The organism is Brytella acorum (assembly GCF_029309905.1).
Lineage (GTDB): Bacteria > Pseudomonadota > Alphaproteobacteria > Acetobacterales > Acetobacteraceae > Brytella > Brytella acorum.
The window spans coordinates 173015-229412 of the sequence record NZ_JARBJP010000004.1; the positions used below are offsets into that span (position 1 = coordinate 173015).

A 56398-nucleotide genomic window follows, 5' to 3' on the forward strand; every position below is an offset into this window, starting at 1 on the left:
AGCCAGACATTGGCGGGAGTGTCGAACGATGGGCAGGCTCTTCCGACGCGCCGAACGGGCACGATGAATTTCATCGCGGCAACGACACCGCCGTCAGGTCCCGCAGGTGGTATCGTGGTGCCGCTTTATACGCTTGTCGTCCCCTCGAATGTGACCAGTCTCGCGGGTGTGACGGCAGAGGCGGGGCAGGTCTTCTGGCCGACCATACCGGAACTCGCGACGATGACACTGTTGAAGGCCGTCGCTGCGCCGCCTTCCATCATGTTGAATGGCGGCACACTCGTTATTCCGGCCTGGGCCTCACGGATCGAGTTGCGTGCTGTCGGTGGTGGCGGTGGTGGCTCGACTTCCAGCGCGTCCTCGGCGGATACAGGTTCGTTTTCCGGTTCCGGTGGTGGCGCCGGAGGCGATGCGTGGGGTGTGTATAGTGTGGATCCGGCATCTTCCAATGCCCTGGAGGTGACGATCGGCAGCGCCGGAGGACAACAGGAAACGGGTGGAACGACCCTGGTCAGCTACGGAGGAGTTACTCTCCTGCAGGCTGCAGGCGGGGCGCCAGGAAGTTTTTATTCAAGTCGCGGGTCTTCCGGTGGCGGCGGCGGCGCAGCCTCTGGAGGAACGATCTGGAACCTGACCGGCGGCTGGGGGGGGGACGGCCAAAACAACGCGTATTCTCTGTCCGGCTATGGAGCCGACGGCCCCTGGGGCGGTGGCGGTCGTGCCGGAGCGGATGGTGGTATGGGGGCGACCAAATTCGGCGCGGGCGGCGGCGGCGCTTATACGGTGGCGTCCGAAAACACGGTCTCTTCGGGAGGCTCCGGCTATCAGGGATGCGTTATGTATCGTTTTCTTCCCTGATCGCCAGTTCTCTCATCTTCAGGGTTGTGGCAGCTTGAGAACGCCAGGTTGTGGCGAGCGAGCCTTGACCTCCGGTGAATCCGTGGCGGGCGTATCGCTGTCGTCGTCACCCGTAGGAAAAACAGCGTCGGGAGCGGCGGGTGTTTTCTTTGCCGTGGCGGTGGATGCGGGAATGGCGGAAGATTGAGCCGATGGTGCGTCAGGCGCAGTGTCGCTGGTCGCGGGCGGTGTTTCTGCCGGCGTGTCTCCAGTAAGGTTTTGCTGCTGGATCGCGCCTTCCAGAGGCGCGCCTCCGGCATCCACCAGCCAGTCTTTCAGTGATTTTTTGACCTGAAATTCAAGTTCGACATTCATGTCCTGCATCATCTGGGATGTCAGGGCATAGAGGACGGGGCGAGATTCCGGGTCCTGATCTCCGGGACTCATGGAGCGGCTCACATGGGCCTCAGCATAACCGGCTTTTGCTCCGATTGGAGATTGGACTTCCACATGGACGCTCATGTCGCCTTTTAACGTGCCGCCCGGCTCATGCAGAATGGAGGCGTGCGTAATGGTAAAGGTCGCTGTACCGTCGCTCCCGCTCGCAATCAGGCGGTCTCGAGCCATTTCTTGCAACGCCTGATCGGGTGTCGTCGGGGCCTTGGCCGAAATATCTCCCGCTTCGCTTCCCGGAGGCGCGTGGTCGACAATATCGATACGGCTGACGTTGAGGTGCAGTTGGGAGAGATACGTATAGGTGAGCGGCGGAAAATTCTGGGTTGTGTCATCGTCTGCACAACCCGCCAGCATCAAAGGCAGCGTGAACACGCTACCGAGGATCATTGTGCGTATCGACCGCCTGGAAAGAGCATGCATCGTCTTCGTCTCCCGTGAACTGGCAATATATGCCGCAATCAACGACGCCTGAACATGCCTTTCAGGCGTGACAGCAGTCCCGGACGGTGTGGATTTGTCGCTGACGTGGATCGTGTCTCGGGCTGAGTCGGAGAAAATGCGCCGACGTCGCTGTCCGGCATGTTCGTCAGATATTGCCAAGCTTCGGACTTGGACGTGTTTTCCGTCAGGTGGCCGGGTGCTTCGGGGATTTCGGACACGCGTGACGCAGAACCCAATCCATATTCCTGAGCCGAAAGCACCGACGCATTATGGATGTCCTCAATGTGTTCGGGATGGCTCATGTACCACGCCAGAATGCGGGCTGGCAGCAGGGTCGGATTGGGTTGGTCCGATATCAGGAGCTCCGCTGTCGGGCAGTATAAGGCCGGGGTCTGGTCGAGCTGCGTCTCGTCCCAGGCAAGATAGAAAGCGGAATTCACCGTTTCGTCATAGAATCGGTAGACGCGCTGGCCTTCGATGGAAAAAACGATCTGTTCCAGCAGCGGACGGGAAGAATACGGAGATGTGGTGAGAAGGGGGCCTTCACCTGATCGGGTAGCCAGAGTCAGGTGAATGCGATCGTCCGTAAGATGTTGCTTGTCCTGGGTGGGCGAGATCGCAGAAGGATGGCGCACCATCCAGGCGATGGCGAGCTGGATGGCCAGGAATTGCGGTAATGCCGGGAGGTTGCCCGGTCCCTCGGTGGGCATGGTCGCGAGGCTGCTCAGCGTGAGCGGAATGAGGTCGCGTTCAAGTGGTGCGAGAATGGCGTCCGCCGAGAATTTATGCGTAACTTCGATATGAGAGCCGAGATAGCATCCTGCGGTGTCGAGGTACCAAACAGCTTCTCGACCGGAGTCAGAATCGCGCAGCAGAAGACATTGAACTTCCGGGGAAAGCTGAAGGCGCTGTTCGGGCTCCCACCGATCATACAGATTTCGGATCGGGCATCCATCCTGTGTAATGCCTTCAAGCAACGGGGACTGAGCGGCCGGAATGGCAGCGACGGCGGATGAAGTCATGACGCGGGCACCTTTCAGACGTCTTGGCTATGGGCGCCACTAATATCCGCTTGCGAGAAGTGGAAATCGATATCGCAAAACTCGCATGTCATGGTCACGGTGCCATCCTGACTCATATGGTCTATGTCGTCCGGCGGGAATGTGGCGAGCAGACTGGCCAGTCGTGCCCGGCTGCAACGGCAGCCATAGGCCAATGCCCTCGGCTGATCCATCTCAACGCCCAGTGTCCCGAAAAGTCTCGTAATCAGTCGACGTGAGTCGAGCGTTTCATCAAAAATCTCGTCCTGGCGCATTGTCTCGGCGAGAATGCATGCCGTCTGCCATGTATCTTCCGTGATATCATGGCTGTCGTCCCGAATGCCGCCTTCGCTGGCGATACGCTCGAGGATCAGACCTCCGGCTTGCCATCCGGTATCTGTCATGTCGCAGAACAGCTCGATCCAGCAGGGATGCTGCTCGCTGGTATCAAAGTAATGCATGGCCATTTCGGCGAGAGTTTGCCCCTCAATGGACACGATGCCCTGATGACGATCGGTTTCCGCACCCTGATCGATCGTGAACGCGAAATATCCCTCTCCAAGGAGTTTGGCAGGGGATTGGATGTGTGTGTCTTTGTCCGAGCGCACATACAAGCGGAGATCGCCCGTATCCGTGCAGTCGGTCACAAGCGAGGCGATTGGACCGTCCCCCTTGATCTGGAGGGAAAAGGACCCCTTAAATTTGAGAGCGGAACTCAGTCCGGCGACCAGTGCCAGAGCCTCGCCGCCCAGAGCCAGAACTGCGGGCTGATCGTCTCGTCGGGACAATAGCAGGTCAGCCAGATGACCCAGCCGAATGAGGCGCCCGCGCACGGGGGATCCTCGCAGATAAAACGGCGTTACGCCTCGCGGGACGACGAGATTAGGAACGTCAGGTCGTCGCGTGTCGAGAAATGCCGGGGTACTCATTGAACTTGCTGTCCACCTGAAATGTGTTTGGCAGATACCTGGAACTACGATTCCCGAGCGACAGATTGCCAGTTATCTCCACCCAGCGCCCATAGCAGAAGTCCCTTCTGTGCGTGGAGCCGGTTCTCCGCCTCGTCGAACACCACGGATGAAGTTCCTTCGAAGACGTCTTCTGTGACCTCTTCGCCTATGTGGGCTGGAAGACAGTGCATGAAAAGGGCTTTTGGGGTGGCTTTTGCCATGAGCGCGGCATTCACCTGATAGGGTTTGAGCGTGTCGAGACGGGACTGGGATTCTTCGTCCGACATGCTGGTCCAGGTGTCCGTCACGATGCAATCCGCATTCCTGACGGCGTCGGCCGGGTCCGACGTCAGCGTAATTCTGGCTCCCTGCGCTCTTGCCCAGGCTACGACGTCCGCGGCCGGTTGCATGGATGGCGGGGTGGCGAGCGACAGGGAGAAGCCGAAACGGGCCGCGCCTTCGATCAACGAATTGGCGACGTTGTTTCCGTCTCCAACCCAGGCCCAGTGGCTATCGCGAACCGCCCCCCGATGTTCCTCGAACGTCAGAATGTCAGCCAGAATCTGGACCGGGTGCGAGTGGGGCGTGAGACCATTGATAACCGGAATGCTCGCCCAGTGCGCCAATTCCGTCAGGCGGGAGCGTTCACCCGTCCTGACGACCAGCGCATCCAGAAAGCGTGACAGCACGCGTGCCGTGTCGGCCAGCGTTTCGCCCCGGCCAAGTTGCATGTCGGTCGGGGAGAGAATGGCGACATCCCCACCGAGTTGACGCATCCCGATTTCGAAGGACAGGCGCGTGCGGGTCGATGGCTTGGACATGATCAGTCCAAGAGTCCGCCCTTCGAGGGGGCGACCCGGATGTACAGGACGCGTGCGATCGTGCTGCATCCGCTTCACGGCGGAAGCCACGTCCACAATGGCCCTTAAAGTAGCGGCATCCAGATCGCGCAGATCGAGGAAATGACGGAGTAGCGTTGGGGAGCCGCGCGAAATGATTGTCATTCCGAAGCCCCTTTCATGGCGTCCGTCAATTTCTGAGCGGCGCGAGAAAGGCGCAGGCATGCCTCGCGACATTCCTCGTTCGTGACGTTCAGGGGTGGGACCAGACGCAACACGTTGTCGCCTGCGGTGACACAGAGAAGCCCTTCGTGCAGCGCGGCGTTGAGCACTTCTCCGACGGGTGGCTTGCAGCGCAATCCCCATATCAGGCCGCGCCCCCGGGCCAGTTCGAAAATTTCCGGCCAGTCTTTGGCCAGCAGCGACAGCATCTCGCCGAATGCCGCTCCGGTCGTCTGCACATGCTCCAGGAAGCCCGGGGCCAGAATAGCGTCGATAACGGCGTTTCCGGCCGCGCAGGCCAGCGGGTTTCCACCAAATGTCGAACCGTGCGAGCCCGGCGTCATGTGAGACGCGACTTCTTCAGTAGCGAGGATGGCGCCCATCGGGAAACCACCGCCGATGCCCTTGGCGACTGAAATGATATCGGGTTTGACGTCATACCATTCATGGGCAAAGAGCTTGCCCGTGCGTCCCATGCCTGTCTGGACCTCGTCAAAAGCCAACAGGAGACCGAATTCATCGCAGACCTGACGCAGGCCCCGGATAAAATGGGCATCAGCCTGCTTGATTCCGCTTTCTCCCTGGATGAGCTCGACCATGACGCCGGCTGTTTCCGGTGTGATCGCCGCACGAAGCATGTTCAGATTGTTGAACGGCACATGGTCGAAGCCTGGAGCGGGCTCTCCAAAACCATCGAGATAGGCTGGATTGCCGGTGGCCGCGAGCATGGCGATCGTGCGGCCATGGAAGGCGCCGTCACAGCAGATGATGCGCGTCCGTTCCGAATGGCCCCGACGCGCCTGATCGCGGCGCATCATCTTGACCATGCCCTCATTGGCTTCCGCGCCGGAGTTGCAGAAGAAGACGCTGTCGGCGAAGGAATGCGCGACCAGCTTTTCCGCCAACGTTTCCGCTTGCGGAATATGATAGAGGTTCGAGACGTGAATGACGCGTGCGGCCTGCTCAGCGATGGCCGCGACCAGCCTGGGATGACCATGCCCCAGGGCGGACACCGCGATCCCGGCTCCGAAATCAAGAAATCGTCGCCCGTCCGCCGTGTAAAGCCAAGCGCCTTCGCCCCGCTCGAAAGCGAGGTCGGCACGTTTGAACGTTGGCATCAGAGCGGAAATCATGGAGACGGTTTGCCTGGTTTGAAATTGCGAAGCACGAAACGACGACACCCCGCCTCTGTCCGCCCAGTAAGGAGACAGGGCGGGGCGCAAAGACGTTCCGCTACGCCATGATGCTCAATTTCATGTAAATCCGTCAAATCATGGATGCGCGCGCTCATAAAAGAGATTGCGTGCAAGCCAGCATCCTACGGAAACGCCGCGGATATCACCCTGGTCGCCACGCGTGAAAGCAAGGGTCCATTGACCCGGCGGCGCGTGATCCAGAGCGCGCAGGCACGGCAGTTGCCACAAATCATCGGAAAGCGGTTGCAACTGTTCCATGCGACCGGCTCCCAGCATGCCCGAGAACGTCGCATAAAGCGTGCCGCCGGCGTTCACGATGTGAAGTGCGGCGTCCAGTTCACCGCATAGATATTCCCCCGCGATGTCGAGTTTTCCGATGGTTTTCTCGCGTTTTACCAAAGTCGTGACGCGGTTTTCGAGGGGGCGGGTCACCGTGAGCCGATCGCCGTCCAGAGCGATGCGGGTGCCATCCGTGCCAGCGTGCGTCGGGGAAACGGTGTCGAGATATTCCGCGCCATAAGCGTAACGCAGGCGCATCGATCCTTCGGATGCGTCGACCTGCAGGGCCAGTCCGGTCTCTCGTTCGAAATAGAGTCCCGGCAGGCGGCTATCGACTTTGCCCGGATGAGGCGGAACTTCGATCGGAAGATCGAGCGTCGCAGCCACGAGATCGTGAACGGCATTCAGGGTGTTCGACATATGATTGAACAGGACGATCACGGATAGCCGCTCCGAAGCGATGTGTATCCGGTTGCTGCGCCAACCGCGCAACGCGCCCCCATGCCCTGTGGCGACGAGGCCGAAGGGCGTCGTGCGTGCGAGGCCGAACCCATATCGCGCGGGCGATCCGTTCGAAAATGCGACGGGAGCGCTCAGCCGGTTATACAGTCCATCCGGGTTGTGCCGGTCGCGATCGATCGCTTTTTCCCATGCGATCATGTCGTCGAGGCTGGCGCCGAGGCCGGCATCGCCGGTCCAGAGAACGTTGTTTTCCGCCGCGCGGAAGCCTGAACTTTCGGAACCTTCATAGCCGGTCGTTCCATCGGGCATGGATCGCGTGTCCGCGGCGAGAAAAGCATGCTCCATATCGAAAGGTTCGAAAACGTGCTGTCGGAGCAGATCCGCGAAGCTTCGGCCCGTGTGATCCTGCAGGATGTCGGAAAGGAGGCGGAAGTTCTGGTTGACGTAGGAATAGGCGCTGCCAGGCGCGAATTGCAGGCTTCTGGTGCCGCGTATGACGCGCCCCGCTTCCCTGTCTCCGAAGTGACCTTCCACCGGGCTGCCATGAAGCATGGCCACGGCCCAGTAATCACGCAGGCCGGACTGGTTGTGAGCGAGATGAAGGATGCCGGGCGCTCTTTCCTCGAGGTTCGGCAGTTTCGCGGCCACGGCTGTATCCAGGACCGTTGGATCGCGGAGCGCCTCCAGCAGCACGGCGCAGGTGAACTGCTTGGTGATGGAGCACATCCGGAAAAGGGTGGACGGTTTGAAGGGAATCGCGGCTTCCGCATTGGCGAAGCCCCAGGCATGTCGAGCTAGAACCTCTCCGTCCTTGACCACCGCTGCCGCACCGCCCGGACCGGGATAGCGTATGGGTAGGGAAGCAAGGGTTTCTTCCAGGCGGCTTATATTGGTCATGCTCGGTTCCATTGAGACGGGAAAGTGTTCGGCAAGAGGCTTGGAATTTACAGAAGATTTGGGATTTCACGTCTACTCTCTTCCTGTCGGCCATCCGGGCGGCTAAGAGGCGGCATGTCAAGGACGGGTGTGACGCCATGCCCACCGAGCGGGGGATTTCGAGGCCCGCCGGTTGTTCGGTCCTATGGTGCGGGTCAGGATGGAAGAGCGGTTCGGACACTGGGTCCGGCTGCGCGACATTGGTGTCCGGCGATGGTCATGCTTCCGCCACGAAAAGGTGTTTGATTGCTGTTGTAATGGCAGAAAAGCGCGAAATGACGGCGCCAGTCGCGCCCGATGTGACGACATTGCGAGAGTTCGCTCTCAATCATCTGGCCCGCTTCGCGACGACGGAGCAGGGGCTGGAACAGGTGCTCGTGCGCTACATGCGTCGCTGGGCGCGTCGCGCCGAAAAGGCTCATGTCGAAGGCGACGTCATCGAGCGCGTCGTTGCGTCTTCCGGCGCGGAAATCGCACAGGTCTGTCAGGATATCGTCCGGCTCGGCATCGTCGATGACGGGTCTTACGCCCGCTCGAGGGCGCGGGGCCTGACCCGAACGGGCCGATCGCGTCAGGCCGTGGCGGCGACGTTGATCCAGCGCGGAGTCGCAACGCCCGTTCTGTCCGAGGCGCTGGATGAAGTTCTCGGATCATCGGGCGATGAGGACGGGCGCAGGCATGAACTTGGCGCCGCACTCGTTATGGCGCGGAAACGCCGGCTCGGCCCCTTCTCACCACGCGAGAGTGACGAGGCGCCGGACGACGCGGCGGCCGGAGACGATACGCGCAAGGCCCTCGGGATCTTCGCCCGTCACGGTTTCAGCCGGGATGTTGCTGAAACCGTGTTGTCCATGGATTTCGAAGAAGCGGAGGAGCGCGTGATTGCGATCAGGGGGCTATGATGTTGCCCGTACGCATGGCGATCGGTCTCCGATGCGTCGCGGGAGGGGGAATCGGCCTTCTTCTCGTGGCCTGCGGTGGGCCGTCACGTTATGAATACAGTCGCTCGGCGTTTAACGGTCGGCTGCAATGCGCTCCGTATGCTCGGGCCAGAACCGGCCTTCAACTCCATGGCAGCGCGGCGAGCTGGTGGCCGCAGGCGGCGGGCAGATATCGACGCACCAGCCAGCCTGAAACGGGAGATGTGCTGGTTTTCCGGGCTTCGGGACGTTTGCCTAGCGGGCATGTGTCGATCGTCCGCAAGCTGGTCAGTTCGAGGGAAATTCTGGTCGAGCACGCGAACTGGGAACCGGGACGCATTGATCGCGCAGCACCCGTCGTCGATGTTTCAACCGCCAATGACTGGTCGCTGGTGAGAGTGTACTGGGCGCCGATACACCATCTCGGCGCGCGTTCCTATGCGGCTTATGGCTTCATCGTTCCCGGAGCCCTTGATTCGATCGCGAGCTTGCAAGTTCCCGCGGGCCGCGCCATGTGAGATAAAGATTACGGGTCCCGTCGAGCGGTTCCCGTCGGAAGGAGTTTGATTATGGGTAGCATGAGTCCTCTTCACTGGCTCGTTGTGCTTGCCGTCGTGCTGGTCCTCTTCGGCGGTGGCAGCAAGATCAGCGGGCTGATGGGCGATTTCGCCAAGGGTATCAAATCGTTCAAGAAGAACATGGCGGAAGACGAGTCGCTGGAGCACAGCAATACGTCCGCGCCGAACGGCCAGATCCAGTCTCCCGGCTATCAGCAGGCCAATTATACAGCGCCGAACACCACGCCGACCGGCACGCCGCGTTCTTAAAGACGGTCCTGACATGACGGAGATGGACGCGGCATGGGACGATGCCGCCAGCGAGATCGTGCGCGCGGGCCAGAGAATGGATCAACGCGGCTGGGTGCCCGCGACCGCAGGAAACATCAGCCGCCGTCTGGCTGACGGGCGTATCGCGATCACGCGTTCGGGGGGCCACAAGGGCTTCCTGACGTCGGCGGACGTGATCGAGGTGGATATCGATGGCCGTCCGCGGGTCGAAGGCCAGCGTTCCAGCGCGGAGACGCTTCTGCACACGCAGCTTTATGCGGCGGACCCGGCGATCGGAGCCGTTCTCCACGGTCATTCGGTGGCCGGGACCGTGCTGTCGATGGTCGTGCGCGATGCCGCGATCCCTCTTTCCGGATATGAAGTTCTGAAAGTGTTCGAGGGTCAGGTCACGCACGACACCACGGTCGAGGTGCCGCTCTTTGAAAACGATCAGGACATCGCCCGACTGGCGACGGTCGTCGCGCCCCATCTTGGCCGCATGCCTGCCGGTTACCTGATCCGCGGACACGGGGTGTATGTCTGGGGCGCGGACATGGCGACGGCTCTCGCCCGGCTGGAAGGGCTGGAGTTTCTCCTCGCATGCACGCTTGAAAGGTCGAAGCTATGAGCCGCCTGACCGTCTATCGCGATGACGCGCCCGACCAGCCCGTTCTCGAAACTGCGGATGCGGCACAGATCGCGGGAGCGCTCCGGCCCCTGGGCGTGCGTTTCGAACGGTGGAATGCCCCGGTCGTGCCGCCACGGGATGCGGACGCGGAAACGGTCCTTGAGGCCTATCGTCCCTATCTTGACGGTTTGATGGGAGAGACGGGTGCCGGGTCCGCCGATGTCGTGCGGATCAACGCGCAGACCCCCAATCTCCAGGCGTTGCGCGACAAGTTCCTGTGCGAGCACGTCCACAGCGAAGACGAAGTCCGTTTCTTCGTGCATGGACAGGGCGCGTTTGTGCTGCATGTGAAGGATCACGTGTATTCCGTGCTGTGCGCGCAGGGCGATCTCATATCCGTGCCTGCCGGAATTCCACACTGGTTCGATGCCGGGCTTTCCCCCGACGTCGTCGCCCTGCGTGTTTTTACCGATAAAACGGGCTGGATCGCCGATTATACCGGTGATGACATCGCCGCCCGATTTTCCACCGAACTCGCATAGGTTCTGACGTTATGACCGCCATCCGACTGGCTCTTCTCGATATCGAGGGAACGACCCTTCCGGTCAGTTTCGTTCATGACGTCCTTTTCCCTTACGCGGCCGAGGCTCTTCCCGGCCTTCTGGACACACGCGAAGAGGATCCGAAGGTGAATGTCGCCCTCGAGGATATCGAGCGTGAATTTCCCGGCTCATCGCCTCTGGATGTTTTGCGCGAATGGATGGCGAAAGATGTCAAGGCTGCTCCGCTCAAGACCCTTCAGGGCCTCGCATGGGACGGCGGCTTTCGCGACGGCACGCTTCACGCCAAGCTTTATCCCGACGTCGCGCCGGTTCTGAAAGCCTGGCACGATGCGGGACTGCGGCTGGCGGTCTATTCTTCCGGCTCCGCGAGCGCCCAGCGCCTGCTTTACGGCTACACGACGGAAGGCGACATGACACCGCTCTTCGAGGCGTTTTATGATCTCGATATCGGGAGCAAGAAGGTCGCGGAAAGTTATGCCGAGATCGCGGGACGCGCTGGCGTGATCGCAGGGGAAATTCTCTTTCTGTCCGATATCGCAGCCGAGCTGGAGGCCGCGCGTGACGCCGGGTACCAGATCTGCCAGCTGGTGCGCCCGCAGGACGGAACCCAACCCGCCGCCGACATGCCCCATGCCGCCGATCTGCATGAAGTCTCGTCCCTGTTCGGCCTGACAGGCGCGTGATGCTCCACACGGACTGGCGGGATATCCCCTCGAACGCGCGCGGCACGGCAGCCGCGCTCGGCAATTTCGACGGCGTTCATCGCGGCCATGTCCACCTGCTGCATGCGCTGCACGCCGCGCGACCGGACTGTCCGCTGGGAGCCATGACATTCGAGCCTCATCCGCGCGAATTCTTCCGTCCCCAGGACCCGCCCATCCGCCTCACATTGCCCCCCATGAAAGCCCGATATCTGACGGAGCATGGCGTTCGGCACATCTTCCAGCTTGGCTTTGACAAGGCTTTCTCGCTGTTGACCCCGGAGGCCTTCATCGAGGAGGTTCTTATCGACGGTCTGGGCGTGAAGCATGTGGCCTGTGGGCCTGACTTCGCTTTCGGCCATCGGCGCACGGGCGGAATCGCCTTCCTCGAACGCGCGCTGGAACGTCATGACGTGGGCCTCACGGTGGTGCCTCCGTTGTCCGACACGAGCGGTCCTTTCTCATCGAGTCGTATCCGTCGGCTCCTGCAGGATGGATATACCGAGCGCGCCCGCGCCGAACTGGGACGCCCCTGGGTGATCGTCGGCACGGTGGCGCACGGCGACAAGCGGGGGCGGCTTCTGGGATTCCCGACGGCCAATGTGCCGCTTGGCCGCCATGTCGAGCCCGCGCGCGGCGTCTATGCCGTAACGGTCGCTATGCCCGATGGCAGGACGCGCCAAGGCGTCGCCAATGTGGGGCGTCGCCCGACGGTCAATGACGGGCCGGAAAGCCGCGTCGAAGTCCATATTTTCGATTTCGACGGTGATTTGTATGGCCAGGAACTCGAGGTCGCCCTGCATGTCATGCTGCGCGAAGAGCGCCGTTTCAGCGGTCTTGATGCTCTGAAAGCGCAGATCGCGGTCGATGCGGCGCAGGCCCGCGAAATCCTCGATCAGCGGCTCGACTGACAGCGTCCCCGTTCAGGGAGATCCAGCGGTTCCGGCACCTAACCGGAAGTGCACCGGCAGGCGGAGCTGACTCGCGGCACCGGTTGCATTGGTACAGCGCGCCTCGTGCGCCGCGGCGACGGCGACGTCATCGAGATCGTCATATCCGCTGCTCTGCTCCAGTCGGACCGCCGTGACCGCGCCGCCCGGCGCGACCGTCAGGAGCACGACAGCGGCTCCCGTTTCCCGCATGACGCGCGCGCTCGCGGGATAAGCCGGAGTCATCGCTCTGCAACCAGGCGCCTGAGATGCGGGCGCGGCGGGCATGGAAGACGCCGTCCGGGGCTGCGACGCTGGAGCGGTCCCGGCGCCCGGTCTCCCACGGGCGGCACTGTCCTGAGGCGCCGCTCCGGTGGCGCCGGGCAGGGCGGCAGGTCGATGCGGGGAGGACGACGCGGAGACCGGAGGGCGGGCGACGGGCAGGTGTTCCGGCACCGGTAGGGAGAGTTCCTCCGGTTCCGCTGGCAATGGCTGAGGGGCCGTCGTCATTTCTGACGGCGCTTCCAGAGGGATCTCGGACGGCGGCGGCTGAAGCGCGGGTTTCGCTGGCGGGGTAAAGACCATCTCCACAGCGACATCGCGCACCTGGTGGCGCTTCGAATGAGCCGTCAACGTCCAGAGAAGCGTCAGATGCACCAGAAGCGCCACGACGATTCCCGCCCCGAGAAACCCAAGGCCGTCCTTTGGATTGTCTCGCGAGAGCGCCTGAGACGCATCCGTGCCGTGAACGCGGAGGGGGCTGTCTTCCGGTATCATGGCCGGTAGCTATGTGCCCCTCGCGCGGATTTGACAATGACGGAGTGTGGGAGGACAACGCAGCCATGTCCTGTCGGCGCGCCATGATGGATCTGTCGCGACCCTCCCAATGGTGGGTGATGCTGGCGCTGGTCTCCCTGATCGGCCAGCTCGTCGTCATGGGAGCAGGCCGACCGGGCGAGATGCCACGGGCCACGATCGAACGCCTGATCGGGCAGAGGATCGTCCCGGCCTCCGCCGTCATGCCCGATTGCGGCATGCCCGGCATGGGGCATGTCACGGCGCGTTCCGGAACCGCCGACAAATCCGACAAGCCCGGTCATGACGCAGACGCGCCGTGCTTCCTGTGCCCGCTTCTGACGCTGGCTCCCGCGATCTTTCAGGTCATGCCCAGCCTTCCGCGGCCCCGGAGCATCATCCTGCGACGGGCCTGGGCCGGACTGCGCGCGCGCGCTCCGCCCGCGGCCACGCGTCGCAATGCCCTGCCTCGCGGGCCTCCAGTGTCTCTTCGTGAGCAGCGATTCATCATCGCTGCCTGAGCACCGATAAGCCTGCGTTCGCGCATGGCTGCCGTGGTTACTCCGAAGAGAACGATCTCATGTCTTTTCTGTTTTTCCGCTCGCGCCCTCTGGCGCGACGCATGCTGCTGGCCGCATTTGCCCTTGGGCCGGTCAGCCTTCATGCCGCACCCGTTGTCACACTTCCCGAACTCGACGTGGACGCGGCCGATACGCCCCCGCTTCTCGATCGGACCGAAAATGCCAACGCGGTCTCCGGACGTATGCTGCGACAGCGCGCCCTGAGTTCGCCGGACAGCGCCGATCTCCTGTCACGCCTCCCCGGAGTCAGCCTCTATGGCGCAGGCGGCATATCCTCCCTGCCGGTCATCAACGGCATGGCGGATGACCGTGTCGCCACATCCGTCGATGGCGTGCGGATTCCCCCTGCCTGTCCCAATCACATGAACCCGGCCATGTCTTACATCTCGCCGGATATGGTGACGGAAGCCACGGCGGTCGCGGGCATCACCCCGGTCAGCATGGGCGGCGACAGTATCGCGGGCACGATCAGCGTCGAGCGCAAGGACCCGCGTTTCGCCCGGCGCGGCAAGATCCTGTTCACCGGCTGGGCACGCGGCGCCTATCACAGCAACGGCAACGGCTGGGAAGGCGGCCTGAGCAGCACCGTCGCCGGTGACTGGTGGAGCCTCAATTACAGCGCCTCCTACGCCGAGCGGGGCGATTACCACGCGGGCGGCAGCGGCGGTCGCGTCCTGTCCAGTTCCTACAAGACCTACAGCCACAGCGTCACGGCGGGTTTCCACAAGGACAACCACCTCCTCGCGCTGACCTTCGCCCAGACCGACACCCCCTATGAAGGGTTTCCGAACCAGTACATGGACATGACGAACAACCGTTCGTCTTCCGTGAACGGTAAATATTCCGGCGCTTTCGACTGGGGGACGCTGGATGTCCGGGGGTACTGGCAGCGCGTCAACCATGCGATGAACATGCTGGATGACAAGGGCGGCCATACGGCGACAACCGGCATGCCGATGAACGATGATTCCCGCTCGGCGGGCTACAACATCAAGGCCACCATACCGCTCGGCGCACGGAACACCCTTCGGCTGGGCAATTCCTTCGATCATCAGGGCCTGAACGACTGGTGGCCGCCGCTGGCGGGCAGCATGATGATGGGGCCGGATACGTATCACAACATCAATGGCGGCGTGCGTGACCGCCTGGGCGACTATGCCGAATGGGAGTCGCGAATCACGCCTTCGTTCCACACGCTTCTCGGTTTCCGCAACGACCTCGTCATGATGAACACGGGCAGCGTGTCACCCTATGCCTGGGCCAGCGGCATGTCATCCATGGGCGGGATGAGCGGGATGGGCGGCATGGCGGGCATGGCCGCGACCGACAGCGCGGCGGCGAACGCGTTCAATGCCCAGAATCATCGCCATACGGACATCAATTTCGACGTGACGGCGCTGGCCCACTGGGACGCGACGCGGAATGTCTCGATCGAGGGGGGCTACGCCCGAAAGACGCGCTCGCCCAATTTCTTCGAGCGCTATGCCTGGGGGCAGAGCCAGATGGCGTCACAGATGATCGGCTGGTTCGGCGACGGGAATGGTTATGTCGGCAATAACAATCTCTCGCCCGAAATCGCGAACACGGCGTCCCTGACAGCCGACTTTCATGACGATGCGCGGAAACTCTGGAACGTAAAAATCCAGCCTTACTACACGTACGTGCATCATTACGTGAACGTCACCCGTCTCAAGGTCTTCTCCGACGGGTTCGACCAGCTCAAATTCGTCAATCACAACGCCCAGATCTACGGCATCAACAGTTCCGCAAGCTATCAGGCATGGTCGGCTCCGCAATGGGGAACGGGCGTATTCAGTGCGAAGCTGGACTGGGTGCGTGGCCAGGATCTTCAGACCCATACCGGCCTCTATCACCAGATGCCGACCAACGGCTTCATCGCGCTCGACGAGACCTATGGTGATTTTACGGGACGCGCCGAAATCCAGCTCGTCAAGCGTAAGAGTTCCGTGGACGCCTTGCGCAGCGAACCGCGCACGCCGGGTTATGCCCTGCTCAACCTCACGGCCGGTTATAAATGGCGCATGATGCGTTTCGAGCTCGGGCTCGATAACGTGCTGAACCAGCGAGCCTATCAGCCGCTCGGAGGCTATGCTCTGGGCAACTACAAGGCGGATGGCGACCTGATGCCCGTCGCCGTCATGGGGCGCTCCGTCAATGCGAGCATCATGGCGTCGTTTTGACGTCCGGCGGCTTCAATAGGCCGTAAAGCGTGGATGGTGTTCGGCGGTCAGGCCGAGCATCCTGACGTCAACGGGATCAGGATGCTGGCCGATATCCTGCTCCACCGTAAGGCCGATCTGGAAGGAGAGGGGTTCCGCGACAGGCAGCGCGAAAATCCCGCGCGTGCCGTTGACGACGACTTCTGTCCGTCCCGAGGGGCCGACGGCGATGCGAAAAGCGATGATCCGATCGCGGGTCATCGTGCCTCCCACGGCATCCAGGGCTTTCATGTCCGGGTCAAAGGCCTGGACCCTGATCGTGTCGCCGTCGATCGACAGGCGCAGCCGCGACACCCGATGCGTTTCAGCACCAGCGGAAAGGCCCGTCGTCGCATCGATTTCGGCAATGATGGACTCTCCGCGATGTGGTGGATGCCCTATCCGCATCGTCCCCTCATAGACGGTCGTTCCGTCGCTTGCCTTCCACGAACGTTCTTCCCGGAGCATCAGGCCCGGTGCCACCGTGTGGTAATTGGACGATCGAACGGCGTCGAAAGCCAGCGCCATGCTGCCGTCGGAACTGGGGAGGGGCGCGGCGCGAAGCCGTTCGTGGCCGGAGGTCGAGTCGCTCAGGTCGAAGCCTGCAAAGGATGCGGACCCGGAGGGATGTGTTGCTGCGGCTCCAGCTCCAGCTCCGGAAGACAGCAGCAAGGCGCCAAGGGCTACAAAGCGATACAACAGCATGAGCATTTGTCTTTCGGGTCGGAATACATGGTGGCGGAGGCGTTCATCGTCATGAACGCGACAGGAGCTGGAGGCACAACGGATGAAGGCGGCGTTGGATTGCTTCGACCCGGGCGGAATTTTTTCAGCTGGGTATGCGGAGGTGTCCCCTTGCTCTGAGTGATCCTCGATGGAAACCGATAAAAGACTTTCGTCCAGGCGGCTCTCCTTATGGAAGGAGAGAAAATCCGTCCAGAAGGGTCGCCAGCTGCCGTTTCATGACGTCCGGGCCATGCATGTCCTCCACCATACGCGTCGCCGCATCGGAAACATGCTGCCAGAGAGCGTCGTCTTGCAGCAGTGACAAGGTCATCCGGATAAACCGGGCGTCGTCGGTCGCACAGCAGGTGTCCGTAACCCCGACGGGAAAATCCATGCCTTCCGCGGCGATCGCTGACATCACACAGGGAACGCCTTGCGCAAGACTGCTGATGACCTTTCCCTTCGCGCCCGCACCGAAGCGTAGCGGCGCTACCGTGAGACGCAGTCGTTTCAGGAGTGCATCCAGGTCCGGCACGTGACCATGGATCATGACCGTCTCCGACTGAAGCGCCCGAAGCCAGTCCGGGGCGCCGTCGCCGATGACATGAAAACGTGTGTCGGGCGAATGCGCCATAATGGATGGCCAGAGAACATCCAGAAAATGCCGGACGGCATCGCCATTCGGACGGTGCCCGAAATTACCGATAAAGCCGATATCCCGTCGCCCGGCCGACATGGCCCTGGCGGTTACGTGGCGTGTGAGCGGCAGATGAACGCATAACGCACCCGGCACCAACTGGCGTGCCACGTCGATTTCATAACGTGAAACCATCAGGGTGGCATCGCAGGTTTCCAGCAGATGACGTTCCTGTTCGCGTGTTTGACGGGCCGCCGCAAGAGCCTCACCATCGCCTTGAAGAAGAGCTTCGCGTTCCTCACGTAGAAAATGCAGATCGTGTGGCAGGAACAGAAAACGCGCTTTGGGAAAGGTCGCGCGCAGCGTCTCGGCGAAAGCGCCGCCGCAGCACACGCGGGCGAGAATGCAGACGCTGACGGATGGGAGCGATGCGCACGCGTCGGCGATTCCCAGATCTCCCGTCGCGCCTTGGTCTGGCGAGGGTGAAAGACACAGAACACCTTGCCGCTCTAGCGCCGCGCGTGCCTCCGGGTCCCGTTGATCCGGCGACAGGAAAAACTCCCCGAGCGCCAGAAAAGCAACCTGAAAACCAAGCCCCCGCAAACTACCGATCAGTGCGACTGTTTCGACGGAACCCGCGTCATGGAGCGGGCGGGGGAAATTGCAATCCGCGAGAAGAACTGTGTGAGGCGGAGTGACCGCCGGACCGGAGCGTGACCAAAGACCCGCGAGTTTTTTAAACATGGATTCCGGTCCTTTGCCGCTTCAGGGCGAGGTCACACATTCCGCCAGAAAACGCTCCAGGGCGCGCCCGCGATGGCTGATCGCATTTTTTTCATCCGCCGCCATTTCCGCGAATGTGCGCGTGCTTCCCTCGGGGAGGAAAATCGGATCATAGCCGTGACCATGCGCGCCGCGCGGCGGCCAGGCGACATCCCCTTCCACGCGGCCTTCCACGCAACGCGTCTCGCCATCAGGCCACGCCAGGCAAAGCACAGCCACAAACGCGGCGCTGCGATCCGCATGGCCGCCAAGCTGATGATTGACGCGCGCCATGGCCTTGGCGAAATCCTTGTCCGGGCCGCCCCAGCGCGCGGAATACACACCGGGCTGACCGTCCAGCGCGGTGACGCAGAAGCCGGAATCATCCGCGAGGGCGGGCAGGTCCGCGGCTCGTGCGGCGGCAAGAGCCTTGATTCGGGCATTGTCCTCGAATGTCTCACCTGTCTCATCAGGCTCGGGAAGGCCCAACTCGCCCGCCGAGACGATCTCGATGCCGCTATCGGCCAGCAACGCCCGAAATTCCGCCAGCTTGCCCTGGTTGTGACTGGCGAGGACGATGCGCGCGCCACGCGACAGACGACGTTCGGTGTTCATGCGATGTTCTCCAATGCGTGTTTTTGTGAGTCGAGCAACTGCGCCGTGCTCGCTTTGGCCAGACGCATCCCGTATTCCGCCGTGACCCCGCCTTGTCCCTTGCCGCGGAGAAATGGCGGTACGCGCTTCTCGATCGAGGCCGTGCAGAGCCCCTCGGTGCCGTCGACCCGGATCAGGGCCGAGCCTTCGGCGTGGCGGGCGAAGCCGAGTTCACGGGAGACCGGACGGATTTCGTCCGGAGCGCGACCGGAAGGACGGGGCATGAAAGTCCTTGTGACAGAGGGGTCGGGACAGTGACTTGTGGAGCATTTAGTCCGCCGATGAACGATCCGCCACCCCATCGCGCTCTGGCAACCCTGCGCGGCGAAGCCTAGATTGAAAGAGGTATCAAGGCGGGCAGGAGAAACATCATGGTGGAGTCGAGGTCTTTTCCGCCAGGCGGTTTCGGGACGGGCCCGTTTTCCGCAGGTGGTCTTTCGCAGGGTCTTGATCCCCGCGCCGCCGCCATCCTGCGCGAGATCGTCGAACAATATGTGGCGACGGGGGAGCCGATCGGCAGTCGAACCCTCTCCCAGCGTCTCAACCCCGTCCTCTCTCCCGCGACCATTCGCAACGTCATGGCGGATCTCACTCACGCCGGGTTGCTGTTCAGTCCGCATGTGTCCGCAGGCCGCCTCCCGACGGAAAAAGGCGTGCGGCTTTTCGTCGACGGGCTGCTCCAGTTCGGGAGCCTGAGCGAGGAGGAAAGGCGCCACATCGCCAGCCGTCTTGAATCAAGGGGACGCTCGGTCGAGGACGTGCTCGGGGAGGCGTCATCGCTCCTCTCCGGCCTGTCGGCCGCCGCCGGGCTGGTTCTCGCGCCCAAAACCGATACGCCGCTCAAACATATCGAATTCGTCGCGCTCAGTCCTTCTCGTGTGCTGGTTGTTCTCGTCGGCATCAACGGTCAGGTGGAGAACCGCGTCATCGAGACGCCTCCGGGCCTGCCACCCTCAGCGCTTGTCGAAGCCGCCAATTACCTCAATGCGCATCTGGGCGATCTGACGCTCGATGGATTGCGCATGCGGGTCACCGAGGACATGAAGGCCGATCGTCACGAACTGGACGAACTGGCCGCCAATGTCATCGAGAGCGGACTGGCAAGCTGGGATGCCGCTCATGGCACCCTGTTTCTGCGCGGACAGGGGAAACTTCTGGCAGATATTACGGAAATAGAACGTCTGACCACCATTCAGATGCTGTTCGAGCGTCTGGAAACACAGGAAACCATGCTGCGCCTCCTGCAACTGGCCGAGGATTCCGAGGGCGTGCGAATTTATATCGGCGCGGAAAGTGGCCTGTTCGGCATGTCGGGCGTGTCTATGGTCGTAGCACCCGCGCGCAATAGCGCCCAGCGGATCGTAGGTGCGATCGGCGTCATCGGGCCGACCAGACTGAATTACGGACGCATCGTGCCGGTTGTCGATTATACCGCCCAGATCATCGGACAGATGCTGGGGTAATACGAAAAAACCGGCTCGTCACGCTCACGCGCTTTCCATCCTTCACGTTCGGGGCCTGCCACAGGTCACGATGCCCCGTTCCCTGAAAACCGTGACGCGGCGTCAGGCGAGATCCGGCAGGAACGGCGCGATCGCCGCGCCTGCCAGCGTATCAGCCGCCATCGTCACCCATGGTTTCCTTTGAGGACGGACACCAGCGTCTCGCCCAGAAGAGCCGGGCTGGGCGAGACATGCACGCCTGCCGAACGCATCGCGTCGATCTTGGCGCCCGCCGTGTCGTCCCCGCCCGAAATGACCGCGCCGGCGTGGCCCATGCGGCGTCCCGGCGGTGCCGTCAGACCGGCGACGAAGCCCACGACGGGCTTCGGTGAGCGGGCGTGTTTGAGAAATTCCGCCGCATCGAGTTCCGAACGACCCCCGATCTCGCCGATCATGACGATGGAATCCGTATCAGGATCGGCCAGAAACATCTCGAGCACGTCGATGAAGTCGAGGCCCTTGACGGGATCGCCGCCGATGCCGACGCTCGTGCTCTGCCCAAGGCCCAGAGCCGTCGTCTGCGCGACGGCCTCATAGGTCAGCGTCCCGGAGCGCGACACGATTCCGACATGCCCACGCCGATGAACGGGGCCGGGCATGATGCCGATCTTGCATTCGTCGGGCGTGATGACGCCGGGACAGTTCGGCCCCACGAGACGGCTTTTCGAGCGTTCCAGCGCATGACGAACCCGCACCATGTCGAGCACCGGAATGCCTTCCGTGATGCAGACGATCAGCGGTATCCCGGTGGCGATGGCCTCGAGGATGGCGTCAGCCGCCCCGGCGGGAGGCACATAGATGACCGTCGCTTCGGCTCCGGTCGTCTCATAGGCTTCGGCGAGCGTATCGAAAACCGGCAGATCGAGATGCGTGGTGCCACCTTTGCCGGGTGTGACGCCGCCCACCATCTTCGTTCCGTAGGCCAGCGCCTGCTGGGCGTGGAAAGTGCCCTGCGAGCCGGTGAAACCCTGGGTCAGAACGCGGGTGTCGCGATTGACGAGAATGGACATCAGACGTTTCTCCCCTCGCGGACAGCCGCGACAATCTTGCGCGCGGCGTCTCCCAGATCGTCCGCGACCGTCAGCTTCAGGCCCGAGTTTTTCAGTTTTTCCAGCCCTTCCGCGACATTCGTCCCGGCAAGACGCACCACCAGCGGCACTTTCAGTCCGACATCGAAGGACGCGGCGATCACGGCGTCCGCGATCACGTCGCACCGCATGATCCCGCCGAAGATGTTGATGAGAACGCCTTCGACCTTGGGGTCGCCCAGCAGGATGCGGAACGCGGCCGCGACCTTCTCGCGTGACGCGCCGCCGCCGACGTCAAGGAAGTTGGCGGGCTCTTCTCCCTCGGCGTTGATGATGTCCATGGTCGCCATGGCCAGACCCGCCCCGTTGACCATGCAGCCGATCGTGCCGTCGAGCCCGATATAGGACAGGCCGTAGCGGGCGGCTTCCTGTTCGCGGGGATCCTCTTCGTTCTCGTCACGCAGATCTTCCAGCGTGCGATGACGAAAAAATGCGCTTTCGTCGAAGCTCATCTTGGCATCGAGCGCGAGAAGCGCGCCGTCATGCGTGACGACGAGCGGATTGATTTCGATCAGGGAGGCGTCATAGGCCATGAACGCGTCATAGGCGGACTGGACGACCTGCACGAACTCGCGGATCAGCTTGCCATGCAGGGCCAGACGGACAGCGAGTTCGCGGGCCTGCCATTCCTGAAAGCCCAGAGCCGGGTCGATCAGGGTCGTCAGGACGCGCTCGGGGGTTTTCTCCGCGACCTCCTCGATATCCATGCCGCCATCCCGGGAGGCGACGATCGTCAGGCAGCGTTTCTCACGATCGATCAGAAGCGAAAGGTAAAGCTCGCGCTCGAAACGGCAGCCCGCCTCGACATAGAGTTTGCGGACGAGACGGCCTTTCGGTCCGGTCTGACGCGTGACGAGCACGCGATCAAACATCTCGGAGGCGACGTCCTCGACCTCGCTGGCGGAGTGAGCGAGGCGCACGCCGCCCGTGGACGGCTCGCCGACATAGTGTCCGGCGCCCCGGCCTCCGGCGTGGATCTGGGCCTTGACGACGAAGACATCGCCCGGAAGCGTGCGCGCGATATCTTTCGCCTCGTCGGGCGTATGGGCCACATGTCCCTGCGGGATTGGCATTCCGCAGGATTTCAGCAGGGCCTTCGCCTGGTACTCATGAATATTCATCAACGGTTCCTGAACTCTGCCCTTAGGCGGCCGCGATGTCGGCGATGATGGCGTTCGTGACTTTCCGTGCATCAAGCGGTGAAAGTTTCACGACAAGCCCGCGATCGCCGGCGTTGATATAGATACAGGGCTTGTCGATCGCCTGCGAGGCCATGACAACCGGAATCGCCGTCCGCGCCCCGAACGGGCTTGTCCCGCCGGATTGATAGCCCGTCAGCTCCTGGGCTTTGTCAGGGGCCATCATCTTGCTGTTGCGCCCGTCGAAAAGGGCCGCGACAGCCTTGAAATTGACCTTCTGATCGACCGGCACAAGAACGCAGACCGGTGTTTTGCGGTCCACTTCGACAATGAGCGTCTTGAGCACATTCCCGGCATCCTCGCCGATGGACGAGGCGGCCTGCATGCCGATCAGACCGCCGCCGGGAGCATAGTCATAGGCGTGAACCGAAAAGGAAACGCCCTGCGCGGCCAGAAAATTCGTGGCATTTGTCTCCCGCATCATGTTGTCCTCCGTCGAAATGTCATGTGCCCGTGTAAGGGCGCGCATATGGGCATGGAATCAATAAGTATTGAATACTCATGGCGGGACGATCGATCGAAGGGCGCGCGCCGCGTCGTATCGGGCCTGCGATGATTTTCGGGCGCGAAGACAGATCTCCCGGCGTCCTGCTCAGCCCCCCCCCCCCCCGTCGGCTTCGCGCAGGGGGCTGTTTTGAGACGATGCCCTTTGATGGCAATGATGGTCGCGGTTGTGTTCGAAGGCTAAGAGAAGACGATGTTGCGCGCGTCCCGTCATGCCGTTCTGATTCCCTCCTATAACTCAGGCAGGCTCCTGTTTTCGACGGTTGCCGAAGCGCTGTCGGTATGGCCGGATATCATCGTTGTGATCGATGGCAGTACGGACGGCAGCGAGAACGCGCTGTCTCTCCTGGCGGCCGCTCATTCAGGACTTCATATCGTGAAACTCGCTCGTAATCGCGGCAAGGGAGCGGCGGTCCGCTCGGGGGCGGTCCGGGCAGCGGCACTCGGATTTTCCCATATTCTGACGATGGACGCGGATGGCCAGCATCCGGCCGAGGCGATCGCAGCCTTTGTCGAGCAGTCGCGGGCCCATCCGGCGGCGATGATCCTGGGAGTGCCGGTCTTCGGTCCGGACGCTCCGGCCCTGCGGGTCTGGGGACGCAAGATTTCCAATGTGCTGGCCGCGATGGAAACGCGTCGAGCGGTCGTGGACTGCCTGTTCGGCTTTCGGGTCTATCCCCTGAAGGATATGCTGGCCGTGATGACGTCGTCGCGTTTCATGACCGGCTTCGATTTTGATCCCGAACTGGCCGTGCGCCTATCATGGCAGGGCGTCCCGGTTCTGAATGTGCCGACGAACGTGCGATATCTCTCGACGGCCCAGGGCGGCATTTCGCATTTTCATTATGGACGCGATAATATCCGCCTCGGCTTCATGCATCTGAGGCTGTTCATGACCTGGGTCTGGTATAGGTGCCGCGGAACGCTGCCACCGTCGTCCTGAGTGAGACATGCTCGAAATTACGGATGATGAGACGTCTCAGCCCGGCTTCGGCGATCATCAGGATCACGACGGCGCCGAACGTGCCGCCCTGCAAGGGCCAGCGCCAGGCTCCGGCGGGGCCGAGCACGGAAAGCAGAAGCGGCGCCCCAAGCGCCAGGACGAAGAAGAGGCTCCAGAAAATCGTCAGTCGCCGCGTGTAGCGGGCGACATCGGGCCGCAGTGGGCCGTGCACGCGCCGGGCAAACAGGGAAACGATGGGCTCGCGTCCCTTGCGCAACGAGCGTGCGAACACGGCCAGAAGCGCGCCAAGGGCTCCGGCATAGATCATGACGCCGTCCAGCCCCATCGCGATGGCGGGCCACCGCGTCGCGGCAGGAAGCAGGAGGAGCGTCGAGAACAGGATCAGCGCCGGACGTCCGAAGAGCAGAGCGGCCGACACGCCCTGGAGACACAGCATCCCGATGGCGATCCGTCCCTCCGATCCGGTCGCATGGGGCAGATGGCTGCAAAGCAGGGAGGCGAACAGCAGCAGCGAGCCCAGTCCCCCCCGGAGTGCACTGACTTTGCCGGGTGCGCTTTGCTTTGCGATCGTAACTCGGTGTGATAGCAGGACGACCGGATCCTCGTGTGGCTTGAGACTAGTGGTGAATACGAACAGTTCTACAGCGGCGCAAACGCCTTTTGAGCACGAAGTGGCCGAAAATCTCGTCCAGGCCCTTCAGCTTGAGGTGGCGGCTGAAGACATCGCACCCGATGCGCCGCTTTTCGGAGAGGGGCTGGGCCTCGATTCCATCGATGCGCTTGAGATTGCCCTGCTGGTCGGGCGCGACTACGGAGTGACTTTGAAATCCGACGATCCGGACAACAAACGAATTTTCGGCTCGCTGCGCTCCCTTTGTGATTACGTGCAGGCTCACCGCGCGGCAGCTTGATGCCAGACATCCCTCCTCCGGCGCGACAGGTCTGGCCGGACCTGTCTCTGGTTTATGCGCCGGAGCGTGTACTGTTCCAGCGTGATAATACGCTCATAACGGGCACGGAATTTCTGGCGGCCGCGCATCGCCTTGCCATGCAATTGCCCGATCAGCCCGTCATGAACCTCTGTCGCGAGCTGCGCGGTTTCACCGTGCTTTTCGCAGCCACCCTGCTGCGGGGACAGTATGTGATTTTGACGGGCAACCGGACATCGGACGGGCTGGCGACACTCGCCGCCTCTCATCGCGCCGTCTGTGTCGCGATCGACGGAGATCCGGAAAGCGCCGGTCTTCCACACGGCGCCATCACGCTGCCCGATCCGTTCGGGAGGGGCGTGCAGCCGAGGGACTCCGGCGACGCGCCCTTCAATCCGGTCATCGGGGCCGATACGCAGGTCGCCATCGTGTTTACCTCCGGGAGTACGGGTGAGCCGGTGGGCCACGCGAAGTCATGGGGCGGTCTGGTGACGCGCGGCGTCGCCCGCCGTGCGTTGCTGGACCCCGATCCCGAGCCCGCCTGCCTTGTCGGCACCGTGCCGCCCTACCACCTTTACGGCTTCGAGGCGGTGGTGATCCAGTGCCTCGCCACACGCGTCACTGCCATGACGGGGCCGGGCCGCTACCCGGCGGACTGGCGACACCAGCTCAGGCAGACGCCGACACCCGGAATTCTTGTGACGACCCCGCTGCAACTGGGCAGTCTGGTGCGATCCGGCCTTGCCCTGCCGCCAATCCGGAGAGTCGTTTCGGCGTCGGCCCCCCTCGACACCGAACAGGCGATGGCGGCGGAGACGGTGCTGGCGACGGAAGTGACGGAAATCTACGGGACCACGGAAACGGGTTCGGTGGCGACGCGCCGCACCCTCGATGGCCCGCGCTGGGAACTGTGCGAAGGTGTCGCTCTGGCGATCGACGCCAGAGGGGCGACGGTCACGGCCCCCGGCATGGCCGCCCAGCTTTTGCCGGATGTGGTCGAGCGGGATGGTGAACGCGGTCTGCGTCTGATGGGGCGTATCGGCGATCTGGTGAAATTCGGCGGGAAACGCGCCTCCATGGCGGGGCTCAACGCGGCGCTTCTCGGCATCGAGGGCGTGAGGGACGGCGTTTTTCTCCGGCCTGAAAGCAACATCCGTGAGGCCGCGACGCGGATGCGGGTTTTCGCGGTGGCGCCGGGATGTTCGGCTGAATCCATCCTTGAGGCTCTGAGAGCGCGCGTGGAGCCCGCATTCCTGCCGCGTCGCGTTCGCCTGGTGGCCGCGCTGCCGCGCAACGCCATGGGCAAGCTGACCCTGGGCGCCGTGCGTGATCTGGCCGCGCAAAACGACGGAATGGAAGACATCGGGACGTTCAGCATGTCCGCGACGCATCCCTGTCTGGCGGGTCACTTTCCCGACCAGCCCGTGGTGCCTGGGGTGATGTTGCTCGAAGCCGGGCTGACGCGACTGCGAAACGCGGGTTTCGGGACGGTGCGTCGGATCGGAACGGCCAAATTTCTGCGCCCGGTTCTCCCCGGTGAGTCGGTGACGTTCTTCGCCGGATGGATGGATCACGGCCTGCGCCTGACGGGCCGGTGCGGCGATAAACTGGTCCTGCGCGCCGTGCTGCAGGCCGGAGAAGATGATGACGCGCGCTGACACGCGCTGGGTTGTCCCGGAATGGGGGAGCCGGTGGGTCATGGCGCTGCTGCTGAAGATCGCGCAACGCGTCGGCCGACGGCGGAGCGCCGTGCTGTTATGGCCCATCAGCGTCTATTGCCTTCTCGCCCACAGGCAGGCGCGGCGCGCATCGCGCGCCTATCTGCGGCGCGTTTTGCCACGCGCTCCGGGAACTCTGGACGTTCTGCGCCACTTCCATGCGTTCGCACAGGCCATTCTGGATCGGGCGTTCTTTCTCCTCGGCAGCGGCGACATGCCCGAGATCCGAGTAAAGGGACAGGAGGTCTTTCTCGACACCCTTGCCGCGGGTCGGGGGTGCCTGCTGCTCGGCGCGCATATCGGTTCGTTTGAAGCCATGCGGGCGATCGGTCACGCGCATGGTGTCCGGATGCGGATGCTCATGTATCGTGACAATCTGGGCGGCGCGACGGCCGCGCTCGAAGCCCTCGCCCCCGGCTATGCGGAGGCCATCCTTCCGATCGGTCCGCCCGAAACCATGCTGCGCGTGGCGGATGCCCTCGCGCATGGCGAAGCCGTCGGGATTCTCGGCGATCGCGCCGCGCGGACCGGGCGCACCGTATCCGCGTCTTTGCTGGGTGATCCCGTCGATTTTCCTGAAGGACCTTTTCGCCTGGCGCTGGTCACACGCACGCCGCTGCTGCTGGCGCAGGCGCTGCGTCAGGACGATGGGACGTATGAGGTGCATTTCGAAGCTCTGGGCCTCGACATGCCCGACGCCGGAGAGGACCGCGCGGCCTTCACCCATGCGGCGGCGGTGCGCTATGCCGGATGGATGGACAGGACCTGCCGCGCGCATCCTTTCGCGTGGTTCAATTTCTATGACTACTGGAAGGATCTGACGTGAAGTGGCGTGTCCTGATAGCGCTCTGCATGGCCCTTCATTCCGGGGGCGTGTGGGCGGCGGATGGCGGCCGGGATCTTGCGCGCGCGATCATCACGCAACTCGGACAGGTGCCGGAGCGCACGCGGACATTCCATGAAACGCGCGAGATCGGCGCTCTGACACACCCGCTGGTCTCGACGGGCATCCTGGTTTTCCATCGACCGGCCTATCTCCGCAAGGACACGCTGGCGCCCCATCCGGAAGACATGATCATGGATGGCGATACGGTCTCGATCCGGCGCGGGTCCGGCGCCGTCCATGTCGTCACGCTCAGTCAGAATCCCGCCCTGAGTCTTCTCGCGACCACGCTGCGCGCGCCGCTGGAAGGGGACCGCGCGGCTCTCGAACGTTATTACGCGCTTGCGGCTTCGGGCGACGCACGGGGCTGGACCCTCGTCATGACGCCCCTCGGCGCCGACGGGGCGCGTGTCGTGCGCACAGTCACGCTCACCGGCCGCAACAATGTGATCGACACGCTGCGGGTCGTTCAGGCCAATGGCGATGTCCGAACCCTGACGCTCGATCCGTGATCCGTCCCGTCATTCCTTGGCGGCTGGCATGGACGCTGGTGCTGTCGGCGATTTTTGCCGCCATCGTTTTCGTTGCCATCCCGCTGCGTACGGACATGACCGGCTTCCTGCCGCGCGGACATGATGTCGGCTCGCGTTTTCTCCTGCGCGAAGTGCAGAGCGGGGCTGCCGGCACCGTGATCATGCTCGGGATCGAAGGCGCTCCTCACAAAGATGTCCCCGAGGCGGAGCTTGCCCGTCTCAGCACGGGTCTGCGAAAGACCCTTTCGGGCGATCGCCGCTTCGTCGTTGTGCTCAATGGGGCTTTCGATCCGGTCGAAAGCGAGGCCCTGCATGACGTGCTGTTCCGTCATCGTTATCAGCTCTCGCCGGATAACGCGGCGCGCGATTTCAGCGAGGCAAGCCTTAAGACAGCGTTCGGCGCCGTGCTGGACAATCTCGATTCCGCTGCCGGCAGCGCTTTCGGCGATACGTTTCTGCGCGACCCGACCAACGCGTTCGTCGATACGCTCCATGCCCTGCAACCCGATGTTCACGTCCGGATGCGTCAGGGCGTCTGGTTCGCGCCTGATCGTCCCGGCGATGATCCACGCGCCCTGCTGCTGATCCGCACGCGCGCGACCGGGATGGATCTGCCACGGCAGAAAGACGCGCAGGGCGCGATCCGCGAGGCATTCGCCGCGCTTCATCCCGGCAGCGCGCATCTTCTGATGAGCGGACCCGCCGTTTTCGCGCTGTCGAGCGCGACCGCCATGCGGCACGATGTCGACACGATGGCGCTATTTTCGACGCTGATCGTGGCGACGATCCTGTACTGGCGGTTTCGCTCGCTCTGGGTTCTGGCGGCGATCGGCGTGCCGTTCCTTCTCTCGCTTGGCGTCGCGATGATCGTAGTGCGGCTGGTCTTCGGCTCGGTGCACGGCATCGCCTTCGGCTTCGGCATGACGATGCTCGGCGTCTCGCTGGATTATCCTGTCCTGCTGATCGGGCATCGCGATCGTGGCGAAGGGCCGGGCGCGACGCTGCGGCGGATCGGAGACAGTCTGCGGATCGGCGTGGCAACCGCCATTCTGGGCCTGACGGGGATGATGTTCTGCGGTCTGCCGGGGCTGGCGCAGCTTGGTACGTTCGCGGCCGCCGGGCTGCTGACGGCGGCGATCGTCACGCTCCGCATCATGCCCGGCCTGATCGTATCGGCGGATCTCGCACCCGTCGTCAGCGGCCCGTCGCCTTGTCTGCGGCGCGCCGAAACGGCGCGAACGTGGCGGATCGCATGCCTGATCCCCGTCGTGGCCGGGTTGGCTGCGATGGCGCTTCATCCCCTGCGCCTGGACACCCGGCTCGCCGCCCTCAGTTCCATCCCCGCGCGACGACTTGTGCTGGATGAAGCCTTCCGAAGAGAACTCGGCGTGCCTGACGCATCACTCATGATGGCGGTTTCAGGTCGTGACGCGCAGGACGTTCTGCGCCGCGAGGAAGCGATGCTCCCGGTGATGACGCGCCTGGCGGCTCAGGGCGCGATCACGGGTGCGCAGGATGCCGCGCGGCTCCTGCCTTCCGTCGCGTTGCAGCGTGGCCGTGCGCGGACGCTCCCGGACGCGGCCACGCTGAAACAGGCCGTCACGACGGCCAGGGAGGACCTGCCCTTTCGGGAAAGTGCGTTTGACGGTTTCGTCGACGATGTGACGGCCAGCCGCCAGATGCCCCCCCTGCGTCCCGAGGATCTCAGGGGCACGCCCCTGGCGACGGCGCTGTCTTCGCTCATCTTCGAGCGTGGCGGAAGCTGGTGGGGGCTCGTGCTGCCGGAAGGCGTGAGCGATCCGGAGGCGGTCGCCGCCGCCATGGCGGGCCGTCCCAATGTTCTGGTCCTGGATCTGCATCGGGAGATGGACGGGCTTTCGGCCCATTACATGGCCCGGACGCTGCGCTATATGGCATTCGGTTGCCTGCTGGCGCTGGGGGTGCTCGCAGCGGGGCTGCGCGACGTGAGGCGCGCGGGGCGCGTTCTCGGAGCGGTGGGAGCCGCGCTCGTCACGCTCCTGGGCATTTTCGCGCTTCTGGATGTGAGGCTGACCCTTGTGCATTTCATCGCCCTGCAATTCGTCACAGGTGTGAGCCTCGATTATGCTCTGTTCTTCGCCCGGCCCCAGCTCGATGACGAGGAACGGGCGCGAACCATGCGCACGCTCCTGACCTGCAACGCCATGACGGCGCTGACATTCGGTCTGCTGGCGTTGTGTCAAACGGTCATTTTGCGGCATATCGGCATGACAGTGGCTCCAGGTGTCGTTCTGGCGATGATTTTCGGCTTTCTGCTGGCTGGACAACGGATCGGGACGGGACGGGCACGCATATCATGAAGCCTCTGGTGGTGACGTCGGGAACGGTTGTCAGTGCGGCGGGCCATGGCCTTGCCCAGACGGTTCTGTCTCTGAAAGAGCGTCGTTCCGGCCTGACGGGCTGTGACTTCGCAGGGGTGACAGAAGGATTCATCGGCCGCGTACCGGGTATTGAACAACACGGCCTGACGGCGGTGAATCCCGGTTTCGACTGCCGCAACAACCGTCTCGCCGACATGGCGCTTATGAGCGACGGTTTTTTCGACGCGGTGATGCAGGCGCGGGCTTTTTATGGCGCGGATCGTGTCGCGGTCGTTCTGGGCACGTCCACCTCCGGCATTCTCAGCGCGGAAGAAGCCTATGCGGCGGTCGATCCCGTTGCGGGCATGCCGCCAGACTCATTTGACCAGGCCCGCACGCAGGACCTGTTTGCCCTGCCGCGTTTCGTTGCGAGCCGATTGGGTCTCGAAGGGCCGCTCCTTTGCGTGTCCAACGCCTGTGCCTCGTCGTCGCGCGCATTCGTGGATGCCCGCTACTGGCTTGAGGCGGGGCTGTGCGACGCCGTGGTCGTCGGCGGCGCGGATAGTCTGTGTGGCATGACGCTGCGGGGTTTCGCCTCCCTGGGACTGATCGCGCCGGACATGACGCGTCCATGCGATGCGCGTCGCAACGGGATATCCATCGGCGAGGGAGCGGGATTCGTGCTGCTGGAGCGGGAGGGTGCGCGTCCCGATGCAACGGTCATGATGCGCTGGCTCGGTTACGGCGTCAGCAGCGACGGCCATCACATGTCCTCGCCCGACCCGCAGGCGCGCGGGGCGATTCATGCCATGCGCGACGCGCTGGCCCACGCGGCGCTGGAGCCGTCCGATATCGATTATGTCAATCTCCATGGCACGGGCACCCTCGCCAACGACGCCATGGAGGACCGTGCGGTTCATGCCGTGTTCGGCGATGGCGTGCCCTGTGCATCGACCAAGGGCTGGACGGGTCATACGCTGGGCGCGTCCGGTATCATCGAAACTCTGTTTTCCGCCCTCATGATGCGCGAGGGGTTTCTCGCAGGCTGCCTGAATGTCGGTACCCCCGATCCGGCCTTTCGCAGTCATGTTCTGACCGCCAATCTGGAACGGATGCCGAAAGCGATCATGAGCAACGCCTTCGGCTTCGGCGGCACGAATTGCAGCCTGATTTTCGGAGCGGCATGATGCGTATCGGCGTGCGCGGCGTGACCGTTCGAGGGCCGGGCCTGTCCGGCTGGGCGCAGGCGTTGCGCGTGCTGCGGGGGGAGGAGGACTGGGTGCCGGGTCCGGTGCACCTGCCCCCGCCTGACTGCCTGCCGCCCAATGAACGCCGCCGCAGCGGCGCGGTGACGCGACTGGCCCTGTTGCTGGCGGACGAAGCCTGCGCGCAGGCGGGGCTGGCGGTGTCGGACGTGCGGGGCGTGTTCGCCAGTTCCAACGGCGATGGCGCCGGGATGGACGATATTCTCGCATCCCTCAGCGTGCCCGACGGCGAGGTCTCTCCCACGCGGTTTCACAACTCGGTCCATAACGCCGCCGCCGGATACTGGACGATCGGCCACGGCGCGATCACGCCGGTCGTGGCGCTGGGGTGTTTCGACTGGTCGTTCGGGCACGGCCTGCTGAAAGCGGCGGCGGAATGCCTCGTCGAGCGCAAGCCCGTGGTGCTGGTGGCGTATGACGCGCCCATTCCGGGGCCGATCGGCAGGGTGCGCGTCACGAAAGACATTTTCGGCTGCGCGCTGGTTCTGGATGCGGAGGACGCCGCATCGGGGCTGGCGGTGCTGGACATGTCCTGCGGAGTCGGACCGGGCGAGCCGGAGGCGGAGCGCCAAGGCGTTTACGGCCTGATCGACGGCAACCCCGCGGCGAAGGCCCTGCCTCTCCTTGCAGCACTTGCGCGGGGGCAGAACCGCCGTGTCGCGCTGGATGGCGCATCGGGGCATCTTTCGATCGAGGTCCGGCCGTGCTGATCGATCGCGCGGGCATCATGAGCCGGATTCCCCATCAGGGCGCGAGCTGCCTGCTGGACTCCTGTTTCGCCTGGACCGCCACCACGCTGAGCGCCCGTACGCGGGCACACCTGCGTGAGGATAATCCCCTTCGTTTTGAAGGCAGGCTTGGCCCGTTGGCGGGTGCGGAAATGGCGATGCAGGCGGCAGCATTGCATGGCGCGCTGACCGGTGCCGGCGAGAGGCTGAAGGCGCCGGCCTATCTCGCCGCCCTGCGCGATCTGGAATGGGTCTGCGAGCGGCTGGACGTGCCGGAATACGGAACATTGCATCTGGACGTCGTGCGTGAACAGAGCGACACGGCCGGGATGATCTATGGCTTCAAAGTGACGTCCGCGAATGGCCAAAGCCTGGTGTCCGGGCGGGGCATTGTCATGTTTCGTCCCCTGGGAAGGCCGTCATGAGGCGCGCGCTGGTGACCGGGGGCACCAGTCCGATCGGCGAGGCGATCTGTCGGCGTCTTGTCGCCGATGGGTTGCATGTCATCGTGCATGCCCATCATGCGGGGGAGCGCGCCCGCGTGCTGGTGGATCAACTGCGTGCGGACGGCGCGTGCGCGGAAGTCTGGCGCTGCGATCTCGCCGATACCGTCGCGACCCGTGAGGCGCTGACGCCGGTTCTCGCGCAAGGCGTGCCGCAGGTGATCGTTCACAACGCCGGAACGCATGAAGATGTCACGATGGCGGGAATGAGCGAAGCGCAGTGGCGTGGCGTTCTGTCCGTTTCGCTCGATGGATTTTTCAACGTCGTCCAGCCCCTGCTTCTGCCCCTGACGCGGACGCGGTGGGGTCGGATCATCGCGCTTTCGTCGGTCAGCGCGCGGCTCGGCAACCGGGGGCAGGTGAATTATGCCGCCGCCAAGGCGGGTCTTGAGGGCGCCGTGCGTTCTCTGGCGCGCGAGGTCGGAAGCCGTGGCATCACGGTCAATGCCATCGCGCCCGGCATGATCGCCTCTCCCGCCACCGACTTCATCGGCGCGGACGAGGTCGCCTCCGTCGTGCCGGCCCGCAGGCGCGGGGAGCCGCGGGAAGTGGCGGATCTGGTCGGATTTCTGGCGTCCGGTCAGGCGGGATACATTTCCGGCCAGACGATCGGCATCAACGGAGGCATGGCGTGAGCGTCCAGCCGTCTGCCCCGGGCGCGTGCGATGTCCTCGTCATCGGAGGTGGCCCGGCGGGCAGCACGGCGGCAACGCTTCTGGCGCGCCGGGGGCTGGCGGTGGTCATGCTGGAAAAGGATCCGCATCCGCGATTTCATATCGGTGAGTCGCTGCTGCCGTGCAATCTGCCGATCCTGCGGGATCTCGGAGTTCTGGACCAGGTCCGCGAAATCGGGGTCTTCAAACCCGGTGCCGAGTTCGTATCGGATCGTGGAGAGGGGCGCGTCGCCTTTCCGTTTCGCCTCGCCATCGGCGCCAGGGACACGCACGCCTATCAGGTGCGGCGCTCCGAATTTGACGAAATCCTCTTCCGCAACGCGGCGAAGCATGGCGTGACGACGCGCGAGGGGCTGCGGGTGACGCAGGCGCGGTTCGTGCCGGGCGGCAGGGCGCAGATCGTCGCGATCGACCGTGAGAAAAACGAGCACCATTTCGCGCCGCGCTTCGTCCTGGACGCATCGGGCCGCGACGGGTTCCTCGCCAGTCGGCTGCACGGCCGCCATGCGGACAAGAACAATTCCACGGCGGCGATTTTCGCGCATTTTCGCAATGTCACGCGGCGTGAGCCGGGGATGGACGGGTATATTTCCATCCACCTCGTCGAGGACGGATGGTTCTGGATGATTCCGCTGCGCGACAACATCATGAGCGTGGGGTTTGTCGGGGATAAAAAGGCATTCCAGTCTCAAAACGGACCGAAAACCGAAGTGTTCTGGAAGAAAGTGGCGCAGAGCCCGAGCGTGTCGGAACGGCTGGCGGCGGCGGAGATCCTCGGTGAGCTGACGACGACCGGTAATTATTCCTATCGCGCCGACAGCAACCGGGGCGAAGGCTATTACATGATCGGCGACGCCTACGCCTTTCTGGACCCGGTTTTTTCGTCGGGGGTTCTGCTGGCGATGCGCAGCGCATATCGCGGCGCGCGGGTCGCGCGGGCATGGCTGCGCCATCCACAGGCAGGGCGTCGCGCCGCGCGTCGTGAAGAGCGGCGGACGCGGGCGGAAATGCGCCGCGTGGCGTGGATGATCTACGGCATCAACGATCCCGATCTGCGGGAACTGTTTCTCAATCCCCGGAATGTCCTGCGCATGCGCGACAGCGTCATTTCGCTGCTGGCGGGAGATTTTGCAGGGCGTCTGCGCGTCGAGGCGCCATTGGCGGTGTTCCGGACGGTTCTGTCCGCGATGCGCTGGCGTCGGGCGCGGCATCGAGCGTCGTAAGACCGGTTTCGACGCGTTTTCGCGCGTTGGTCAGCCACGCATAATAGGCGTCGTAAAAGACGGCGAAGTCCGTGGGTTCGCGCCTGAGCCACCATGCCAGCGGTTTTTTCCGGGCTTCGATCCGGCGATACAGCTCGCGATACCACAGGAGACTGGCGCGCAGATCGTGATAGCGCGGGTCATCGAGATATCGGCGGAACGCCCTGTGATAATGACCCAGGATCGGGTCGTCGTAGAAAATCAGGGAGAGATCGGTGTTGTAGACGGCGTTGGGCGCATGTGCCGGATGCGAGTCCAGAATGACGCCGGGACCGCCGGGGAGCCAGCCGTCATGGAGCAGCGTCTGCCGGGTCAGGGGATCACGATAAAGCGCGCGCAGATCACTCGGATCGTGGCGTTCCATGCGATCGAGCAGGTTGACGACCTCGTTTTTCGGGACGGGAAAACTGAAGGCGGCGGCCAGCACGAACTGGTTGATCGGCCATTCGCGCCATAAACCGGCGGCGGCGAGGGCATTATGCGTCAGGTGGTTGCAGTTGTCCTGAAGAACATTGGTCTCGAACGTCTTTTTTCCGTCGCGATAAACGGCGTTGCGCGCATTGAGGAAATCGATGACGCGCCGCATCTGCCCCGGCGTGAGCGGCACGCGGTCGCAGTAGCGCGCGCGCCCGTAGCTGACGGCGTAATCCGTGCCGATCGAAACCTCGTATTTCCAGTTTTCGCGCGACGAGCCTGCGGGACGGTCACGCACGGCCCAGTTCTGGAAATCGATGCTGGCGTAAAGGCCGCGTCGCCGGGCTTCTGCCTTCGTTGCCTGATAGGCCGCGCGTGTCAGGCCCTCATCCGGTTTAAGAATGCCGTCATAGAAGAACGTCCGGCCCGGAACGCCGACCCAGTTGGCGTTGACGAAATGGGAATTCATGCTGATGCCTGTCCCGTCACCCGAGCAGGCACGCAGAACCGGATAGGAAGAGTTCGGGTCGAGACACGCGCCCTGAAGATACATCACGGCGTGTCCTCCCGGACCGCCCGCGATATCGGCGCCATAGCCGGGAATTTTGGAAATCTGCGAGACGGCGCATAGCTCCGCCCATGCGGGGAAAAGCGCATCATAGGCCGCGTCGGCCCGCAGCGGTCCAGGCTTGTGGAAATCCGGCGGTGTGCACCCGCCCAGAGTTCCGATCAGTGCGAGAAGGAGGATAGGAACTCGTTGAACGCGCACGCGATGTCCCGGGGTCGAACAGGAAGTGACCTCCGCAGACCAGCTTGAGGTCACGGAAGCGCCGGACCTTTCGCATCCGACCGTCCTTGTCCTACGCGCCGGGCCGTCTCGCTTCAAGGCCGCTGCGTCTCAGTCTTCGACGCGTGATCCCCCATCGGCGACGCCGTGGCGCCAATATCCCGCGGCACGAACCTGTTCGCGCGAAACCCCGCGTTCGCGAATCAGAATGTCCCGCAACGTACGCGCCGTTTCAATTTCCGCCCCGATCCAGATATAGGTGCTCCGTGCCGGAAAGGACGTATGCCACAGAGCTTCTTGCAAAAGCTCCGACCGTCCGGCCGCGATGCCTTTGCGCGGAAGCCACTGGATGGTGGCGTCGGCCTTCGTGGCGAGAGGCCGTTTTTCCTGCGCGTCGGCGACCTCGATAAGGGCCGTAACCCGTCGACCTGCGGGCATTTCCTCCAGCCGCCGGGCGATGGCGGGAAGGGCCGTTTCATCGCCGATGAGCAGCCAGGCTTGGTAAATATCGGGCACCAGAAGCGACCCTTTGGGACCACCCATGCCCAGCCATTGTCCGGGACAGGCCTGCGCGGCCCAGCGGGTGGCCGGGCCATGTCCGTGCAGGACGAATTCGATGGCGAGTTCCCGTGCGCGCGGATCAAAGGCGCGTGGGGTGTACTGGCGCATGACATGCGGCACAGACGGATCGCTGCCCGGGCTGCCTTCGGGCGCCGTTTCACGGCGGACGGGTCTGTCGTCGCCGAGAAGGGGAAAGACGAGTTTGACGTGATCATCGGGAGCGCTGGTGACGAAATCCCTGAGATCGTCGCCGGTGAAAATGACCCTTCGCATGCGGGGTGAAACCGCTTCGACGCGGGCGACCTGCAGCATCCGTTGCCTGAGCGGATGTCGCACGCGGGTCGGTGCGAGGGAGGGAAATGGCATGTCCATAGGAGAGTCCTGAAACTGGGTGATCAGTCCGGATTGCTGAGGATTTCGGCGGCGGCGCGGTTGAGGATCCGCGCAATGCGCCGGGCCTCGTCAGCGGAGCAGCCACGCTTGCGCATCAGGGCCTGCTTGATCGAACGGCGGGCCAGATGAACGTCTTCCGCGGCCTGCGGGTCCGCGGCGTCGACACCGGCAAAGGCATCGCGCACGTCGCCCATGCGGCTGCCGATGCGGTTCAGCATGTCGAGAATGATATCCACCCGTGCGCGGTTGGCTTCGAGAAAAGCGCGCCCCTCGTCGGTCAGGGTGTAGAGCTTGCGGTTGCCGTCCTGCGTGACGGCGGCGCGGCCGATTTCATCGAGATAGGTGAGCGCGGGATAGACCATGCCGGGGCTGGGGGCATAGAAACCGCCAGATTTTTCTTCGAGCTGGCGGATGAGTTCGTAGCCATGCGCCGGCTTCTCGGCCAGCAGGGCGAGCAGGAGCAGCTGGAGTTCCTCCGAGCTGAACTTGCGGCCTGCCGGGAAATCACCGCCGCCAAATCCCCGACCGAAGCCTCCGAAGCCACGGCCGAAACAGCGCCCTCCATGGGCGCGACCGGCCGCCTGGAAGGCAGCGGCGAAGAAAGAGGGACGACGATGATGTTTGTGCATGTGTTCTCTAGACATGTCGTAAGATATATAGATCTTAAGATATAATTCAAGACTTGTTTGCGAGGACTCGGAAAAGTTGGGATGCGAAAACTCAGAACCCTGAAAAGAAGCAGTATTTACGTTTCAGGACGACGCGCTCGCTGAGCCGCGCCTGCGAGTCGAACGCTTCCCGCGATTGCCAAGGCCGTCGCGGACGCACACAGTTTCGCGGTCTTCTCTCCACAGGAAAATCATGTGTTTCTGCGTCAACTGACCTACCTGATTGCCCTTGACCAGTTCCGGCATTTCTCGCGGGCGGCGGACCACTGCGGGGTTTCCCAGCCAGCGCTTTCCATGGCGATCCGCCAGCTTGAGCATGAACTCGGTCTGCCGATCGTGCGGCGGAACCGCCGCGTGTTCGGCCTGACGGCGGAGGGAGAGCGTGTTCTGGCATGGGCGCGCCAGACTGTGGCCGCGCTCGACGGACTCAGGCAGGAAGCCCATTTTGCTCAGGACATCGCGGGCGGAACCTTGTCGCTCGGCGTCATGCCTCCGGCCATTCAGGTGACCCGTCCGCTGATGGAAAGCCTGCGTGCCGCCATTCCCGCGCTTCATATCGAGCTGACTGTATCGGCCAGCGCCGAAGTTCTGCGCGACCTGGCGGAGCATCGACTTCACCTGGGCCTGATCTATCTGGATCAGGTTCCGTCCGACGGCGCTTTCGAGACCCATGAGCTGTATGCCGAGCAGCATGTATTCGCGGCTCCGGCCGGCATGGCGCTGCCGACGCGCCGGAGCTGTGGCTGGGCCGATGTGGCGGAGGTGCCTTTGTGTCTGCTCGGGCAGAGCATGCGAAGCCGCCAGATCGTCGATGAGTGCTTTGACGCCGCGGGCGTGAAGCCGACCGTTCTTCTGGAAACGAACTCTCTGGAAGTGCTTTACGCGGAGCTGCTGGCGGGGCGGCTGGCGACGATCCTGCCTCTCGCCGCGCTGCCTGACCATCGTATTCACCACAACACGCTTCAGATCCGGCGCATGGAGCCTTGCCCCACACACGGCGTCGGTCTTGTACGTCTTCGGCAACCGGTTGAGACGGCCCTGATGACGCGAAGCTGGCATATTGCCCGCAGTCTCGCTCTGAAAGATGTTCTGCGGGTCTGATGACGCATCATAAATTCCCCTTATGATGACATCACCACAAAGTCTTGGACCTGCCTTCCGGATTTTTGCAGCCTGCGGGTTTTCTGGATGGAGAGAGCGTTACCTGTGGACGGGAGAGCGATTGGCCTCTGGCCTGCGGGTTTGATCGAACGCTGGCGGTGGCTGTTCGCGCCGTCTCTCGGGAATCTGGGATTCGCCCTCCGCACCTCGGTCGCGGCGATCCTGTCTTTGCTCATCGCCATGTGGATGGAGATGGGCAGTCCGCAATGGGCGCCGCTTACGGTCTGGGTGGTGGCGACCGCATCGCGGGGAGAAACGCTTTCCAAGGCGCGATGGCGTCTCGTCGGCACGGTGGTGGGATGTTGCGTCGGGATCGTGCTGATCGCGCTCTTTCCCCAGGCGGCGGGCCTGTTTTTCGCGTCGCTGGCGTTGTGGATCGGTCTGTGCTGCGGTCTGGCGACATTCTTCGACGGATATCGGCGCTACGGTCTTCTGGTGATGAGTTTCACCTCGGCGATCGTTGCGACGGGTGCGATCAGCCAGCCGGATGACGTTTTCAACGTGGCGATGGCGCGCGGCACGTATATCATTCTTGGCATTGCCTGCGAGGCGGCGCTTGCGGCCATATTTCTGCCGGGCGTCCGGCAGGAAGCGCGCCGCCGACTGATCGGACGCCTGCGCCAGATCACCGAGACGATCGCGGCGCGGACGGCCGCGACGGTCCCGTTCGACATCGAGGCCGAAAGCCGGTTGTTGACGGAACTGGTCGATGCGAACACGCGCATCGAATTCGACGTGCTGGAGATGGGCCCCGGGATGCGGCGGAGCGCCGATCATGCCCGGGCGACGCTCGCGCGTCTGCTCGCGGTGCTGGCGCGCACGCGGGGCGGTGGCACCGCGCGCGATCTGGAACCCGATCTCAAGGCGGCCTGGAACCATATCCAGGCCATTATGTCTCCGTTTCGCGGGGATCGCTTTGTGTTCCGGACGCGCTCGTCCCGCCAGATGATCGAAGCGGTCTCCAATGGTCTGCGCGCGGCCTTCGGGATCATCGGGGCGTGGCTCCTGTGGGAGGTGACCGCGTGGTCTTCAGGCGCCGCTTTCGTGTCGTTCGTGGCGCTGGTGTACGGACTTCTGGCGACTCGGGAGGTGCCCGCCCTGGCGTCGGGGGGATTTTTACGCGGTGCCGTGTGGTGCGCGGCGGTTGCGGGTCTCTACGTCTTTCTCGTCATGCCCGCCGTCACGACACCGGAATATCTCGGCATCCTGATGCTGGTGCCGATGATGGTCGGGGGACTCGCGGCCCGTGCCCCCCGGCTCGTCAATCACGCCTTTTCGTTCAATATGTTCCTGCCCGTGCTGATCGGACCGTCCAATCTGGACCGCTACGACGAGATCTCGTTTCTGAATGGCGCGAGCGCGTTTCTTGGGGCGGTCCTTTTTGCGAGGCTGACCTTCGGCGTGGTGTTTCCTTTCCGGGCCGACAGCCATCTGAAGCGCATCGCGGCCTGGGTGGAAACACAGCTTCAGTCCCTGGGACGTACGCGGAACCGCCTTTCCATCCATCAATGGCTGGCGTCCAACGCCGACAGCATGGTGCGGGCCGTCAGGACCTGCCAGGGCGTCCCACGCGAGACCATGCTGGCCTATATGGACCGGCACATGCAGGCCATGGTGCTGGGTATGTGGGTGATCGAACTGTGTGACGCCGTGAAGTCGGCCAGTACGCCGAACGGCGTTCGGTTGCGCCTGCGGGTTTTTCTGCGGGCATGGCGAAAAGACAGTGACAGTCTCTCCGAGACGGCGCTTATGGTCCTGCACGGTCTTGAGAAACGTTCCGATGTCTCGCCCGGCATAAGGGCTGCCGTTCAGGGGCTTGCCGGGCATTTCCATCCCGCTCAGGAGTTGTCGCTCAGTGCGGCACGAGGAGACGGATCGCCCCGGCGGCGAGAAAAATAGCCGCGGTGCTGGCGATCCAGATCAGGACGAACCAGCCCAGTCGCCGACTGAGGCTTTGGGGAGCGGCCTCGCCCTGGCCTCCGACGATTTCAATGATAGGCATCGGCGGCCGTCACCTTTCCGCGAAACACACGATAGGAATAGATCGTGTAGGCCAAAATGATGGGAAGCAGGATCGCTGTCCCGGCGAGCTGGAAAATCTGGCTTTTGGGCGGCGATGAGACGTCCCACAAGGTCAGGGTCGGCGGCACGGCGTAGGGCCATATCGTGATGCCCAGTCCCGTCAGGCACAGGAAAAACCAGCCGAGCGTGCACAGGAACGGGGAAAGGGGATGCTTTTGGCGCAGACCGCGTTGGAACAGGAAGCCGAGTACTACGACCAGAACCGGAACCGGCGCCACGAATGCGATATTGGGCCAGATGGTCCAGCGCGTCAGATATGGCGCGTTGAGAGTCGGCGTCCAGAAGCTGACGGCGGCAATCGAGACGAAGAGTCCGATGGCCAGGACACCGGCCCAGCGTCGACAGTTCTGTTCCAGAACGTCATCCGTGCGCCATACGAGCCAGCAGGCGCCGAGAAGGGTATAACCACACATGACCGCCAGCCCGCAGACCACGCTGAAAGGCGTGAGCCAGTCCAGCGGCCCGCCGCTGAAGGCGCCATTCGTGACGGACACGCCCTGAATGACACCGGCGAGGATGACGCCCTGACAGAAGGCGGCGAGGCCGGATCCGATCATGAAGCCGAGATCCCACAAGGCCTCCGTACCGCGGTCCCGGGTCAGGATACGGAACTCGAAGGCCACGCCACGAAAAATCAGGGCGAGGAGCATGAGCAGGATGGGAATGTACAGAGCTGGAAGGAGGGTTGCATAGGCGCCGGGATAGACCCCGTACAGCACCGCGCCGCCAAGGACCATCCATGTTTCGTTACCGTCCCAGACGGGTGCGATGGTGTTGACCATGACGTCCCGACGGCCACGGTCGCGTTCGACCGCGAACAGCATGCCTATGCCGAGATCGAAGCCATCGAGGACGACGTAGATCATGATCGCCGAAGCCAGGATGACGGACCAGATGACAGGGAGCCAGTATGCGATGCCGGTCATGACCTCAGACTCCGTCTCTGGGACGTTGAAGCACTGTCTCGGGATGGGAACGCGCGGCCAGGATATCCGCTGGTGTTTCCTGGCTGGCATCGTGTTCGTCAGCTACAGGCTGGCGCGATAGCATCCGCATCAGGATGACAAGGCCGGAACCAAACACAAAAACATAGACGATCACGAAGGCGGTCATCGAAATGGCCATGCTTGGAAGCATGATGGGCGAGACGCTCTGCTCCGTCCGCAGAAGCCCGTAAACGGTCCACGGCTGGCGGCCGACCTCGGTCGTGACCCAGCCGCATAGCAGGGCGATGAATCCCGCCGGGGCCATGATCAGTGCAAGCCTGTGGAGAAACGGGCTGACATAGAGCCGTCCGCGCCAGCGCATGTAGAGCGACAGAAGACCGGTCGCGGCCATCAGCATACCCAGCGCGATCATGATACGGAATGAGAAGAAGATGACGGGTGAGGGTGGTCTCTGGTCTCGCGGAAAATCCTTCATGCCCGGCACTTTGCCATCAAGGCTGTGCGTCAGGATGAGGGAGCCCGCCAGCGGCAGCCTGATCGCATAATCCGTATGTTCGGTCTTCATGTTCGGAATGCCGAACAGCAGTTCGGGCGCGCGCCCTTCGCTTTCCCAGTCGCCTTCCATGGCGGCGATTTTGACGGGTTGATATTTCAGGGTGTTCAGGCCGTGGGCGTCACCGGCGAGGATTTGTAGCGGTGCGACGATGGTGGCCATCCACATGGCCATCGAAAACATCAGTCGGATCTGTTCGCTGGGTAGTTTGCCATGACGGCGCGCCCTCAGCATGTGCCACGCGGCCGTCCCGCCGACCACGAACGCGACGGAAAGAAACGAGGCCATGCCCATATGGACCAGGCGGTAAGGGAAAGACGGGTTGAAAATGATCGCCAGCCAGTCGTCCGGCAGGAAACGGCCGGTCGCCGGATCGATGGTGTAGCCTCTGGGTGTCTGCATCCAGGAGTTGGAGGCGAGGATCCATGTCATGGAAATGAGCGTGCCGATCGAGACGACACAGGTGGCGAAGAAATGCAGTCTCTGCCCCACCTTGTTCATGCCGAACAGCATGACGCCCAGAAATCCGGCTTCCAGAAAAAAGGCCGTCATCACCTCGTAGGAGAGGAGAACGCCAAGGATAGGTCCGGCTTTACGTGCGAAGAGAGACCAGTTTGTCCCAAATTCGTAGGACATGACCAGACCCGACACGACGCCCATTGCGAAGACGACCGAGAAAACCTTGATCCAGTAGCGATAGAGGTCGAGATAGGCCGAGCGACCGGTTTTGAGCCAAAGTCCTTCGAGCACGGCCAGATAGGCCGCCAGGCCGATGGAGAATGCGGGGAAAACGATGTGAAACCCCACCGTGAAGGCGAACTGAAATCGCGCCAGCAGCAGCGCGGAGGCCGACGTCATCATCTCACACCTGTTTTCGCGATATAAACCCGCAGATAGATATGAACGCGACGGGGTGAATTGGTTCCAAAATAAAAAGATATACCTGCATACGCAGCGCCTTCCCGTCAGGTTTGGTTGAGGACGGGATCTTGGGAACGTTTCCGTCGATATCGGCGGAGAGAGTGCGAGTTGTTTATGGGCATGGTTGCGATGAAACGATATTCGGGGGAATTCAAATCGCGGATCGCGCCGGAGACGATCCGGGGCGAACAGACGCTGGCAGAGCTGGCGTGCAGGCACGATGTGCAGCTTCACCTTTCCGGAACATCATCCTGGACGCGAGAAAATTCTTTGCGCATCCCGGGGCTTCATCCATTTCTCACACGCCATGGTCCGGCTCCGCTGAGGGAGGCGGTACCTGAAAGACAGTGACGCTCGTGGATGGCTGAATTTGTCTGATGAACGCATTGGGGGGGCTTTCCGAAACTGTCCCGCTCGGGTGGAAACCCTGTTTCTGGACGAGGAGCTCGACATGCGGTTAACGTCGGCGCGTCGGCCGGATGACGCCGCGAATGCAACAGGTCATAACTTAAAGTTAATGCCAGATATCGTTTTTGAAATAGACTGAAAACACTTCGATATCGGATCGTTCCGTTATAGGTGGATTCTGGAGTCCGCCGGAACAGGCGGAGGGGCTGAAGTGAAGCAAGGCTATCTCAAGGCATATAAGCGATCAGTTTTGTCTGCTGGCGTGTCGGTGGTTGCTTTCGCGGTCACGACTTCGGCCCATGCGCAGATCATATCGCTTCCCGGGACGACGAATGGGCAGCAGATTGGCAATCCGAGCGCCAGGAAGCAGTCGGTCTCAAAGACGCAGGACGGCAAGAGCGAGACGATCACGGTCGTCGGAACGCATCTGGGCGCCAGGGAAACTGCTGAAATCCAGCCTGTGGCCGTCATTACGGCCGATCAGATCCAGCAATCATCGTCCATGACGACGGGCGACATCTTTGCCCGTATTCCCTCAATGGGCTTCTCCGGCAACACATTCAGCAACGCTGGCGGCTCATGTCTGAATATTCGCAGCCTTGGCACGGCACGGACGCTGGTTCTGGTCGACGGACATCGCATGGTGAACGGCAACAGCACCGTCGACTGTCCCGATGTGAACTCGATCGCGCCCGCCATGATCGACAGGATCGAAATTCTCAAGGACGGTTCTTCGACGAGCTATGGCGCCGACGCGATCGCGGGGGTCGTCAATATCATCCTCAAGAAGAATTTCACGGGCACGACCGTCACGGCCAATGGCGGCATCAGTGAATACGGAGACGACCAGACAGCGGCCGTCACGATCGCGCATGGTTTCAATTTCGATCATGACCGCGGCAATTTCACAATCGCAGGTTCCTACAACTATCAGGCGCCCATGGCCGCAGATCAGCGCAAATGGGCCATGCAGGAAGCCAAGGTCAACAATCCACCGGGGCAGGACCAGTATTTCGGTTCCCAGTATGGACCCCAACCGGTTTTCGCAGCCGTCAATGGCGGCAAACCCTTGACCGCGCATAGCGATGGCGTCGCCAATTCCGTCATCCAGAATTCCAACGGAACCTATAGTCCCTATAGCTGGGGCGACAATTACGACTATTCTCAGGACAATCAGATCATCTCCGAGCAGCAGATCGGAAACCTGAACGTCACCGGGCATTACGACGTCAACTCGCATTTGCAACTCTACACGTCGAATTATTTCGCGCATACACAGACGGAGGAAATCGGCACACCGATGTATGTCGCAACTCCCGCGACGACTCTGACCGGCAATTCCGGTGCGATGGTGGTGCCGTCGGGAGAGCCGGGCAATCCGTTCGGCGAGGATGTCGCACTCTATCAGCGCATGTTCGGCATCGGCCGCCGTTACGGCTATAATGCCATCAACTCGTTCCAGTTCACGGGTGGCGCGCGTGGGGACCTTCCGAACTCCGGTGGCTGGACTTATGACTGGTTCTTCTCCTACGGCAAGACCGTCACGGGTTCCACCGAGAGCGGGGAGGTCAACTGGCGCAATATGGAGAATGCGCTGGGCTTCCGCCAGACAGGAGGTGCCGGCTCGACCCAGGGTTATTACGACCCCAATCTCTGTGCGCAATCGCAGGGCTGCGCCGCATGGAATCCGTTCGCGGGCCCGATGTCGCAGGCGGCGGCGAATTATATCGGCTTCACGGATACCTATCCGTCCGGCCAGGAAATGCGCGATACCCAGCTCACCTTCGCCAACAAGCATCTGGCACGGCTACCTTACGGTCCGCTCGGTATCGCGGTTGGCGTCGAGCATCGCGGTCTGGACGGTTACTTCAAGGCGTCGCCCGAGGATATCGCAGGACTGAATTCCAATCAGTACCGCAACAACACCAGCGGCGGCTACAACGTCACGGAGGTTTTCGGCGAGTTGAGCATTCCGCTGCTGAAGGATCTTCCAGGGGCCAAGGCTCTTTCAGCCGAGGCGTCGGGACGTTTCTCGCACTACAACACGTATGGCCAGACCTATAATTGGCATGCCGGTCTGATCTACGCGCCGACGAAGGATGTGAGCTTCCGAGCCAACATCGCGACGGGCTTCCGCGCGCCGACGATCATCAACCTGTATCAGGGCGCAACAATCAGCCTGACCGGTACGCGCGACCCCTGCGCTTATGTCGGAACCTATCCGACGTCCCAGCAGGCGACGATCGTGGCGAACTGCCGCGCGCAGGGCGTCAACCCTGCGACGTTCAAGCAGACCAACGGTTCGCTGAAATACGAAACGGGCGGTAATCCAGAGCTTCAGCCGGAAATCTCGCGCACCTATGTGATCGGCTCGATCCTCACACCACGCTGGCTGCCCGGCCTGACCGCGACGGTGGACTATTTCCACACGCACATCACCGAGACGATCGGTTATCCCTCGCTCGCGACCGAACTGAACGGATGCTATACGAGCGCCAATCTTTCAAGTTCGTATTGTTCGATCCTGCATGGTCGCGACATCGACGGACAGCTTTATCCGATTTCACGCTATCATGAGAACACCGGCGCGTTCATCGAGGATGGTCTGGATATCGCAGCCCATTACACCCAGCCGCTCGACTATCAGAACACATTGAGCTTCGGCGCCGATATTCAGGACATTATGTCCTACAAGTCCCAGAGCCAGGACGGCCAGGCGCTCATCAGCTACCTTGCGACCGACGCGGGGGTGCCGAAATGGGTCGGAAACGGAACGGCGACATGGAGCCATGGGCGCTGGAACGTTACCTATATGGTTCGTTTTATAGACGGATTTTCATTTTATCCGAATACGTCCTATGGTCCGGGACTGTCGATGTGGTGGAAAACCAATCAGGCGTGGTATCATGACCTGATGGTGACCTATCGCGGGAATATCTACACGGTCACCGCGGGCGTGAAAAACCTCGCCGGACGGAACCCGAATTTCTACGCGAACGGGTCCTACAACACATCGCCGGGAATGTACGATTACGCGGGGCGCTACATGTATATCAAGGCGCAGGTTCACTTTTGACGATTGATGAGGGTGTCGCCGTCCCCCAGGCGGTTCCGCATCGACGGATCGTCTCCGTCGATGCGCTCAGAGGTCTGACGGTTGCCGTCATGATCGTCGTCAACGATCCGGGAGACTGGGCCCATGTCTATGCCCCGCTTCTGCACGCCGCATGGAATGGCTTTACGCTTGCCGATTTCGTGTTTCCGACGTTTCTATTTCTGGTCGGGTGCTCGATTCCGTTGGCGCTCGACCGGCGCGTCGCCCGTGGAGATTCGCGGTCGATGCTGTCATGGCATATCGCGCGGCGCGCGGGGATATTGTTCGCCCTTGAGATCCTGCTCGGCCTCTATCCCCATTTCACGCTTCATCATCTCGCGCATTTCCGGTTCTATGGCGTTCTGACGCGGATCGTCATCTGCTATCTGACGGTCGGTCTCCTCGTCGTCTGGGTGCCGCGCCCGAAAGCCATGCCCCTGCTGGGCGCGTTTCTGCTGGTCGGATACTGGGTGCTGATGCGTTATGTTCCGGTTCCGGGGCTCGGAACGCCGGGGACGAGTTTTCCGCTCTTCGATCCTGAACGCAATCTGGCCGCGTGGATGGATCGCGGCATCACGGACTGGTCCCAGGCCTGGCTCCATACCGGGCGCCTCTATGAAGGCCGTTGGGATCCGGAAGGCCTTTTGAGCACGCTTCCCGCCCTGGCGACGACCATTTTGGGCGTGATAACGGGTCGTTTTTTGCGACGTGGTTCTGCGTCCGCGCCAAGCGCGCTCGCGGTGAGCGGATTAATCGCACTGGCTGCCGGTGCGTGCTGGGCGCCCTTCTTTCCGATCAATAAATCCCTCTGGAGCAGTTCGTATGTGTTGTGGAGTGCGGGGTGGGGATTGCTGTTGCTCGCTTTTTTCCACCAGATCTTCGACGGCGCGCGTCTGCATGAAAAGAGCCGTCTTGCCGCAGGCCTTCTCAGACCCATGCAGATTTTTGGGACCAATGCCCTTGTGGCTTACATGTTTTCAGGGTTTTTGATCGAAACCTTCATCGCACTGCCCGCTCCGAGCGGGCCATCGGACTCGCTTCTCAGCTGGATTTACGCATTTTTCGCGGTGCCGGTATCCACAAAAGCGACATCCCTGGCGTTTGCTCTTGTTTTCGCGGCGGCGTGTTTTGTGCCGGAATGGATGCTCTGGCGTCGTCGGATGATCGTGAAATTATAAAAAGCGCGTCTCCGGGTGTCCTCAGGCACCCGGGGACGCGCTCGTTCCTGTCAGTTCAGATGCTGCGTCCGCGTCCGAAAATGAAGCTGCAGATCAGCAGGACCACAAAGATGAAGAACAGGATCTTGCCAAGATAGGCGAAGCTTCCCGCAAGTCCACCGAAGCCCAGTACACCTGCGATAAGGGCCAGAATCAGGAAAATGACAGTCCAGCGCAACAGGTCCATGATCAAGGTTCCATTCTTATGACGGGGCCACGGAAGTGACGCCACGGTTGGGATGTTCATTCCCTCAACGCGACGACCCGCGCAGAAGTTCAACACGAAAATAACATCGGCTTCATGTTGACCGGGGACGCGCCGCGTGAGGCCGATCAGGCGTCGTCATGATCCTTCCGAGTGTGATAGATCAGGATCTTCGACACGAGGGAGGCCCGATCTTTGGCTGAGTTTCGCAACCTGTATCGCCACGGCTTCGCGCGGCTCGCAGCCTGCACCGTTCCCGTGCGGCTTGCCGATCCCCAAGCCAACCTCGCCCGGATCATCGAGATGGCCGTGGTCTGCGACGGGCGGGGAGCCGCCATCGTCACCTTCCCGGAACTCTGTCTGTCAGGCTATGCCATCGAAGATCTGCACATGCAGGATGCTCTTCTGGACGCCGTGGAAGAGCAGTTGACAGACCTCGTCGAGGCCAGCCAGGCGTGGCGCTGCGTGATGGTCGTCGGCGCGCCGTTGCGACACGCGGATCGTCTCTTCAACACGGCTGTTATCGTGCAGCGTGGCCGCATTCTTGGCGTCGTCCCCAAATCCTATCTCCCCAATTACCGTGAATTCTACGAGGCGCGGCATTTCGCGCCGGGGATCGGGCGGCGTGGGGAAACAATACGGATCGGCCGTCATCACGTTCCGTTCGGAACAGACCTCCTGTTCGAGGCCGAGGATCTGCGCGGGCTGACGCTCGGCGTGGAAATCTGCGAGGATCTCTGGGTTCCCCAGCCTCCGGGGACGGCTCTGGCGCTCGCGGGCGCGACGATCATCGCGAACCCTTCCGCCAGCAACATCACGATCGGGAAATCCGAGGATCGCGATCTGCTGTGTCGTTCGCAATCGGCGCGAGCCTTGTGTGCTTATGTCTATGCGGCCGCGGGCGTGGGTGAGTCCACGACCGACGTGGCCTGGGACGGCCAGGTCTCGATTTACGAAGCCGGAAGGCTTCTGGCGCAATCGACACGTTTTCCCGAGGGCGCCGATTATGTGCTGGCGGATGTGGATCTGGATCTGTTGCGACAGGAACGGATGCGGATGGGGAGTTTTGGCGCGTGCGCGGATGCGAATGCCAAGATGGAATGGCGACGCATCGCATTCACCCTGACGCCCCCGACAGAGGATATCGGATTGCGGCGGGAGATCAGCCGCTTTCCGTTCGTTCCCAGCGACGATCGCAGGCTGGCACAGGACTGTTACGAAGCCTGGACGATTCAGGTGAGCGCTCTCACGCAGCGCATGCGCGCAAGCGGTGCGAGCCGCATGGTGATCGGCGTTTCCGGTGGACTGGACAGTTCGCTGGCCGTCGTCGTGGCGGCGCGCGTTGCCGATGAACTGGGCTGGGGACGCGATCATGTGGAAGCTTACACGATGCCCGGCTTCGCGACGGGCGGCGAAAGTCTGGGCTATGCCCATGCACTGATGAATGCCCTTGGCGTATCGGCACATGAACTCGATATCCGTCCGACGGCGACGCAAATGTTGCGAACGATCGGACATCCGGCCGGGGACGGCGCGCCAGTTTACGACATCACCTTTGAAAATATACAGGCGGGGTTAAGGACCGACTTCCTGTTCCGGATCGCCAACCAGAAAGACGGACTCGTGATCGGGACGGGCGATCTGTCCGAACTGGCTCTGGGTTGGTGCACCTATGGCGTCGGCGACCAGATGTCGCATTACAACGTCAATGCGGGGATGCCCAAGACACTCATCCAGCATCTGATCCGGTGGCTGGCCCGCGAACCGGAGACGACGGCGGCGGTATCTGAAATTCTTTCAAAGATCGTGAGCGCCGAAATTACGCCCGAACTGGTTCCGGGCGACGTGAAGGGAGTGCAAAGCACGGAAGAGAAGGTTGGCCCTTACGCGCTCCAGGACTTCAACCTGTTCTATACGCTGCGCTACGGCTTCGCACCGTCCAAGATCGCGTTCATGGCGGAGGTCGCATGGCGCGACCCGGCGCATGGCGCATGGCCTGCCCACTTTCCCGCCGAACGTCGGATCGCGTATGACCTCCCGCAGATCCGTCACTGGCTGGAAGTCTTCATCCGGCGTTTCTTTGGTTTCAGTCAGTTCAAGCGTTCAGCCATGCCGAACGGCCCGAAGCTGTCCCCCGGCGGCAGTCTGTCACCCCGTGGGGACTGGCGCGCTCCGTCCGACGGCAATGCCGAGGTCTGGCTCGAGGAACTCTTCCGCAACGTTCCGTAAGGTCGCTTGCCGCCGAGTCCAGATGGTCCTACGCCGCATGGGGACATTCAAGCCGGACACGCGACGGCGGGACTCGTCTCTCATGCAGAGAAAAAGGGAGCCCTGTGGCTCTGTTTTTATGTCCCGCCTTCGCTGGCCGTGGGACCGACCCAGCCAACGAAGGTGGAAAGACGGCCGCGCCTCAGGAAACTTCGATGACCCTTAGCGTGTTGGTCGAGCCGCGCTCGCCGAAAGGCAGGCCCGCCATTAGCACGATCTTGTCGCCGGTTTGGGCAAAATCTTCGCGCCGGGCGAGTTCGACGGCCTGATCGACCAGACCCTCGACTCCGAAAATCGGAATTTCCTGACCGACCGACTGGGCGCGGACACCCCACAACAGACAGAGGCGGCGCGCGACGTCATCGTCAGGCGTCAAAGCCAGAACGGGGCAGGTCGGGCGTTCGCGCGCGATTCGACGTGCACCCTGACCCGTGGCGGAATAGGCCACGATCGCCGACGCCGAGACCGCTTGTGCCAGCAGCCAGCCGGCTTCCGCGACGGCGCCCGCTGTGGAACCGTCATGCTCGGGGCGGAGCACATCGAAACGCGCCCGCCACTCAGGGTCGTTCTCGACCCGGCGCACCACGCGCGCCATGATTTCGACGGCCTCTTTGGGATAGTCGCCCGCCGCGCTCTCGGCGGACAGCATGACCGCATCGGCGCCGTCGAATACGGCGTTCGAAACGTCCGAGACTTCGGCGCGCGTCGGGCTGGGACTCGTGATCATGCTCTCCAGCATCTGGGTCGCCACGACAACGGGCTTGCCCTGCCGGCGTGCCTCGCGAATGGCCCGCTTCTGGGCCAGAGGCACTTCCTCGGGCGGCAATTCGACGCCCAGATCGCCACGCGCCACCATCACCGCGTCGGAAAGCGCGACGATTTCCGTCAGCGCATCCATGGCCTTGGGCTTTTCAAGCTTGGTCATGATCCAGGCGGCGCCATCCACCAGGTCGCGCGCTTCCTGCACGTCTTCCGGACGCTGCACGAAGGAGAGCGCGATATATTCGACGCCCAGCGACAGCGCGAAAGCGAGATCCTTGCGGTCTTTGGCCGTCAGGGCCGGGATCGGCAGGACCACGTCGGGCACGTTGACGCCCTTGCGGTCCGAAAGCGGGCCGCCAACCATGACTTCGGTATCGAGGTGGCTGTCGCTCTTGGAGAGGACTTTCAGCCGCAGCTTTCCGTCATCGAGCAGGAGCGACGAGCCCGGCTGGGCGGCGGCCAGAATTTCGGGATGCGGGAGGCAGACACGGGCGTTGTCGCCCGGCGTGCGGTCCAGATCGAGGCGGAAGTGCTCACCCTTCTGCAGGGTGATGCGACCATTGGCGAACGTTCCGACGCGCAGCTTCGGCCCCTGCATGTCCGCGAGAATGGCGATCGGACGATCGAGTTCGGCCTCGATATCCCGGATGGTCGCGTGCCGCTCCGCATGATCGTCATGCGAACCATGAGAAAAATTGAGACGGAACACGTTGGCTCCGGCGAGCGCGAGCGTGCGGATCATTTCACGCGAGGAGGACGCTGGCCCGAGCGTGGCCACAATCTTGGTTCTGCGAACGGAGGACTCGCGATGATCGCGATCGGAACTCGTCATTTTCTAACTCCCGCCTTGTGTAGCGAAAATCCTGTTCGAACTGTCAGGAAGGTTGGATGACCTCTCCCGGCAGTAGTCCCCAGAACAGTCTTCTCGGCAACCAGCCACTATAACCCTTGACGACAACGCGGCACCATCCGGAGCCTTGGGGACATTCCTTTATGTTACCGACCGTCCCAGGTTCCAGGACGGCGACGACGGCGCTGCCTTCGTCCGCACGTGCGAACAGAATGGAGTCGCCCTTGAGGTCGCGTGCTTCCTGCTCACTGGCGACATGTCCGGTGACACGCGCATCCGCCCGACCGATCACATCGCCTGCTTTCGCAGAAGCTTCACCCACGGCGGCGGTGCGGCCGGTGGGAGGTTCCCCCGGAATCACGAAGGTGCGCTGCCCCACGAGCGTGGCCTGATGGACCCAGCCTTTTGTGCCATCGGCATCCTCGACAAGACGCCACACGTCGAATTCCCGCTCGACTTTCACGGGGAGGCCGCGGCGGTGATAGACCCATTCGATCGGATAGCGCTGACCCGGTCCCTTGCGCATATAGACCTTGTCCGCCCGCATCGCGGCAAAGCGCGGCAGGGGCAGGCCGGTATTGGTGCCCTTGTCCTGCGGCCCTGTCGTCACGGCGTCGGGCGGCAACTGGTCGGTCGCGTCAGGCGCCACCGCGGCGGCTGTTCCCGCGCCCGCTGCCGCCGCTCCGGCTTTCACGGGCGGGGCGACATGAGCGTGGGCATGATGGGGATGACGGGCGGGCGGATCGTCCGCGTGAGCATGAGCGCTGGAGGCCGCCTTCTTGTGATGTCGGCTTTTGTGATGATCGCCGTCCGCATGAGCATGAGACTTCGCGGCTGTCGTCTCCCCGCCATGAGCCTTGGCATGGGCGTGCTTCGCGGTGGCGGATTTGCTCTTATGAGTCTCGGCGTGGGCGGTCGTTCCGGCTGCGACCAGCGACGCCAATGCGACCATGCAGGAAAGAAGACCATAGCGGCGATTCGTCATGGTTGCATGGGTGCCAAGTTGTCGGCCTGAGAGCAAGGGGGGCGTGCCGGAAGGCGGTGCATGTCTGTCATTGATTCACAGACCGAGGAACGGGCCGTTACCGGCACATTCGAGGAAATGAACCGCACCACGGACTTCCACGCCCTCGCATAACGCGGCCGCGTCCAGACCTGTCATGCGCATGCCCGCCTCGCACGCCATGAGCGTGCCTCCGAGATCGATGACGGCCTGCCGCAGGGTCGTGAAATCCGCCACGCCGCATCTCTGGAGGGCTTCGTCCTGTTCCGCGCCGTGGAGCCGGACCCATGTTTCGGCTGTCAGGGCGAGAACGCTTTGCCCTCCTGCGAAAAGAAGCACGTCCCGGCCGAGCGAGAGCGCGCTTGCCGCCATGACGAAAGCCTGGTGGGCGCGGGCGAAAGAGCGGTCGGACAGGGTGATGGCAAGGCGGCTCATGATGTGTGCTGTTCCGGTCGGGTTTCTCCGCATCCCGGACAGTGAGGGTCGCGCTCCAGCGAAAGATATCGAAAGCTGCCTTCCAGCGCGTCCCAGAGCAGGACGCGTCCCTGAAGACTCCGGCCCACACCCGTAATCTCCTTGAGTATTTCCGTGGCGGCCAATGTTCCGATGACACCCGTGACCGAGCCAAGGATTCCGGCCTGCCCGCATGTCAGTGCGTCGGCCTGTGTCATGTCGGGGTAGAGACACCGGTAACACGGACCTCCGAATTGCGGACGAAAGGTCGAAAGCTGGCCCTGAAACTGGGAGACGGCGCCCGAAACCAGCGTCTTTCCGGCGCGTACGCAGGCATCCGACACGGTCTGGCGCGTCGGGAAATTGTCCGATCCGTCAAAAACGAGATCGTAGCCCGCGATCAGGGCGTCCGCCGTAACGCTGTCCACATGGACGTCATGGCCGATGACGGTCGTCTCTTCGTTGAGAGCCGTGAGCCGCCGGTGCGCGGCTTCAACTTTGGACGTGCCGATCATGGAACCGTCAAAGACGATCTGACGTTGAAGATTTGTAAGGTCGACGTGATCGGCATCGACCAGCCCGATCGTTCCAACGCCTGCGGCGGCAAGATAGAGGGCGACCGGCGATCCAAGGCCGCCTGCGCCGATCAGGAGCACTCTGGCCTTTCGCAGACGCGCCTGTCCGATCGCACCCACCTGCGGCAGCAGGATGTGGCGGGAATATCGTCTGAGTTCATCAGGCGAGAAGTCCAGGTCGGGCGCGGCAGGATCGTTCATCGGGCCTATCATGATGGCAAGGACGGAAGAAAAGAAGGAATCGGTGTGGTTTTAGTTGAACTTCACGTAATGATGATGCCATTCTCCCGCCATGATTAAAACGCCGCGTCCGGACGGGCGATAAGGCCGTTGTCGCTGCCAAACAGGTCGTTCCGCTACAGAAGTGTAGCATCCTTCCATGCCGTGAAATGCTTTCAGTTCGAGACATGAGAGACTACAGACCATGAGACGCATCGCCCGCCTTCCACAGATGTCCGCTGCCGGCATTGCCGTCATGGCCCGGGCGTTGCCGCGAGCCCTTCCCGTTCCCCGTCGGCATCACATGGCTGTCGCGGCATTTCTGGTCGTGGTCGTGACCTATGCTCTCTCTCCGTTCATGGCGCTGTGGTCGGTCAATGATGCGTTGCTGGCGCACAATGCCGGTGCGCTTTCCAGCCATATCGACTGGAGTGCCCTGAATGCGAACCTCAAGAAAGACACGATCACCGAAATCCTCGGTCCCCCGCCCACCAATGACGATCTTCCGGATTTCGGGTCGGCCTTTGCCGCGGACGCTGTGTCTCACGCGATCGATACGCGGCTGACGCCCAACATGATCCTTGATCTGGCGGCCCGCATGATGCCGCCTTCGAGCCGCAGCGTCTCCTGGACCAGCCTGCTGTCGAGTATCTCGGCTCACTTTACGGGCCCCGACCGTTTCGAGGCCCGCCTCTACTCCGCGAGCGGCAAGCCGGAAGGCATTTTGCGGATGAAATTCGAGCATTGGCGTTGGCAGATTACAAGCGTGACGATGCCGAAGGCCGCCTGATCTCCATCATCTGCCAGATATCCTTCATCTGAAGGTTCGAGCCGCAAAAAAAATCCCCGCCGTTCCGAGAGGAGCGCGGGGATTTTTCGTTCAGGCCGGAGGAAGGTCTTCCTCAAGAACGATGATGTTGACGGCGTAGGATACTTCGCCTTCGTCTTCGTCGCGGTGAATGGTGCCAATCACCTCGTCATGCGCGGAAATTTCGACCGAAAGGCCGGGACGGGGAGGGGCATTGACCCGAAGGCTCGGGGAGCCCAGGAGGCGGCGCAGCGTGGTTTGCAGTCGCGTGATTTCCGACGCGGAAATGGCGGCCATGGCATTATGCTTTCGATCTGTGGGACGGACGCTGACGCACGTGCCCTGTGGTCTCTGCGTCGCTCTGTAGCAGCATCGACCCCGTTCGTGAAACCGGGAAGCGCGACCTTGCCCCGCAATCGCCGCCTTGCGGCCTCAGGACTGTCACATGGCCCCTGTCAGATCGCAGCATGGTCGCCAAATCATCCTTCCTCGTCCCGCTCTGGTCCGGCCTGATGCACCTGCTGCCGGTGCACGACAGTGCGCAGGCCGTTCTGCTGCGCGAAACCGGGCGTTACGAAACACCGCAGACGCTGACCGACGGGCGACGCTGGTCATCCTTTGCGCGCGACCTCGCCGCGGGCAATCCGGCTCTCGACCCTTCGGTGACACTCACTTTTCTTCATGAGGCTCCGAAGTCCGCCATATCAGGTCTCCAGACAGCCCTGCGTCAGCGTCTCATGCATGATGAGCGCGAGGGCCTTCGCCTGCTCGATCCGGCTCACAGAAGCTCATTCGGAGGTCGGGAGGTTTGTGATGGCGGCTCACTCCGTTGGAAGCGCGTCATGGCGTCGCGTCTCGCGCAGGATCATGATCTGGAGACGGCCTTCCAGCGTCAGGACTGCACGGAAGCCCTTTCCGGCAAGGCACCCTGACCGCACAAGCTGCTTCATGACGACAGATTATCGAAGGCATGTCCTAAAATTTATGTGATCGTATCATTTGTGGTGCTATTTATAACTGATCATATGTTATCTGTTGGATCCAGATGGTTTCCTGTCCGTCCCTTCCAGCAAGACAGCAGATATGCATGCCATGTTCCTATCCAGAAACAAGACTGAATGGCCCGCCGGCACTCAGACCCTCGGTCGTGGTCTCTCCATCGTCCACGCGGTCAGCAACGGCGCCTCGACGCTCACCGAACTGGGACGCGCCGTAGGATGCACGCGCAGCACCACGCAGCGACTGGCATCCGCGCTATTGCGGCAGGGCTGGCTAAGGCTCAATCCGTCGGGACGTTACGTCCTGGGGCCGCAGTTGTCCCGACTGGCGAGTCAGGCTCAATCCGGAACGCCGCTGGC

At 62.5% G+C, this 56398-nt stretch carries 56 protein-coding genes and 1 pseudogene (2 of these 57 cut by a window edge); 30 read left to right on the forward strand and 27 right to left on the reverse strand.

Features of this window, described 5'->3' with window-relative positions:
- Nucleotides 1-858, forward strand: the 3' portion of a protein-coding gene (locus PWM43_RS09150) for a glycine-rich domain-containing protein (RefSeq protein WP_289842185.1). It extends 402 nt beyond the left edge of the window; the window shows 858 of its 1260 coding nt (coding positions 403-1260); the start codon falls outside the window, past its left edge; its stop codon occupies nt 856-858.
- Between the two features lie 18 nt (nt 859-876).
- Here the strand turns inward: PWM43_RS09150 and PWM43_RS09155 are convergent, their stop codons facing one another.
- The 6 genes from PWM43_RS09155 to PWM43_RS09180 form a co-directional block, all read right to left on the reverse strand.
- Nucleotides 877-1713: a dihydrolipoyllysine-residue succinyltransferase component of 2-oxoglutarate dehydrogenase complex gene (locus PWM43_RS09155; RefSeq protein WP_289842186.1), complete on the reverse strand. Its 837-nt coding sequence runs from the start codon at nt 1711-1713 to the stop codon at nt 877-879.
- 38 nt (nt 1714-1751) lie between these two features.
- A complete protein-coding gene (locus PWM43_RS09160; protein WP_289842187.1) occupies nt 1752-2756 on the reverse strand; it encodes a hypothetical protein in 1005 nt (334 codons plus the stop codon).
- Nucleotides 2757-2770: 14 nt separating this feature from the next.
- Nucleotides 2771-3703: an Hsp33 family molecular chaperone HslO gene (hslO, locus tag PWM43_RS09165; protein ID WP_289842188.1), complete on the reverse strand. Its 933-nt coding sequence runs from the start codon at nt 3701-3703 to the stop codon at nt 2771-2773.
- A 44-nt stretch (nt 3704-3747) separates the two neighbouring features.
- Nucleotides 3748-4728 carry an ornithine carbamoyltransferase gene (gene argF, locus PWM43_RS09170; protein ID WP_289842189.1) on the reverse strand — a complete coding sequence of 327 codons (981 nt, stop codon included), beginning with the start codon at nt 4726-4728 and terminating at the stop codon, nt 3748-3750.
- Nucleotides 4725-5918: an aspartate aminotransferase family protein gene (locus PWM43_RS09175; protein ID WP_289842190.1), complete on the reverse strand. Its 1194-nt coding sequence runs from the start codon at nt 5916-5918 to the stop codon at nt 4725-4727. The genes argF and PWM43_RS09175 overlap by 4 nt, the downstream gene beginning before the upstream one ends.
- A 138-nt stretch (nt 5919-6056) precedes the next feature.
- Entirely contained in the window at nt 6057-7619 is a 1563-nt protein-coding gene (locus PWM43_RS09180) for a D-aminopeptidase (protein WP_289842191.1), read from the reverse strand.
- Nucleotides 7620-7915: 296 nt separating this feature from the next.
- On the opposite strand from PWM43_RS09180, the gene PWM43_RS09185 reads away from it, so the two are divergent.
- From PWM43_RS09185 to PWM43_RS09215, 7 genes are read left to right on the forward strand one after another with little or no spacing between them, the layout of a single operon-like run.
- Nucleotides 7916-8560, forward strand: coding sequence for a regulatory protein RecX (locus tag PWM43_RS09185; RefSeq protein WP_289842192.1), 645 nt, complete (start codon nt 7916-7918; stop codon nt 8558-8560).
- A gap of 14 nt (nt 8561-8574) precedes the next feature.
- Nucleotides 8575-9096, forward strand: a complete 522-nt coding sequence (locus PWM43_RS09190) for a CHAP domain-containing protein (protein ID WP_289842193.1) — start codon at nt 8575-8577, stop codon at nt 9094-9096.
- A 51-nt stretch (nt 9097-9147) separates the two neighbouring features.
- Entirely contained in the window at nt 9148-9405 is a 258-nt protein-coding gene (tatA, locus tag PWM43_RS09195; RefSeq protein WP_289842194.1) for a twin-arginine translocase TatA/TatE family subunit, read from the forward strand.
- Nucleotides 9406-9418: 13 nt separating this feature from the next.
- The gene (locus PWM43_RS09200; protein WP_289842195.1) at nt 9419-10033 is read left to right on the forward strand and encodes a methylthioribulose 1-phosphate dehydratase; all 615 of its coding nucleotides are present in this window, start codon (nt 9419-9421) and stop codon (nt 10031-10033) included.
- The gene (locus tag PWM43_RS09205; RefSeq protein WP_289842196.1) at nt 10030-10575 is read left to right on the forward strand and encodes a 1,2-dihydroxy-3-keto-5-methylthiopentene dioxygenase; all 546 of its coding nucleotides are present in this window, start codon (nt 10030-10032) and stop codon (nt 10573-10575) included. The genes PWM43_RS09200 and PWM43_RS09205 overlap by 4 nt, the downstream gene beginning before the upstream one ends.
- Nucleotides 10576-10586: 11 nt before the next feature.
- Nucleotides 10587-11279: an acireductone synthase gene (gene mtnC, locus PWM43_RS09210; RefSeq protein ID WP_289842197.1), complete on the forward strand. Its 693-nt coding sequence runs from the start codon at nt 10587-10589 to the stop codon at nt 11277-11279.
- Nucleotides 11279-12208 carry a bifunctional riboflavin kinase/FAD synthetase gene (locus PWM43_RS09215; RefSeq protein WP_289842279.1) on the forward strand — a complete coding sequence of 310 codons (930 nt, stop codon included), beginning with the start codon at nt 11279-11281 and terminating at the stop codon, nt 12206-12208. Before mtnC ends, PWM43_RS09215 begins: the two co-directional genes overlap by 1 nt.
- Before the next feature lie 12 nt (nt 12209-12220).
- On the opposite strand, the gene PWM43_RS09220 is transcribed toward PWM43_RS09215, so the two are convergent.
- On the reverse strand, nt 12221-13003 hold the full coding sequence (locus tag PWM43_RS09220) for a TonB family protein (RefSeq protein ID WP_289842198.1): 783 nt from the start codon (nt 13001-13003) through the stop codon (nt 12221-12223).
- Nucleotides 13004-13068: 65 nt separating this feature from the next.
- Here PWM43_RS09220 and PWM43_RS09225 point away from each other — a divergent pair, with 65 nt between their 5' ends.
- Nucleotides 13069-13542: a DUF2946 domain-containing protein gene (locus PWM43_RS09225; RefSeq protein WP_289842199.1), complete on the forward strand. Its 474-nt coding sequence runs from the start codon at nt 13069-13071 to the stop codon at nt 13540-13542.
- Nucleotides 13543-13643: 101 nt separating this feature from the next.
- The gene (locus PWM43_RS09230; protein ID WP_394356059.1) at nt 13644-15803 is read left to right on the forward strand and encodes a TonB-dependent receptor plug domain-containing protein; all 2160 of its coding nucleotides are present in this window, start codon (nt 13644-13646) and stop codon (nt 15801-15803) included.
- Nucleotides 15804-15815: 12 nt separating this feature from the next.
- Here PWM43_RS09230 and PWM43_RS09235 read toward each other — a convergent pair whose 3' ends face one another.
- The 4 genes and pseudogenes from PWM43_RS09235 to PWM43_RS09250 all read right to left on the reverse strand — a co-directional run.
- The gene (locus tag PWM43_RS09235; protein ID WP_289842201.1) at nt 15816-16532 is read right to left on the reverse strand and encodes a hypothetical protein; all 717 of its coding nucleotides are present in this window, start codon (nt 16530-16532) and stop codon (nt 15816-15818) included.
- Nucleotides 16533-16734: 202 nt separating this feature from the next.
- Nucleotides 16735-17928 (reverse strand): glycosyltransferase family 4 protein, encoded by a 1194-nt coding sequence (locus PWM43_RS09240; RefSeq protein WP_289842202.1) that lies wholly within the window; start codon nt 17926-17928, stop codon nt 16735-16737.
- A gap of 21 nt (nt 17929-17949) precedes the next feature.
- Nucleotides 17950-18561, reverse strand: coding sequence for an RdgB/HAM1 family non-canonical purine NTP pyrophosphatase (gene rdgB, locus PWM43_RS09245; protein ID WP_289842203.1), 612 nt, complete (start codon nt 18559-18561; stop codon nt 17950-17952).
- 65 nt (nt 18562-18626) lie between these two features.
- Nucleotides 18627-18824: pseudogene (locus tag PWM43_RS09250) on the reverse strand (ribonuclease PH); the annotation flags it as partial.
- A 147-nt stretch (nt 18825-18971) separates the two neighbouring features.
- Here PWM43_RS09250 and hrcA point away from each other — a divergent pair.
- Nucleotides 18972-20063: a heat-inducible transcriptional repressor HrcA gene (gene hrcA / locus PWM43_RS09255; RefSeq protein WP_289842204.1), complete on the forward strand. Its 1092-nt coding sequence runs from the start codon at nt 18972-18974 to the stop codon at nt 20061-20063.
- A 164-nt stretch (nt 20064-20227) separates the two neighbouring features.
- Here the strand turns inward: hrcA and sucD are convergent, their stop codons facing one another.
- The 3 genes from sucD to PWM43_RS09270 are packed head-to-tail and all read right to left on the reverse strand — an operon-like array spanning nt 20228 to nt 22813.
- The gene (sucD, locus tag PWM43_RS09260; protein ID WP_289842205.1) at nt 20228-21112 is read right to left on the reverse strand and encodes a succinate--CoA ligase subunit alpha; all 885 of its coding nucleotides are present in this window, start codon (nt 21110-21112) and stop codon (nt 20228-20230) included.
- The gene (gene sucC, locus PWM43_RS09265) at nt 21112-22311 is read right to left on the reverse strand and encodes an ADP-forming succinate--CoA ligase subunit beta (protein WP_289842206.1); all 1200 of its coding nucleotides are present in this window, start codon (nt 22309-22311) and stop codon (nt 21112-21114) included. Before sucC ends, sucD begins: the two co-directional genes overlap by 1 nt.
- Before the next feature lie 22 nt (nt 22312-22333).
- Nucleotides 22334-22813, reverse strand: a complete 480-nt coding sequence (locus PWM43_RS09270) for a YbaK/EbsC family protein (RefSeq protein ID WP_289842207.1) — start codon at nt 22811-22813, stop codon at nt 22334-22336.
- A 273-nt stretch (nt 22814-23086) separates the two neighbouring features.
- Between PWM43_RS09270 and PWM43_RS09275 the strand changes: the two genes are divergently transcribed.
- Entirely contained in the window at nt 23087-23836 is a 750-nt protein-coding gene (locus PWM43_RS09275; protein WP_289842208.1) for a glycosyltransferase family 2 protein, read from the forward strand.
- Here PWM43_RS09275 and PWM43_RS09280 read toward each other — a convergent pair.
- On the reverse strand, nt 23784-24293 hold the full coding sequence (locus PWM43_RS09280) for a COG4648 family protein (RefSeq protein ID WP_289842209.1): 510 nt from the start codon (nt 24291-24293) through the stop codon (nt 23784-23786). The genes PWM43_RS09275 and PWM43_RS09280 overlap by 53 nt on opposite strands.
- 187 nt (nt 24294-24480) lie before the next feature.
- On the opposite strand from PWM43_RS09280, the gene PWM43_RS09285 reads away from it, so the two are divergent.
- Genes PWM43_RS09285 through PWM43_RS09330 form a run of 10 tightly spaced genes read left to right on the forward strand, consistent with a single transcriptional unit; the run spans nt 24481 to nt 34652 of the window.
- Nucleotides 24481-24768, forward strand: coding sequence for a phosphopantetheine-binding protein (locus PWM43_RS09285; RefSeq protein ID WP_289842210.1), 288 nt, complete (start codon nt 24481-24483; stop codon nt 24766-24768).
- A complete protein-coding gene (locus tag PWM43_RS09290) occupies nt 24768-26444 on the forward strand; it encodes an AMP-binding protein (RefSeq protein WP_289842211.1) in 1677 nt (558 codons plus the stop codon). The genes PWM43_RS09285 and PWM43_RS09290 overlap by 1 nt, the downstream gene beginning before the upstream one ends.
- Entirely contained in the window at nt 26428-27330 is a 903-nt protein-coding gene (locus tag PWM43_RS09295; protein WP_289842212.1) for an LpxL/LpxP family acyltransferase, read from the forward strand. The genes PWM43_RS09290 and PWM43_RS09295 overlap by 17 nt, the downstream gene beginning before the upstream one ends.
- Nucleotides 27327-27899 carry a LolA family protein gene (locus PWM43_RS09300; RefSeq protein ID WP_289842213.1) on the forward strand — a complete coding sequence of 191 codons (573 nt, stop codon included), beginning with the start codon at nt 27327-27329 and terminating at the stop codon, nt 27897-27899. Before PWM43_RS09295 ends, PWM43_RS09300 begins: the two co-directional genes overlap by 4 nt.
- The gene (locus tag PWM43_RS09305; protein ID WP_289842214.1) at nt 27896-30259 is read left to right on the forward strand and encodes an MMPL family transporter; all 2364 of its coding nucleotides are present in this window, start codon (nt 27896-27898) and stop codon (nt 30257-30259) included. The genes PWM43_RS09300 and PWM43_RS09305 overlap by 4 nt, the downstream gene beginning before the upstream one ends.
- Nucleotides 30256-31446 carry a beta-ketoacyl-[acyl-carrier-protein] synthase family protein gene (locus tag PWM43_RS09310; protein WP_289842215.1) on the forward strand — a complete coding sequence of 397 codons (1191 nt, stop codon included), beginning with the start codon at nt 30256-30258 and terminating at the stop codon, nt 31444-31446. Before PWM43_RS09305 ends, PWM43_RS09310 begins: the two co-directional genes overlap by 4 nt.
- On the forward strand, nt 31443-32234 hold the full coding sequence (locus PWM43_RS09315) for a beta-ketoacyl synthase chain length factor (RefSeq protein ID WP_289842216.1): 792 nt from the start codon (nt 31443-31445) through the stop codon (nt 32232-32234). Before PWM43_RS09310 ends, PWM43_RS09315 begins: the two co-directional genes overlap by 4 nt.
- Nucleotides 32228-32677, forward strand: coding sequence for a phosphotransferase (locus PWM43_RS09320; RefSeq protein ID WP_289842217.1), 450 nt, complete (start codon nt 32228-32230; stop codon nt 32675-32677). The genes PWM43_RS09315 and PWM43_RS09320 overlap by 7 nt, the downstream gene beginning before the upstream one ends.
- A complete protein-coding gene (gene fabG / locus PWM43_RS09325; RefSeq protein ID WP_289842218.1) occupies nt 32674-33390 on the forward strand; it encodes a 3-oxoacyl-ACP reductase FabG in 717 nt (238 codons plus the stop codon). The genes PWM43_RS09320 and fabG overlap by 4 nt, the downstream gene beginning before the upstream one ends.
- Complete coding sequence (locus PWM43_RS09330; protein ID WP_289842219.1) at nt 33387-34652, forward strand: FAD-dependent oxidoreductase; 1266 nt, start codon at nt 33387-33389, stop codon at nt 34650-34652. Before fabG ends, PWM43_RS09330 begins: the two co-directional genes overlap by 4 nt.
- On the opposite strand, the gene PWM43_RS09335 is transcribed toward PWM43_RS09330, so the two are convergent.
- The 3 genes from PWM43_RS09335 to PWM43_RS09345 form a co-directional block, all read right to left on the reverse strand.
- Nucleotides 34534-35874: a hypothetical protein gene (locus tag PWM43_RS09335; protein WP_289842220.1), complete on the reverse strand. Its 1341-nt coding sequence runs from the start codon at nt 35872-35874 to the stop codon at nt 34534-34536. The genes PWM43_RS09330 and PWM43_RS09335 overlap by 119 nt on opposite strands.
- 129 nt (nt 35875-36003) lie before the next feature.
- Nucleotides 36004-36819, reverse strand: coding sequence for a siderophore-interacting protein (locus PWM43_RS09340; RefSeq protein ID WP_289842221.1), 816 nt, complete (start codon nt 36817-36819; stop codon nt 36004-36006).
- A gap of 29 nt (nt 36820-36848) precedes the next feature.
- Nucleotides 36849-37475: a PadR family transcriptional regulator gene (locus tag PWM43_RS09345; RefSeq protein WP_394356057.1), complete on the reverse strand. Its 627-nt coding sequence runs from the start codon at nt 37473-37475 to the stop codon at nt 36849-36851.
- Nucleotides 37476-37709: 234 nt separating this feature from the next.
- Here PWM43_RS09345 and PWM43_RS09350 point away from each other — a divergent pair, with 234 nt between their 5' ends.
- Both PWM43_RS09350 and PWM43_RS09355 read left to right on the forward strand, forming a co-directional pair.
- A complete protein-coding gene (locus PWM43_RS09350) occupies nt 37710-38615 on the forward strand; it encodes a LysR family transcriptional regulator (protein WP_289842223.1) in 906 nt (301 codons plus the stop codon).
- Between the two features lie 105 nt (nt 38616-38720).
- Complete coding sequence (locus PWM43_RS09355) at nt 38721-40574, forward strand: FUSC family protein (protein ID WP_289842224.1); 1854 nt, start codon at nt 38721-38723, stop codon at nt 40572-40574.
- On the opposite strand, the gene PWM43_RS09360 is transcribed toward PWM43_RS09355, so the two are convergent.
- The 3 genes from PWM43_RS09360 to PWM43_RS09370 are packed head-to-tail and all read right to left on the reverse strand — an operon-like array spanning nt 40528 to nt 43115.
- Nucleotides 40528-40677, reverse strand: a complete 150-nt coding sequence (locus tag PWM43_RS09360) for a DUF2474 family protein (protein ID WP_289842225.1) — start codon at nt 40675-40677, stop codon at nt 40528-40530. The two genes, PWM43_RS09355 and PWM43_RS09360, sit on opposite strands and share 47 nt — an antisense overlap.
- Nucleotides 40664-41683: a cytochrome d ubiquinol oxidase subunit II gene (cydB, locus tag PWM43_RS09365; protein ID WP_289842226.1), complete on the reverse strand. Its 1020-nt coding sequence runs from the start codon at nt 41681-41683 to the stop codon at nt 40664-40666. Before cydB ends, PWM43_RS09360 begins: the two co-directional genes overlap by 14 nt.
- Nucleotides 41684-41687: 4 nt before the next feature.
- Nucleotides 41688-43115 carry a cytochrome ubiquinol oxidase subunit I gene (locus PWM43_RS09370; RefSeq protein ID WP_289842280.1) on the reverse strand — a complete coding sequence of 476 codons (1428 nt, stop codon included), beginning with the start codon at nt 43113-43115 and terminating at the stop codon, nt 41688-41690.
- Nucleotides 43116-43836: 721 nt separating this feature from the next.
- Here PWM43_RS09370 and PWM43_RS09375 point away from each other — a divergent pair.
- Nucleotides 43837-46662: a TonB-dependent receptor domain-containing protein gene (locus PWM43_RS09375; protein WP_289842227.1), complete on the forward strand. Its 2826-nt coding sequence runs from the start codon at nt 43837-43839 to the stop codon at nt 46660-46662.
- Nucleotides 46659-47858: an acyltransferase family protein gene (locus PWM43_RS09380; protein ID WP_289842228.1), complete on the forward strand. Its 1200-nt coding sequence runs from the start codon at nt 46659-46661 to the stop codon at nt 47856-47858. Before PWM43_RS09375 ends, PWM43_RS09380 begins: the two co-directional genes overlap by 4 nt.
- 55 nt (nt 47859-47913) lie before the next feature.
- Here PWM43_RS09380 and PWM43_RS09385 read toward each other — a convergent pair whose 3' ends face one another.
- The gene (locus tag PWM43_RS09385; protein ID WP_289842229.1) at nt 47914-48084 is read right to left on the reverse strand and encodes a DUF1328 domain-containing protein; all 171 of its coding nucleotides are present in this window, start codon (nt 48082-48084) and stop codon (nt 47914-47916) included.
- A 213-nt stretch (nt 48085-48297) separates the two neighbouring features.
- On the opposite strand from PWM43_RS09385, the gene PWM43_RS09390 reads away from it, so the two are divergent.
- Complete coding sequence (locus tag PWM43_RS09390) at nt 48298-50331, forward strand: NAD(+) synthase (RefSeq protein ID WP_289842230.1); 2034 nt, start codon at nt 48298-48300, stop codon at nt 50329-50331.
- Between the two features lie 181 nt (nt 50332-50512).
- Here PWM43_RS09390 and pyk read toward each other — a convergent pair whose 3' ends face one another.
- The 4 genes from pyk to PWM43_RS09410 form a co-directional block, all read right to left on the reverse strand.
- Nucleotides 50513-51964: a pyruvate kinase gene (gene pyk, locus PWM43_RS09395; RefSeq protein ID WP_289842231.1), complete on the reverse strand. Its 1452-nt coding sequence runs from the start codon at nt 51962-51964 to the stop codon at nt 50513-50515.
- A 43-nt stretch (nt 51965-52007) separates the two neighbouring features.
- The gene (locus PWM43_RS09400; RefSeq protein ID WP_289842232.1) at nt 52008-52967 is read right to left on the reverse strand and encodes an SH3 domain-containing protein; all 960 of its coding nucleotides are present in this window, start codon (nt 52965-52967) and stop codon (nt 52008-52010) included.
- Nucleotides 52968-53042: 75 nt separating this feature from the next.
- The gene (locus PWM43_RS09405) at nt 53043-53420 is read right to left on the reverse strand and encodes a DsrE family protein (RefSeq protein WP_317134986.1); all 378 of its coding nucleotides are present in this window, start codon (nt 53418-53420) and stop codon (nt 53043-53045) included.
- Nucleotides 53417-54214 (reverse strand): HesA/MoeB/ThiF family protein, encoded by a 798-nt coding sequence (locus tag PWM43_RS09410; protein ID WP_289842233.1) that lies wholly within the window; start codon nt 54212-54214, stop codon nt 53417-53419. The genes PWM43_RS09405 and PWM43_RS09410 overlap by 4 nt, the downstream gene beginning before the upstream one ends.
- A gap of 223 nt (nt 54215-54437) precedes the next feature.
- Between PWM43_RS09410 and PWM43_RS09415 the strand changes: the two genes are divergently transcribed.
- Complete coding sequence (locus PWM43_RS09415; RefSeq protein ID WP_289842234.1) at nt 54438-55022, forward strand: DUF2939 domain-containing protein; 585 nt, start codon at nt 54438-54440, stop codon at nt 55020-55022.
- 90 nt (nt 55023-55112) lie between these two features.
- On the opposite strand, the gene PWM43_RS09420 is transcribed toward PWM43_RS09415, so the two are convergent.
- On the reverse strand, nt 55113-55337 hold the full coding sequence (locus tag PWM43_RS09420; protein ID WP_289842235.1) for a DUF3126 family protein: 225 nt from the start codon (nt 55335-55337) through the stop codon (nt 55113-55115).
- 170 nt (nt 55338-55507) lie between these two features.
- Here PWM43_RS09420 and PWM43_RS09425 point away from each other — a divergent pair, with 170 nt between their 5' ends.
- Both PWM43_RS09425 and PWM43_RS09430 read left to right on the forward strand, forming a co-directional pair.
- The gene (locus PWM43_RS09425; protein WP_289842236.1) at nt 55508-55972 is read left to right on the forward strand and encodes a hypothetical protein; all 465 of its coding nucleotides are present in this window, start codon (nt 55508-55510) and stop codon (nt 55970-55972) included.
- A gap of 160 nt (nt 55973-56132) precedes the next feature.
- On the forward strand, nt 56133-56398 hold the start of the coding sequence (locus PWM43_RS09430) for an IclR family transcriptional regulator (protein WP_289842237.1). Its footprint extends 514 nt past the window's final position; 266 of the gene's 780 nt are visible here — the first part of the coding sequence; it begins with the start codon at nt 56133-56135; its stop codon lies off the right edge, out of view.

Coding starts and splice junctions, on each gene's coding strand:
- PWM43_RS09155 (WP_289842186.1), bottom strand. CDS start 1,713: ATGCATGCTCTTTCCAGGCGGTCGATACGCACAATGATCCTCGGTAGC.
- PWM43_RS09160 (WP_289842187.1), bottom strand. CDS start 2,756: ATGACTTCATCCGCCGTCGCTGCCATTCCGGCCGCTCAGTCCCCGTTG.
- hslO (WP_289842188.1), bottom strand. CDS start 3,703: ATGAGTACCCCGGCATTTCTCGACACGCGACGACCTGACGTTCCTAAT.
- argF (WP_289842189.1), bottom strand. CDS start 4,728: ATGACAATCATTTCGCGCGGCTCCCCAACGCTACTCCGTCATTTCCTC.
- PWM43_RS09175 (WP_289842190.1), bottom strand. CDS start 5,918: ATGATTTCCGCTCTGATGCCAACGTTCAAACGTGCCGACCTCGCTTTC.
- PWM43_RS09180 (WP_289842191.1), bottom strand. CDS start 7,619: ATGACCAATATAAGCCGCCTGGAAGAAACCCTTGCTTCCCTACCCATA.
- PWM43_RS09185 (WP_289842192.1), top strand. CDS start 7,916: ATGGCAGAAAAGCGCGAAATGACGGCGCCAGTCGCGCCCGATGTGACG.
- PWM43_RS09190 (WP_289842193.1), top strand. CDS start 8,575: ATGGCGATCGGTCTCCGATGCGTCGCGGGAGGGGGAATCGGCCTTCTT.
- tatA (WP_289842194.1), top strand. CDS start 9,148: ATGGGTAGCATGAGTCCTCTTCACTGGCTCGTTGTGCTTGCCGTCGTG.
- PWM43_RS09200 (WP_289842195.1), top strand. CDS start 9,419: ATGACGGAGATGGACGCGGCATGGGACGATGCCGCCAGCGAGATCGTG.
- PWM43_RS09205 (WP_289842196.1), top strand. CDS start 10,030: ATGAGCCGCCTGACCGTCTATCGCGATGACGCGCCCGACCAGCCCGTT.
- mtnC (WP_289842197.1), top strand. CDS start 10,587: ATGACCGCCATCCGACTGGCTCTTCTCGATATCGAGGGAACGACCCTT.
- PWM43_RS09215 (WP_289842279.1), top strand. CDS start 11,279: ATGCTCCACACGGACTGGCGGGATATCCCCTCGAACGCGCGCGGCACG.
- PWM43_RS09220 (WP_289842198.1), bottom strand. CDS start 13,003: ATGATACCGGAAGACAGCCCCCTCCGCGTTCACGGCACGGATGCGTCT.
- PWM43_RS09225 (WP_289842199.1), top strand. CDS start 13,069: ATGTCCTGTCGGCGCGCCATGATGGATCTGTCGCGACCCTCCCAATGG.
- PWM43_RS09230 (WP_394356059.1), top strand. CDS start 13,644: ATGCTGCTGGCCGCATTTGCCCTTGGGCCGGTCAGCCTTCATGCCGCA.
- PWM43_RS09235 (WP_289842201.1), bottom strand. CDS start 16,532: ATGCTCATGCTGTTGTATCGCTTTGTAGCCCTTGGCGCCTTGCTGCTG.
- PWM43_RS09240 (WP_289842202.1), bottom strand. CDS start 17,928: ATGTTTAAAAAACTCGCGGGTCTTTGGTCACGCTCCGGTCCGGCGGTC.
- rdgB (WP_289842203.1), bottom strand. CDS start 18,561: ATGAACACCGAACGTCGTCTGTCGCGTGGCGCGCGCATCGTCCTCGCC.
- hrcA (WP_289842204.1), top strand. CDS start 18,972: ATGGTGGAGTCGAGGTCTTTTCCGCCAGGCGGTTTCGGGACGGGCCCG.
- sucD (WP_289842205.1), bottom strand. CDS start 21,112: ATGTCCATTCTCGTCAATCGCGACACCCGCGTTCTGACCCAGGGTTTC.
- sucC (WP_289842206.1), bottom strand. CDS start 22,311: ATGAATATTCATGAGTACCAGGCGAAGGCCCTGCTGAAATCCTGCGGA.
- PWM43_RS09270 (WP_289842207.1), bottom strand. CDS start 22,813: ATGATGCGGGAGACAAATGCCACGAATTTTCTGGCCGCGCAGGGCGTT.
- PWM43_RS09275 (WP_289842208.1), top strand. CDS start 23,087: ATGTTGCGCGCGTCCCGTCATGCCGTTCTGATTCCCTCCTATAACTCA.
- PWM43_RS09280 (WP_289842209.1), bottom strand. CDS start 24,293: ATGCTGTGTCTCCAGGGCGTGTCGGCCGCTCTGCTCTTCGGACGTCCG.
- PWM43_RS09290 (WP_289842211.1), top strand. CDS start 24,768: ATGCCAGACATCCCTCCTCCGGCGCGACAGGTCTGGCCGGACCTGTCT.
- PWM43_RS09295 (WP_289842212.1), top strand. CDS start 26,428: ATGATGACGCGCGCTGACACGCGCTGGGTTGTCCCGGAATGGGGGAGC.
- PWM43_RS09310 (WP_289842215.1), top strand. CDS start 30,256: ATGAAGCCTCTGGTGGTGACGTCGGGAACGGTTGTCAGTGCGGCGGGC.
- PWM43_RS09315 (WP_289842216.1), top strand. CDS start 31,443: ATGATGCGTATCGGCGTGCGCGGCGTGACCGTTCGAGGGCCGGGCCTG.
- fabG (WP_289842218.1), top strand. CDS start 32,674: ATGAGGCGCGCGCTGGTGACCGGGGGCACCAGTCCGATCGGCGAGGCG.
- PWM43_RS09340 (WP_289842221.1), bottom strand. CDS start 36,819: ATGCCATTTCCCTCCCTCGCACCGACCCGCGTGCGACATCCGCTCAGG.
- PWM43_RS09345 (WP_394356057.1), bottom strand. CDS start 37,475: ATGCACAAACATCATCGTCGTCCCTCTTTCTTCGCCGCTGCCTTCCAG.
- PWM43_RS09360 (WP_289842225.1), bottom strand. CDS start 40,677: ATGCCTATCATTGAAATCGTCGGAGGCCAGGGCGAGGCCGCTCCCCAA.
- cydB (WP_289842226.1), bottom strand. CDS start 41,683: ATGACCGGCATCGCATACTGGCTCCCTGTCATCTGGTCCGTCATCCTG.
- PWM43_RS09370 (WP_289842280.1), bottom strand. CDS start 43,115: ATGACGTCGGCCTCCGCGCTGCTGCTGGCGCGATTTCAGTTCGCCTTC.
- PWM43_RS09385 (WP_289842229.1), bottom strand. CDS start 48,084: ATGGACCTGTTGCGCTGGACTGTCATTTTCCTGATTCTGGCCCTTATC.
- pyk (WP_289842231.1), bottom strand. CDS start 51,964: ATGACGAGTTCCGATCGCGATCATCGCGAGTCCTCCGTTCGCAGAACC.
- PWM43_RS09400 (WP_289842232.1), bottom strand. CDS start 52,967: ATGACGAATCGCCGCTATGGTCTTCTTTCCTGCATGGTCGCATTGGCG.
- PWM43_RS09405 (WP_317134986.1), bottom strand. CDS start 53,420: ATGAGCCGCCTTGCCATCACCCTGTCCGACCGCTCTTTCGCCCGCGCC.
- PWM43_RS09410 (WP_289842233.1), bottom strand. CDS start 54,214: ATGAACGATCCTGCCGCGCCCGACCTGGACTTCTCGCCTGATGAACTC.
- PWM43_RS09415 (WP_289842234.1), top strand. CDS start 54,438: ATGAGACGCATCGCCCGCCTTCCACAGATGTCCGCTGCCGGCATTGCC.
- PWM43_RS09420 (WP_289842235.1), bottom strand. CDS start 55,337: ATGGCCGCCATTTCCGCGTCGGAAATCACGCGACTGCAAACCACGCTG.
- PWM43_RS09425 (WP_289842236.1), top strand. CDS start 55,508: ATGGTCGCCAAATCATCCTTCCTCGTCCCGCTCTGGTCCGGCCTGATG.